The 55,972-nt window shown below is 63.7% G+C and carries 55 protein-coding genes and 2 pseudogenes (2 of these 57 running past the window's edge); 14 read left to right on the plus strand and 43 right to left on the minus strand.

The features are described from left to right. The 6 genes and pseudogenes from AAFG16_RS30545 to AAFG16_RS30570 form a co-directional block, all read right to left on the minus strand. A protein-coding gene (locus tag AAFG16_RS30545) for an acyl-CoA dehydrogenase (protein WP_342731233.1) crosses the window boundary here: on the minus strand, window positions 1-104 show its 5' portion. It extends 1,072 nt beyond the left edge of the window; only the first 104 of its 1,176 coding nucleotides appear in the window; the start codon lies at window positions 102-104; the stop codon falls past the left edge of the window. An 11-nt stretch (window positions 105-115) separates the two neighbouring features. After that, window positions 116-1,294 (minus strand): acyl-CoA dehydrogenase family protein, encoded by a 1,179-nt coding sequence (locus tag AAFG16_RS30550; RefSeq protein WP_342741000.1) that lies wholly within the window; start codon window positions 1,292-1,294, stop codon window positions 116-118. Continuing rightward, entirely contained in the window at window positions 1,294-2,142 is an 849-nt protein-coding gene (locus AAFG16_RS30555; RefSeq protein ID WP_342731235.1) for an enoyl-CoA hydratase family protein, read from the minus strand. Before AAFG16_RS30555 ends, AAFG16_RS30550 begins: the two co-directional genes overlap by 1 nt. After that, complete coding sequence (locus tag AAFG16_RS30560) at window positions 2,139-2,927, minus strand: SDR family NAD(P)-dependent oxidoreductase (RefSeq protein WP_342731237.1); 789 nt, start codon at window positions 2,925-2,927, stop codon at window positions 2,139-2,141. The genes AAFG16_RS30555 and AAFG16_RS30560 overlap by 4 nt, the downstream gene beginning before the upstream one ends. Further along, window positions 2,924-5,240, minus strand: a pseudogene (locus AAFG16_RS30565) (bifunctional salicylyl-CoA 5-hydroxylase/oxidoreductase). The gene AAFG16_RS30560 and the pseudogene AAFG16_RS30565 overlap by 4 nt, the downstream one beginning before the upstream one ends. Before the next feature lie 245 nt (window positions 5,241-5,485). After that, entirely contained in the window at window positions 5,486-6,607 is a 1,122-nt protein-coding gene (locus AAFG16_RS30570) for a hypothetical protein (RefSeq protein ID WP_342731239.1), read from the minus strand. Between the two features lie 263 nt (window positions 6,608-6,870). Between AAFG16_RS30570 and AAFG16_RS30575 the strand changes: the two genes are divergently transcribed. Then, window positions 6,871-7,389 (plus strand): LysR family transcriptional regulator, encoded by a 519-nt coding sequence (locus AAFG16_RS30575; protein ID WP_342731241.1) that lies wholly within the window; start codon window positions 6,871-6,873, stop codon window positions 7,387-7,389. After that, window positions 7,389-7,868: a LysR substrate-binding domain-containing protein gene (locus tag AAFG16_RS30580; protein ID WP_342731243.1), complete on the plus strand. Its 480-nt coding sequence runs from the start codon at window positions 7,389-7,391 to the stop codon at window positions 7,866-7,868. The genes AAFG16_RS30575 and AAFG16_RS30580 overlap by 1 nt, the downstream gene beginning before the upstream one ends. A 39-nt stretch (window positions 7,869-7,907) precedes the next feature. Here the strand turns inward: AAFG16_RS30580 and AAFG16_RS30585 are convergent, their stop codons facing one another. The 8 genes and pseudogenes from AAFG16_RS30585 to AAFG16_RS30620 form a co-directional block, all read right to left on the minus strand. Further along, entirely contained in the window at window positions 7,908-8,540 is a 633-nt protein-coding gene (locus tag AAFG16_RS30585) for a carboxylesterase family protein (protein WP_342731245.1), read from the minus strand. Window positions 8,541-8,578: 38 nt separating this feature from the next. Beyond that, window positions 8,579-9,138: pseudogene (locus tag AAFG16_RS30590) on the minus strand (POTRA domain-containing protein); the annotation flags it as partial. Between the two features lie 316 nt (window positions 9,139-9,454). Beyond that, entirely contained in the window at window positions 9,455-10,444 is a 990-nt protein-coding gene (locus tag AAFG16_RS30595; RefSeq protein WP_342731247.1) for a FecR domain-containing protein, read from the minus strand. Window positions 10,445-10,866: 422 nt separating this feature from the next. Beyond that, window positions 10,867-11,409: a sigma-70 family RNA polymerase sigma factor gene (locus AAFG16_RS30600; protein WP_342731249.1), complete on the minus strand. Its 543-nt coding sequence runs from the start codon at window positions 11,407-11,409 to the stop codon at window positions 10,867-10,869. Window positions 11,410-11,607: 198 nt separating this feature from the next. After that, entirely contained in the window at window positions 11,608-11,811 is a 204-nt protein-coding gene (locus AAFG16_RS30605) for a TonB family protein (RefSeq protein WP_342731251.1), read from the minus strand. Window positions 11,812-12,317: 506 nt separating this feature from the next. Beyond that, window positions 12,318-13,130: an STN domain-containing protein gene (locus AAFG16_RS30610; protein ID WP_342731253.1), complete on the minus strand. Its 813-nt coding sequence runs from the start codon at window positions 13,128-13,130 to the stop codon at window positions 12,318-12,320. Between the two features lie 149 nt (window positions 13,131-13,279). Next, window positions 13,280-13,495: a hypothetical protein gene (locus AAFG16_RS30615; protein ID WP_342731255.1), complete on the minus strand. Its 216-nt coding sequence runs from the start codon at window positions 13,493-13,495 to the stop codon at window positions 13,280-13,282. After that, window positions 13,496-14,035, minus strand: a complete 540-nt coding sequence (locus AAFG16_RS30620) for a filamentous haemagglutinin family protein (RefSeq protein WP_342731257.1) — start codon at window positions 14,033-14,035, stop codon at window positions 13,496-13,498. A gap of 66 nt (window positions 14,036-14,101) precedes the next feature. Between AAFG16_RS30620 and AAFG16_RS30625 the strand changes: the two genes are divergently transcribed. From AAFG16_RS30625 to AAFG16_RS30655, 7 genes are all read left to right on the plus strand, one after another. Further along, on the plus strand, window positions 14,102-14,371 hold the full coding sequence (locus tag AAFG16_RS30625; protein ID WP_342731259.1) for a hypothetical protein: 270 nt from the start codon (window positions 14,102-14,104) through the stop codon (window positions 14,369-14,371). A gap of 78 nt (window positions 14,372-14,449) precedes the next feature. Then, complete coding sequence (locus AAFG16_RS30630) at window positions 14,450-14,671, plus strand: hypothetical protein (RefSeq protein ID WP_342731261.1); 222 nt, start codon at window positions 14,450-14,452, stop codon at window positions 14,669-14,671. Between the two features lie 918 nt (window positions 14,672-15,589). Further along, complete coding sequence (locus AAFG16_RS30635; RefSeq protein ID WP_342731263.1) at window positions 15,590-17,176, plus strand: radical SAM protein; 1,587 nt, start codon at window positions 15,590-15,592, stop codon at window positions 17,174-17,176. A 77-nt stretch (window positions 17,177-17,253) separates the two neighbouring features. Beyond that, the gene (locus AAFG16_RS30640; protein ID WP_342731265.1) at window positions 17,254-18,414 is read left to right on the plus strand and encodes a thiolase family protein; all 1,161 of its coding nucleotides are present in this window, start codon (window positions 17,254-17,256) and stop codon (window positions 18,412-18,414) included. 5 nt (window positions 18,415-18,419) lie between these two features. Beyond that, on the plus strand, window positions 18,420-18,884 hold the full coding sequence (locus tag AAFG16_RS30645) for an OB-fold domain-containing protein (protein WP_342731267.1): 465 nt from the start codon (window positions 18,420-18,422) through the stop codon (window positions 18,882-18,884). Between the two features lie 54 nt (window positions 18,885-18,938). Further along, a complete protein-coding gene (locus tag AAFG16_RS30650) occupies window positions 18,939-20,555 on the plus strand; it encodes a radical SAM protein (RefSeq protein WP_342731269.1) in 1,617 nt (538 codons plus the stop codon). A gap of 170 nt (window positions 20,556-20,725) precedes the next feature. Next, window positions 20,726-23,914: a BREX system ATP-binding domain-containing protein gene (locus AAFG16_RS30655; protein ID WP_342731271.1), complete on the plus strand. Its 3,189-nt coding sequence runs from the start codon at window positions 20,726-20,728 to the stop codon at window positions 23,912-23,914. A 139-nt stretch (window positions 23,915-24,053) separates the two neighbouring features. Here AAFG16_RS30655 and AAFG16_RS30660 read toward each other — a convergent pair whose 3' ends face one another. The 11 genes from AAFG16_RS30660 to AAFG16_RS30710 form a co-directional block, all read right to left on the minus strand. Continuing rightward, on the minus strand, window positions 24,054-25,208 hold the full coding sequence (locus AAFG16_RS30660) for an acyl-CoA dehydrogenase family protein (RefSeq protein ID WP_342731273.1): 1,155 nt from the start codon (window positions 25,206-25,208) through the stop codon (window positions 24,054-24,056). Window positions 25,209-25,239: 31 nt separating this feature from the next. Next, the gene (locus tag AAFG16_RS30665) at window positions 25,240-26,739 is read right to left on the minus strand and encodes a tripartite tricarboxylate transporter permease (RefSeq protein WP_283080205.1); all 1,500 of its coding nucleotides are present in this window, start codon (window positions 26,737-26,739) and stop codon (window positions 25,240-25,242) included. 12 nt (window positions 26,740-26,751) lie between these two features. Further along, window positions 26,752-27,219, minus strand: a complete 468-nt coding sequence (locus AAFG16_RS30670) for a tripartite tricarboxylate transporter TctB family protein (RefSeq protein WP_342731275.1) — start codon at window positions 27,217-27,219, stop codon at window positions 26,752-26,754. Beyond that, on the minus strand, window positions 27,216-27,998 hold the full coding sequence (locus tag AAFG16_RS30675) for a carboxymuconolactone decarboxylase family protein (RefSeq protein ID WP_342731277.1): 783 nt from the start codon (window positions 27,996-27,998) through the stop codon (window positions 27,216-27,218). Before AAFG16_RS30675 ends, AAFG16_RS30670 begins: the two co-directional genes overlap by 4 nt. 13 nt (window positions 27,999-28,011) lie before the next feature. Then, entirely contained in the window at window positions 28,012-28,785 is a 774-nt protein-coding gene (locus tag AAFG16_RS30680; protein WP_342731279.1) for an SDR family oxidoreductase, read from the minus strand. A 10-nt stretch (window positions 28,786-28,795) separates the two neighbouring features. After that, window positions 28,796-29,821 carry an acyl-CoA dehydrogenase family protein gene (locus AAFG16_RS30685; protein ID WP_342731281.1) on the minus strand — a complete coding sequence of 342 codons (1,026 nt, stop codon included), beginning with the start codon at window positions 29,819-29,821 and terminating at the stop codon, window positions 28,796-28,798. Window positions 29,822-29,861: 40 nt separating this feature from the next. After that, a complete protein-coding gene (locus tag AAFG16_RS30690; RefSeq protein WP_342731283.1) occupies window positions 29,862-30,632 on the minus strand; it encodes an SDR family NAD(P)-dependent oxidoreductase in 771 nt (256 codons plus the stop codon). Next, entirely contained in the window at window positions 30,632-31,843 is a 1,212-nt protein-coding gene (locus tag AAFG16_RS30695) for an acyl-CoA dehydrogenase (protein ID WP_342731285.1), read from the minus strand. Before AAFG16_RS30695 ends, AAFG16_RS30690 begins: the two co-directional genes overlap by 1 nt. A 52-nt stretch (window positions 31,844-31,895) precedes the next feature. Next, entirely contained in the window at window positions 31,896-33,113 is a 1,218-nt protein-coding gene (locus AAFG16_RS30700; protein ID WP_342731287.1) for an ABC transporter substrate-binding protein, read from the minus strand. A 63-nt stretch (window positions 33,114-33,176) separates the two neighbouring features. Next, window positions 33,177-35,300, minus strand: a complete 2,124-nt coding sequence (locus AAFG16_RS30705; protein ID WP_342731289.1) for an acetate--CoA ligase family protein — start codon at window positions 35,298-35,300, stop codon at window positions 33,177-33,179. A gap of 1 nt (window position 35,301) precedes the next feature. Then, a complete protein-coding gene (locus tag AAFG16_RS30710) occupies window positions 35,302-36,072 on the minus strand; it encodes an enoyl-CoA hydratase/isomerase family protein (RefSeq protein ID WP_342731291.1) in 771 nt (256 codons plus the stop codon). A gap of 186 nt (window positions 36,073-36,258) precedes the next feature. Here AAFG16_RS30710 and AAFG16_RS30715 point away from each other — a divergent pair, with 186 nt between their 5' ends. After that, the gene (locus AAFG16_RS30715; RefSeq protein WP_342731293.1) at window positions 36,259-37,236 is read left to right on the plus strand and encodes a tripartite tricarboxylate transporter substrate binding protein; all 978 of its coding nucleotides are present in this window, start codon (window positions 36,259-36,261) and stop codon (window positions 37,234-37,236) included. A 23-nt stretch (window positions 37,237-37,259) separates the two neighbouring features. Here the strand turns inward: AAFG16_RS30715 and AAFG16_RS30720 are convergent, their stop codons facing one another. Next, window positions 37,260-37,934 carry a TetR/AcrR family transcriptional regulator gene (locus AAFG16_RS30720; RefSeq protein ID WP_342731295.1) on the minus strand — a complete coding sequence of 225 codons (675 nt, stop codon included), beginning with the start codon at window positions 37,932-37,934 and terminating at the stop codon, window positions 37,260-37,262. A gap of 104 nt (window positions 37,935-38,038) precedes the next feature. Between AAFG16_RS30720 and AAFG16_RS30725 the strand changes: the two genes are divergently transcribed. Beyond that, entirely contained in the window at window positions 38,039-38,950 is a 912-nt protein-coding gene (locus AAFG16_RS30725) for an SMP-30/gluconolactonase/LRE family protein (protein ID WP_283080217.1), read from the plus strand. Here AAFG16_RS30725 and AAFG16_RS30730 read toward each other — a convergent pair. Then, a complete protein-coding gene (locus AAFG16_RS30730; RefSeq protein ID WP_283080218.1) occupies window positions 38,931-39,848 on the minus strand; it encodes a LysR family transcriptional regulator in 918 nt (305 codons plus the stop codon). The genes AAFG16_RS30725 and AAFG16_RS30730 overlap by 20 nt on opposite strands. A 145-nt stretch (window positions 39,849-39,993) precedes the next feature. Between AAFG16_RS30730 and AAFG16_RS30735 the strand changes: the two genes are divergently transcribed. The 3 genes from AAFG16_RS30735 (at window position 39,994) to AAFG16_RS30745 (ending at window position 41,994) form a co-directional block, all read left to right on the plus strand. Then, window positions 39,994-41,076: an LLM class flavin-dependent oxidoreductase gene (locus AAFG16_RS30735; RefSeq protein WP_283080219.1), complete on the plus strand. Its 1,083-nt coding sequence runs from the start codon at window positions 39,994-39,996 to the stop codon at window positions 41,074-41,076. Between the two features lie 101 nt (window positions 41,077-41,177). After that, a complete protein-coding gene (locus AAFG16_RS30740) occupies window positions 41,178-41,627 on the plus strand; it encodes a flavin reductase family protein (protein WP_342741001.1) in 450 nt (149 codons plus the stop codon). Window positions 41,628-41,694: 67 nt separating this feature from the next. After that, window positions 41,695-41,994 (plus strand): hypothetical protein, encoded by a 300-nt coding sequence (locus AAFG16_RS30745; RefSeq protein WP_342731298.1) that lies wholly within the window; start codon window positions 41,695-41,697, stop codon window positions 41,992-41,994. Between the two features lie 354 nt (window positions 41,995-42,348). Here AAFG16_RS30745 and dhaK read toward each other — a convergent pair whose 3' ends face one another. The 16 genes from dhaK to AAFG16_RS30825 form a co-directional block, all read right to left on the minus strand. Then, window positions 42,349-43,338, minus strand: a complete 990-nt coding sequence (gene dhaK, locus AAFG16_RS30750; protein ID WP_342731300.1) for a dihydroxyacetone kinase subunit DhaK — start codon at window positions 43,336-43,338, stop codon at window positions 42,349-42,351. A gap of 40 nt (window positions 43,339-43,378) precedes the next feature. Continuing rightward, entirely contained in the window at window positions 43,379-43,810 is a 432-nt protein-coding gene (locus AAFG16_RS30755) for a hypothetical protein (RefSeq protein ID WP_027557146.1), read from the minus strand. Beyond that, complete coding sequence (ptsP, locus tag AAFG16_RS30760; RefSeq protein WP_342731304.1) at window positions 43,807-45,405, minus strand: phosphoenolpyruvate--protein phosphotransferase; 1,599 nt, start codon at window positions 45,403-45,405, stop codon at window positions 43,807-43,809. Before ptsP ends, AAFG16_RS30755 begins: the two co-directional genes overlap by 4 nt. A 4-nt stretch (window positions 45,406-45,409) precedes the next feature. Continuing rightward, window positions 45,410-45,724, minus strand: a complete 315-nt coding sequence (locus tag AAFG16_RS30765; RefSeq protein ID WP_283080225.1) for an HPr family phosphocarrier protein — start codon at window positions 45,722-45,724, stop codon at window positions 45,410-45,412. After that, window positions 45,717-46,103 (minus strand): dihydroxyacetone kinase phosphoryl donor subunit DhaM, encoded by a 387-nt coding sequence (dhaM, locus tag AAFG16_RS30770; protein ID WP_283080226.1) that lies wholly within the window; start codon window positions 46,101-46,103, stop codon window positions 45,717-45,719. The genes AAFG16_RS30765 and dhaM overlap by 8 nt, the downstream gene beginning before the upstream one ends. Then, window positions 46,100-46,714 carry a dihydroxyacetone kinase subunit DhaL gene (gene dhaL, locus AAFG16_RS30775; protein WP_342731307.1) on the minus strand — a complete coding sequence of 205 codons (615 nt, stop codon included), beginning with the start codon at window positions 46,712-46,714 and terminating at the stop codon, window positions 46,100-46,102. Before dhaL ends, dhaM begins: the two co-directional genes overlap by 4 nt. Then, on the minus strand, window positions 46,711-47,718 hold the full coding sequence (locus tag AAFG16_RS30780; protein WP_342731309.1) for an ABC transporter ATP-binding protein: 1,008 nt from the start codon (window positions 47,716-47,718) through the stop codon (window positions 46,711-46,713). The genes dhaL and AAFG16_RS30780 overlap by 4 nt, the downstream gene beginning before the upstream one ends. Next, window positions 47,711-48,808, minus strand: coding sequence for an ABC transporter ATP-binding protein (locus AAFG16_RS30785; protein ID WP_342731311.1), 1,098 nt, complete (start codon window positions 48,806-48,808; stop codon window positions 47,711-47,713). Before AAFG16_RS30785 ends, AAFG16_RS30780 begins: the two co-directional genes overlap by 8 nt. Before the next feature lie 6 nt (window positions 48,809-48,814). Then, a complete protein-coding gene (locus tag AAFG16_RS30790) occupies window positions 48,815-49,027 on the minus strand; it encodes a hypothetical protein (RefSeq protein ID WP_342731313.1) in 213 nt (70 codons plus the stop codon). Further along, on the minus strand, window positions 49,024-49,977 hold the full coding sequence (locus AAFG16_RS30795; protein ID WP_283080231.1) for a carbohydrate ABC transporter permease: 954 nt from the start codon (window positions 49,975-49,977) through the stop codon (window positions 49,024-49,026). Before AAFG16_RS30795 ends, AAFG16_RS30790 begins: the two co-directional genes overlap by 4 nt. Then, window positions 49,974-50,933, minus strand: coding sequence for a sugar ABC transporter permease (locus AAFG16_RS30800; protein WP_283080232.1), 960 nt, complete (start codon window positions 50,931-50,933; stop codon window positions 49,974-49,976). The genes AAFG16_RS30795 and AAFG16_RS30800 overlap by 4 nt, the downstream gene beginning before the upstream one ends. A gap of 101 nt (window positions 50,934-51,034) precedes the next feature. Beyond that, complete coding sequence (locus AAFG16_RS30805) at window positions 51,035-52,381, minus strand: extracellular solute-binding protein (protein ID WP_342731316.1); 1,347 nt, start codon at window positions 52,379-52,381, stop codon at window positions 51,035-51,037. 572 nt (window positions 52,382-52,953) lie between these two features. Next, window positions 52,954-53,484, minus strand: coding sequence for a flavin reductase (locus AAFG16_RS30810; protein ID WP_342731318.1), 531 nt, complete (start codon window positions 53,482-53,484; stop codon window positions 52,954-52,956). An 8-nt stretch (window positions 53,485-53,492) separates the two neighbouring features. Further along, the gene (locus AAFG16_RS30815) at window positions 53,493-54,746 is read right to left on the minus strand and encodes a Zn-dependent hydrolase (RefSeq protein WP_342731320.1); all 1,254 of its coding nucleotides are present in this window, start codon (window positions 54,744-54,746) and stop codon (window positions 53,493-53,495) included. 3 nt (window positions 54,747-54,749) lie between these two features. Further along, window positions 54,750-55,631 (minus strand): alpha/beta hydrolase, encoded by an 882-nt coding sequence (locus AAFG16_RS30820; protein ID WP_342731322.1) that lies wholly within the window; start codon window positions 55,629-55,631, stop codon window positions 54,750-54,752. 11 nt (window positions 55,632-55,642) lie between these two features. Further along, window positions 55,643-55,972, minus strand: partial view of a pyridoxal phosphate-dependent aminotransferase gene (locus tag AAFG16_RS30825; protein WP_342731324.1) — the 3' end only. 816 nt of this gene lie beyond the right edge of the window; only the last 330 of its 1,146 coding nucleotides appear in the window; its start codon lies off the right edge, out of view; it ends in the stop codon at window positions 55,643-55,645.

Raw genomic sequence — 55,972 nt, forward strand, 5'->3', positions numbered from 1 at the left:
AGCCTGGCTTGCGCATAATCGCGCGCGGTCTTCTGCACCATCCGCTCGTCTTCGGTGAGCTGGCTATCGAGTGCAAAGGGATCGTCCCAGGCGAGTTGTGACATGTCGATTCCTCCTACTGCGCCTTGAGCAGTTCGCGCGCGACGATCAATTTTTGCACTTCGGTGGCGCCCTCGTAGATGCGAAGGGCGCGAACCTCCCGATAGAGGCTTTCGACGATCTCGCCCTTTCGGACACCGCGGCCGCCGAACATCTGCACTGCACGATCGACCACGCGCTGCGCGGTCTCGGTCGCTGCGAGTTTGGCCATGGCGGCCTGCCGGGTCGTCGGCAGCTTCTGCACGTCGCGGCGCCAGGCCGCGCCATAGGTCAGCAGTGCCGCAGCTTCCGTCTCGGTCGCCATGTCGCCGAGAGCGGCTTGTGTCAGCTGCAAATCGGCCAGCGCGCCGCCGAACATACGGCGGCTGCGAGCATGGGCGATCGCCTCATCGAGCGCCCGGCGCGCAAATCCGAGCGAGGCCGCCGCGACCGACGCGCGGAAGACGTCGAGAGTCTGCATGGCGATGCGGAAACCGCCGCCCGGCGCGCCCAGGCGGCGATCCGCCGGAATGCGGCAATTGTCGAAGCGGATAGTCGCCAGCGGATGCGGAGCAACGATGTCGATGCGATCTTTGATGGAGAATCCGGGATCGTCCGGGAAGACGACGAAGGCGGAGATGCCGCGCGCGCCCGGCGCCTCGCCGGTCCGCGCGAACAGCGTGTAGACGTCGGCGATCCCGCCATTGGAGATCCAGGTCTTCTCGCCGTCCAGAACGTAGTGGTCGCCGTCCGCTCGTGCCGCGCAGGTCATGGCAGCGACATCGGAGCCGGCCTCCTTCTCCGACAGGGCGAATGCCGCAAGCCATTCGCCGGCGCGAACCTTCGGCAGCACGTGGCTCTTGAGCGCCGGCGCCCCCGCAAGCGCGATCGTGCCGGATCCCAGGCCCTGCATGGCGAAGGCAAAGTCCGCGAGTCCGTCGGCATAGGCCAGGGATTCGCGGGAGATGCAGATGGAACGGGAATCGATATGCGTGAGATCGCCGTCCGGCGTGGCGACTGCGCAGTCGAGAAGCCCTGCGGAACCGAGCGCACGAACCAGCTTGCGGCAGGCACCGTCGACGTCGCTGTGATCGATGGCATCGATGGCACCCGAGATCACGAAGCGGTCGATCGCCTCGGAGAGAGTGCGATGCCTCGGCTCGAAGAACGGTTGATCGAGCCGGTCGCGCGAGATGGTTTTGGCGTTTGTGCTCATCATTCGCCCTCGAAAACCGGGTTACGCTTGTTGGCAAACGCTTCGAACGCACGGCGGAAATCGCCGGTCGCCATGCAGATGGCCTGGGCCTGGGCTTCCGACTCGATCATCTCGTCGATGCCCATGTTCCATTCCTGGTTCATCATGGTCTTGGTGATACCATGCGCAAACCATGGCCCGTCCGCGAGCGAGCGGGCGAGCTGGAAGGCCTCGCGTTCGAGATCGGCATTGGCATGGAGCCGGTTGAAGAAGCCCCAGGCATGCCCCTCCTCGGCCGTCATGACGCGGCCCGTGGCGAGCAGCTCCGCCGCGCGCCCTTGTCCGATGATGCGCGGCAGAATTCCGCAGGCGCCCATATCGGCGCCGGCAAGACCGACCCGCGTGAACAGGAAGGCCGTGCGCGCCTGGGGCGTCGCCAAGCGCAGATCGGAAGCCATCGAGAGAATCGCGCCTGCTCCGGCACAGACGCCGTCGACGGCCGCGACGATCTGCTGCGGGCATTTACGCATCGCCCGGACCAGATCGCCCGTCATCCGGGTAAACGCGAGCAGATCGTGCATCCGCATTTTGGTCAGCGGCTCGATGATCTCGAAGACGTCGCCGCCCGAGCAGAAATTTCCGCCCGATCCCGTAAGCACTACGGCGCGGATATCGGAGGCATAGACAAGGTCGCGAAACAGGTCGCGCAGCTCGGCATAGCTGCCGAAGGTGAGCGGGTTCTTCTTGTCGGGCCGATTGAGGCGGATGGTCGCCACGCGGGCGTCATCGCTGACCTCGAACCTAAAGTGCCGCGCCGCGTAGGACGCGAAGGGACGTCGCGCCGCCTGCATTGCCGATACCTCGTTCATGTCATCACCTCTCCGCCAGCAACAACGATGGCCTGACCATTGATCGACGACGCCCCGGGCGAAGCGAGCCAGAGCACCGCATCAGCGACCTCGCCCGGCGTGACCAGCCGCCCTTGCGGATTGGACTTTGCGAGCTCCGCGCGCGCGGCGCTGCTATCGCGTCCGGTCCTGGCGACGATGGTCGCGACCGCGCGTTCGATCAGTGGCGTTTCCGTGAAGCCCGGGCAGACCGCATTCACGGTGACACCGCTGCGAGCGAATTCGAGCGCGAGCGCGCGGGTCAAGCCGATGACGCCGTGCTTGGCCGCGCAATAGGCGGCAACATAGGGATAGCCGGTGAGCCCGGCCGTCGAAGCGACATTGATCAGACGCGCGCCGCTGCCGCGTTGCTTGAGATCGGGCACGACCGCCTGCGTGACGTGAAACGCGCCCGTCAGATTGATTGAGACGACACGGTCCCAAAGGGCGGCATCGGTCTTTTCGAACGGCGCGCTCGGCGCCTCACCGGCATTGTTGACCAGGATCGAGATCGGACCGAACGCCGCGCGAGCCAGACGTGCGCCACCAGAGATCGCCTCGGGATCGGTCACGTCGAACCCGTCGAGTACTTTCGTCGTGCCGGCAGGCAATGCCGCTGCGACTTCCTCAAGGGGCGCACGTCGCCGTCCCGCGAGGCTCACGCGCGCTCCGGCCAGCGCCAGGGCGCTTGCGATGGCAGCGCCGATCCCGCTACCCGCACCGGTGACGAGCGCATGATGACCGCTCAGAACGCCCGTGGTGCTCATCGGGCCACCGCCACGGCGGCGCGGGCCAGATTGGTCTCGTATTGCGCTTTGGCCGATCTGTATTGCTTCGGCCATTCAACCGCGTTGAATCCCACCTTGGCCGCCTCGTGCAGGGTCCAGGCAGGATCCGCCAGATGAGGCCGCGCAATCGCGCAGAGATCGGCGCGACCGGCCGCAATGATCGAATTGGCGTGGTCGGCCTCCGAGATCGCGCCTACGGCGATCGTGTCGATGCCGATCTCGTTTCGGATCAGATCGGAGAACGGTGTCTGGAACAGCCGGCCGTAGACAGGCCGCTCGTCCTTCCACACCTGTCCCGACGAGCAGTCGATCACATCGGCGCCCGAAGCCTTGAACATCGCGGCGAAGATCGCCGCATCCGCCGGCGTGTTGCCGCCCTCGGTCCAGTCATGGCACGAGAGCCGGACCGACATCGGCCGGTCTGAGGGCCATGCGGCCCGCACAGCGCGGAACACTTCGAGTGGGAATTTCGCGCGATTGGCGTGGTTGCCGCCATACTCGTCGGTCCGCTGATTGGTCAGCGGGGAGAGGAAGCTCGACAGGAGATAGCCGTGCGCGCAGTGGAGCTCGAGCCAATCCACTCCGGCTGCGGCGGCCCGGTGCGTCGCTGCAACGAAATCGTCGCGAACGCGATCCATGTCGCGGCGATCCATCGCCCGCGGCGCCTGGCTGTGAGGCAGATAGGGCAAAGGCGACGCCGAGATCAGCGGCCAGCTTTCGGAATCGAGCGGCTGGTCGATCCCCTCCCAGGCGAGCTTGGTTGCTCCCTTGCGTCCGGCGTGGCCGAGCTGAATGCCGACCTTGGCGTGACCGACGCCATGCAAGAGATCGACGAGGCGCCTCCACTGCGCCTGCTGAGCATCGTTCCAGAGGCCGAGGCAACCGGGCGTGATCCGCGCATCCGGCGAGACACAGGTCATTTCGGCGAACACAAGCCCCGCACCGCCCATGCCGCGCGCGGCGAGATGCGCGATATGGAAATCGTTGATGAGGCCGTCCTTCGCCGAATACATCGCCATTGGCGAGACCATGATGCGGTTGGCGAGCGTCAGGCCGCGCACGCGGTAGGGCGTGAGCATCGGCGGCGGCGCGCGTTCGTCGTCGCGCACCGCGATGCCGACACGGGCGGCGAGCCAACGTTCGTAGCCCTCCAGCCAGGTTCGATCGCGCAAGCGCAGGTTTTCGTGGCTGATGCGCTGTGAACGCGTCAGCATCGAATAGAAGAACTGCGGAGGCTCCAGCGTATCGCAATAGCGCTGCCCCACGACCTCGAACCACTCCATGGCATTGCGCGCAGCGTTCTGGATGCGCGCGACGTCGACGCGGCGGACTTCTTCGTAGGCCTTGAGTACGCCTTCGATGCGATCGCGGCCGTGGCCATGGCGATCGAACTGGTTCGCAAGCTCGATGGCGTCATCCAGCGCCAGCTTAGTCCCGGAGCCGATGGCGAAATGCGCGGTATGGGCGGCATCGCCCATCAAGACGACATGAGAGCGACCGTTGAATACGCTCCAGCGTTCGCAGATCAGGCGGCCGAAGCTGAGCCAAGCCGAACCGCGAAGATGACGCGCGTTGGTCATCAGGCTGGCGCCGTCGAGCGTCTCCGCGAACAACTTCTCGCAGAATTCGATCGATCCCTGCTGGTCCAGCTCACCGAGCCCGTGCCCGTTGAAGGCTTCCTCCGTGGTCTCGACGATGAAGGTCGAGGTGTCCTGGTCGAACTTGTAGATATGCGCCTGGAACCAGCCGTGCTCGGTCTTGCGGAAATCGAACGTGAAGGCATCGAACGCCTTCTTGGTGCCGAGCCAGATATAGCGGTTGGGGCGCACCACCATCTCGGGCCGGAAATGGTCGGCATAGCGCGCGCGGATCCTGGAATTCACGCCGTCGCAGGCGACCACGAGATCGGCATCGGGAAACTCCAAATCGGATTCGACCTCGCGTTCGAACGCCAGCTCGACACCCAGGGCCTCGCAGCGCTTTTGCAGGATGTTGAGCAGGTGCTTGCGGCCGATCCCGACGAAGCCGTGACCCGTCGTCCGTTGTCGCGTTCCCTTGAAGATGAGCTCGATGTCGTCCCAGTGATTGAACGCGTTCTCGATCTTCGGCGCTCTCGGGGTCGGCACCCTTCATGGCCTGCATCATGGCATCGGAGAAAACCACGCCCCAGCCGAACGTGTCGTAAGGCCTGTTGCGCTCCACCACCGTGACATGGTGCTGCGGATGCCGCCGCTTCATCAGGAGGCCGAAATAGAGGCCCGCCGGGCCTCCGCCGATACAGACGACTCGCATGTTCCCTCGCTTCGGCAAACCACGCCATTCTGCAACGCTTCTAAATTCCTTTAAGCTTAAAATATTTAAGTGTCAAACATCTCGCGGCCGACCTGACGGGCCCCCCGCTAAGCCGCTGACTTGATGCGGCTAAAACGAAGATAGGCGGAATTTGCGCGACCTTCGAAGGATGCAGCGCCGCAGGCCACGTCCAAAAAAATGCCGCGCGAGGCGCGGCACAAGTGACGTCCGGGAGGAGAACGACGTCAGAACTTCATGGTGATGCCGCTGTACAGGCTCGATTCGGTGCAGGTGTTGTTGCTCACGCCCGGCGATATCGTGCAGAGCTTGCTGACATTGTGATCGAGACCGTATTTGTTTTGCCAGTAGCGATAGGCCACCCAGACATCGACATAGTGCGAGAATTTCGGACCCCACATCGCCTTGGATGCATCGAAGGTCAGACGGATCGGCTCGGAGTTGAGGGAGACTTTCGTCATGGAGTTGGCCGGCGCCGCGACAGGCAGCGGATTATAGGGCAGCGGGCTGTTCTCCGGGCCGAGTTCGCCGAGCAACTGCGCGCGACCGCTGATGGAGAAATAGCGCACGCTCTCGGGCAGGAAGCCGAGATCCATGTAGTAGTTTGTCTCGATCGCCCAGGTTGGTTGGTACCGCCGGTTGCCGTCGGTCAAACAGCTCACACCGGGCACCGGAGGGGCAAAGCCGCCGCCGCACTGCAGGAAGCCCATGTGAGCCATGTAGATCCAGGTCGCGAGCGGCGCGACGTTGACATAACCCTTGTAGGGAAGATCGAACTGGAATTGCAGACCGGCCGAGACCGCCTGCGCGGCGGCAGCCCGATAGTAATTCGACGAACTCAGGTCGAGACCGGCCTCGAAGGAGATGTTGCGAAGCGGGCCGACCGTGAAAGCCTTGGTGTCGAAGATTTCATTCCAGCCAAATGTCGAACGGCTCTGGCCGGTGAAGACGAGTGCACCCGCGCAGTTGGCGGGAGTTGCGACACCGGTGCCCGGATTGAAGACAACGCCCGCGTTCGTGCAGGGGCTGGCGGGATCGTTATGATCCGCCTTGAACATCGAGATGTTCAGAAAGTTCGTACCGTACTGCCAGATGTCGAAATGCGTGAACGAGTAGACCTGCATCGCGGTCGTGCTGTTGAGCGACCCGTCCGGATTCCTCGAGAACACGCCGGGATCCGTCGCCTTGGGGATATACGAAAAGGTGACGCGGTTATCGATCACCGAGAAGAACGGCTGACTGGACGGCGCCGGCTTGGCCTTCACCGGCAAATCCCCGGCAAGAGCTGCCGTGCTTCCCAATGACGCCAAGGCCAATGCCATCAGTATCGACTGAATACGACTCTTCACTTCCCCCTCCAATGTTCTCTATGCTGCGGTCGAAGACACTCCAGGCCGTCGCGGTCCGGCGCGCTTCCCCTCGAACCGCCCGTTCAGTTCGGTGAAACAGCATAGGCAGTGGACACGGGACAAAAAGTCCGGCAATCGGTACAGTCACGTTCCAGGATTGGAACGATGCTGCGCTTGCTGAAGCGCCGCCGATGGCGGAAGGGCGCTTTCGATCGTCTCATCGAAGCCGGACTTCCTGTCTGAGGCGTCTGCGGGGATCACCTATGGGAACAGTCGATGACCTGACGCTTCTTGTCGAAATCATCGAAGCCGGCAGCCTGTCGGCGGCGAGCCGCAAGACCGGCATTCCGAAGTCGAGCCTGAGCCGAAGGATCGGTGACCTCGAAAGCCAGCTCGGCGTGCATCTCGTCCATCGCGGCCCGCGAAATTTCGCGCCGACCGAAATCGGCCTCTCGATCTACGAACGGAGCCAGAAGATCAGGGAGGAGCTGGTCGCCATCAGGGCGCTTGCGGAGGACCGCACCAACCGCCCGTCTGGCATGCTGCGCATCTCCTGTCCGGCCGTTCTCTCCGAGATTCTGGTCACGGATTTCGCCATCCAGTTCGCCGAGACCTATCCGGATGTGCGCCTGACCTTGGACAATACCAAGGGAACGTTCGACCCGAAGATCGATCATTATGATCTCGCAATCCATCCCGTGCGGGAAGATCTGGCCGACTCCGAATTGATCTGCCAGAAGCTGGCGACAACGCCTTACCGGTGGTCGCAGCGCCAGCCCTAATGGAGCGCATCGGCCCGTGCACGAGCCCCGCAGATCTCGAAGGTCTCCCCGGCGTCGGATGGGGCGCCGATGGCTTCATGGCGCGCTGGCGGCTGTTGGGCATGGACGGTGCGACGACGGAGATCAACGTCAAGCTCAACTTTTCCGCTAACAACCTCAACATCATTCGCCAGGCCGCGCTGCGGGGCCTCGGTCTCGCGCGACTCCCAATGCCGATGTGCGAGACGGACCTGCTCAGTGGAAGACTCGTTCTGCCGCTTCCGGACTGGTCGCCGCCGCCAGTGACGTTCTATGCGCTTTATCCCTCGCGCCGATCTCTGACGGTCGCCGGCAAGCTGTTCCTCACCGGTCTCGCCAAATTTCTTCAGGACAGGCTGCGATCGTCCGATGGTCGGCAGCAAACGGGTTCGGCGCCTGCCGTGAAGCCCAAATCCCAACGCGCTTCCAAGAAGCGCGGGCACAGGTCGGCCAGGCGTTGAGAGAACTCTCCCGGCCGTTCCCGGCGCGACAATCACCGGTCAGGCGATGTAACGCGATGGAGCGATGCGACGATCAAAATGCAGGACGGTCTGATCGGCTGTGTAAGCGGGCCATTCGGGGAGACCGCGAACGTTCGGGTCTCCCGCGGCCGCAAACGCGGCGATCGAGCCTCTGAAGAGCCGGCTCAGGTCCTGCACCTCGCGCCTGTCCGCGCCTTTGACCATCGCAGCCGCCTGCCAGACGTCGATGTTGCCGAACAAGAAGGGAAGATCGATGCAATGACAGGCCCCCAGTCCCGGAACCGGCGCCTGCCAGTCGAACAAATAGGTGAAGGCTTTTCGACCGAGCCCGGACTGCGTGGCGGCAATCTCCAGGCTCGGCCTCGTGAACATCCGCTCACTGTAGAAGTCGCCCAGGATCATACGAGGCGTCGTGGGCGCCCGCGCGGAACGCAGCCGTGCGAGCGTCGCGCTTGCGTCGTCTCCGCCGTGAGATCGGAGCAAGGACTCGAGTGCATCCTCGGACAGTTCGTCGAGTGACGGATTCGAGATCGAGAACGCGGCATACTCCTCGCGCGTCACGCCGATCATCATGTCGCACCAGTGCGCTCCACCCATGCGAATAGATTCGATGGGATCGCGTTGCACGAGCGTATCGTCCAGGACCGGCATGAAGGGCGGCGTGATGTCTCCCGGGGTCGGCGGCGGCCGGTGCCCGGCGTCACACCGGCACGCAACGCAGGAGTTACGCGCCGATCAGGCCACTGGTTGAGCGCGAGGATATCCTTGGTCACCTCGTTGAAATTCGGGACCGTCCCTTCCTTGAGAGAACCCGCCCCCTCGGTGATCTTGTCCAGCCGGAAATAGCGCGCATTCTTGACCCGCAGACGACCGACCTTCAACTCCGTCACCTTGAGGCTGATCATCCTGGCCTGCGCGTTCTGCTGCGGCACGGACACGCTGACGGTCTGATAACCCTTGTCGTGATACGCCTTCTCGAGGGCCGCCCGCGCCTTTTCGACGTCGTCGGCACTCTTGTTCGGTCCGAGATACGGATAGACCGCCTCTTCGATGTCGATCTGCGGAAGCGTCTCGGCGCCCTGGATCGCGAAATCGTCGATATCGAAACGTTGCACGATGGCTGCTGGCTTTTGCGCGGCAGCAGCTTCCGTTGCCGCGGGAGCGGACGGGTTGTCCGCCTTCGGCGCACCGGCCGCGGAAACCTTGGCCGCGTGGGCCGGCAGCGCGGCACGAGGCCACCGGCCAACATGCCCGCCGTCAGACAAAACAACGCCGTGCCCGCCGACGCACGCCGGCGGTGCTCGCAATCGATTCCACTTTTCACAGATGCCCCGCCCGACTCCGAACCAGCTAAACGAGGCCACGGCCGGACACCGTGATCACGTCCCTCGTTCTAAAGACGACTGGGCCGAATCTAACGTGCAAGACTTTTTTGCGAGATCGGAAAACGTTAGCGATTGTTTTACGGACAATGTCTGGCGTGGCGTGTCAGCACACGATTCGTGCAGCAACGAGAGCGTACGCGGCCAATGACCTGCGTATGCTCGAGCGGACCCGGATTGCGTTCAACCGAGCAGCACAACCCCGCCCGGCAGCGAGCGCGCCTGGGCTCCGAACAGCTGCTGAACCTGGGGCACGAAATCCCCGAGCTTGTTGATCTGAAACGTGCCGTTGACCATGCGCCGTTTCAGATCCGCATTGGTGATGATGATCTTGCCGGATCGATAGCGATTGACCTCTTCCACGACATCCACAAGCGGTCGATCGCGGAAAATCAGCAGTCCTGCCTGCCAGGCCGTCACCTGCCCCGGATCGACCTGTACGGAGGCTTCGATGCCACCCGGCGAATAGGACACCTGCTGCGCCCTGCCGAGCCGTACCGTTCTGTCACCTTGCGCAACATCCACGCTTCCGCTCAAGCAGGTCACCGAGACGGCACCATCGAGACAACGCGCGTTGAAATCCGCCTTCACTGCGGAGATCTGGCCATTCGCCGCCAGCAGGACAAAGGGAGTGACGGCCGATGTCGCCACCACGGAGGCTTCGCCTGAAATCAATTCAATCCGGGTTTCGTTTGACGCCGAACGCAACGCGATGCTGGTCTGCGTATTCAACTCCAGGGACACGTTCGGCGCCACGGCGATCTTGCGCAACTCGCCTTTTCCAGTCCGGTAATCGGCGGAGAGCTCTTCGAGCGAGGGCCAGAGGCCAAGCGGCGGGCGCACGATTGCGTAACCCGCAGCCGCCGCAGCCACGGCGGTCGCGCCGCCCAGAAAGGCGCGACGTCCAATGGCCCTGGGCATCGGTGTTGGCGAGGACCGTGCAACGCCGCCTACAGCCCGCCGATCGGCCAACTCAAGCGCAGCGACGCCCGCATGACGGAAAACCCGGGCCGCGTTCTTGAAGGCGGCCTCGTGCGCGCCGCTTTGCTGACGCCACGCTTGCAGCGCTTCGACGTCCGCTCTGGTCGGCTCACCCGTCTTGAGGCGAACGATCCAGTCCAGGGCTTCGCGCAGAAGCGCATCCGGCTCAGGTGTTTCGTTGGTGGCGGTCAAGATCCATAGCCCATCTATCGCAATCGCCAGACCGGTAGCCAAACCGGGCCAAAGGCAGTCACAGGCAAGATACTATCAATTCCCCTCAATTTCGAACAGCATCCCGCAGCCCGGGACATCGGCGGCAACGTTCCGGCAATCAACTGCAAGATACACCCGCGGTCAGGGAAGCGAACGGCCGCGACAGCCGCATTAGCGCACCCTGCAACCGCCGTCACTGCCACCGCCTGCGTCCTTCCCCCGGAATCCCCTGTTCAGCTTGCGGCGCGTGACGCCTGCTGCACGGTGTATCTACTCGATAGACGAATGGCGCCCGGCTATCCCGAAGAAAAACCGCACAAGGGCAGCCTATCGATCAAATTTTCCTGCCTGCGCCGGGCGAAACAAGACATCAGATGCTTCGGCTTGCAATATCGACGCACTCACGATCGCGGACGCGGGCCACCGAGACGGCGTCGCAATGTATGTTTGAGGCTGTCGGCACAATGGCCAAGCGCCAGCTTCAGGTCGCTCTCGACGGTCCGGATGCTGACCTTGAGCCGCGCGGCGACCTCGTGCGCCGGCTGCCCCTCGATCGCAATGCTCCGAAGGACCTCGCGGGGCCGTGGCGGCAACTCAGCAAGCGCGCGCTTGAAAGCCTCGATTTCCGAACGCGCCTCGACCACTCTGGCTGGATCCGGCCCTTCATCGCATATGTCGAGGAGTGCGTCTATCTCCGACGAACTGACGCGATAATTCTGTGCTTTCTGGCGATCCTTCGCGATGTTGATAGCGGTACGAAAGATGTAGTCGGCAGGACTGCGTACAGGCTCGACATCCGTCACCCTGTCCAGGCGCAGGAACGTCTCGTGCAAGGCTTCGTGGGCGAAATCGGCAGACCCTAAGCGACGCGTAAGCTTCCGGATCAGGCCTTCATAGTTCTCGACCAACTGCCCCCGCAGCCGTATTCGATTGCTATCAGCCACGTTTCACGTGCCCAACATACTCTGGTATTTCCGGCGCAAACATTGCCTACGCAACTACCGCAAAAGGTTGCGAAGGTCGTACCGTTGCCGCGCTACACATTTATGACACAAGGCGCAAGAGGGGAGCGACGACGTCGAGCCCGGCTCGCCATTGCACGGAGATCGTGCCCATCGGGCGAGCCCGGATCTCAAGGCGGATCAAAACTCGAGCTCCAGATGAATATTGAGCCGATCCGGCAACTCGGGTGGAATTGGCGGCAGCGGCTGGGCTCTCCGGATGGTCTCGATCGCCTCCTTGTCGAGCAGCAATTGACCCGAGCTTGTTCGCACCCAGACGCCGAGCAGCGTGCCATCCCTGGCCATGGCGAACTGCGTGTCGACGACCTTTCCTTCGAGATGCATTGCGCTCGCCGCGTTGGGATAACGCTGGTACCGCGAAACGTGCCGAAGCAAGGTCTGTTGAAATTTGACGGCCGCGCTGCTCTCAGGCCCGCTCACGGCCGCAGGCGTCGGCGGACTGTCTCCAGGCGAGAGAGTTCTCGCTCTCGGAGCCGGAACGGGATCGTCGGATGGTGTCGGATCCGGGTCCTTCAATGAAGTATCAGCGCGGCTGGCGAAATTCGCCGTCTCCGGTTGAGAAGCCGGAGCGACGGCTATCGGAACGGCATTGGGCCGCGGAAGCAGCTGAACCTGCACGACTGCAGCCGACTGTTGCCCCGGGGAGCCGGCTGGCAATTGCATCCTGATCCAGTAGACGCCACCCACGAAAAGGACGGCCGCCAGCGCCGGAATACCGAGCAGGCGATAGAACTCTCCCGACGACGAGGCGGCATCGAGGTCATCGTCCCGATAGGATCCAAGCACCGCCGCTCGTCCCTCCTCGTTTCCGCGGCGGATATCGCTGTCACTCATTGCAGAGACTTAACCACGATGGCGACACGGACAGGCTGCGGTGTATTCGCCGGCGCCGGCTTGCTGATCGTCAGTCCCCGAAGCGCCGCCGAAACCGCAAGGTCTCGTTCATGGTCGCCGGTCGAGCGGAAAAACTCGGTACGCTCGATTGTGCGTGCGGGATCGATCCAGATATCCAGCACCGCGCGATAATTGCCATCGCGCGTCCTTGCATTCTTTCGAAGTGCATTGTGAATGTCCATCTGCACTCTCTGGCTGTAGTCCTGTAACCGGGCCGCGTCGTCGGCATCGCCATTCCGACGCACGCGCAGCCGCCCCAGGGACAGATCCGATGTTGCGAGGGGCGCCGCCGGAGGTGCATAGCCGACGCCCTCGGCTCTGGGAAGAGCGAGCGTGATGGCATCGGGACGAATGTAGCGCACCTTAAGCTCCGTGCCCGTGAGCAGCAGGTTCAGTGCTTCGTCCGCGGCATACGTTCCTTCAACCGCGACCGACGTCCGGCCGAGGGCGGAGTTGCTTTCATAGAGCACTTGAATGCCGGTGGTCTGCCCATAGGCCTGCAACGCACCGGCCAGGGACTGTGCCGGAATGTGGAATGCAATCGGCCTTCCCGCACGAGCCAGCGGGCCTTCCTCCGCGGCATTGGCGACGAAGATGACCGCTATCAGCCAAGCGGCCAGGACCACCAGCAAGCGGAACGCCGCGCGGATACCGTCTCGAGGGCGGTCGGCATGTAAGGCCGTGGCGCCATGCAATGTAGCTGCTTTCATCGTGCTGCTCTCGTCGACCAGAAATCGCACTTCGGCCATCTGGATCGTTGAAGCTCGGGCGAAAGCCTCCTCTATATCGTTTGCGTGACAGTGATCTAACCGGCCGGCCGGATGGCGAGCCCATCCGGCCGGCCGACACGCACGGCACTAGCGGATGTCGGACCCGGATGCCTGCCCGGTATCCCGCCTCAGAGCGACGCCTTGCGGCCCAGCCGCTGCAGCAGCGCCGCTCGCTCATCCTCCGTCAGGTCCTTCGACTGCTCGGCCGTGAATTCGCCGTTGCCGAACACGCGGAACATGCCGTTCGGATCGTAGCTCTGCTTGTCGGGTGCCCGGCGCTTCTCGTCCTCGCCGGGGTCGGGCTGGCGCCGCTCGCCGTCGCCACCGCCGCGGCGCTCCTGCATCTACTGCGCCTCGAGCGCGCGCCGTTCATCCGGCGTCAGCTTCTGTGCCTGCTCTGCAGTGAGCTTCCCGATCCCGACGAGTTGAACCGGGTTTCCGGGATCGTAAGCCGGCGACCGGTCGCTGCGTTCGGGCTGCCGACGTGACCTGTTGTCATCGTCCTGCCGCGGCTCGCCGTCACCGCCGCCGTAGCCGAGAACCTCGACAATGATCAACGAAGGCCGATCCGAGGAGCTTTGCAGGGTCGCATCCTTGGCCGCATCGGCGGCCGCCTTGTCCTTGGTCTCGTTCGTCAGCGGCGCGAGCTTGGCACTCTCCTTGGGAACACCTTTGACCTCGCCCTTGACCTGGAGATTGTCGATGTTGAGAACGAAGCGGGCGGCGACGTTGAAATTACCCGAGACCCGGACACCGGCGTCGCCGAAATTGACCGTGCCGACCGGCGCGATCAGGTCGAGCTCACCCGGTTCGACCCCGGTGAAGGCGTCCACGGTGCCGATCCCTGATCCACTCATGTCGGCCCGCTCGATCACGCGGGTCACCGCGTTGACATCGGTGATGACGTCGGGTGCCGCCGGAATCTGTTGGGGGTTGTCGAGACCAACGGATTGTCACTGCGTCACGAGGGAACGGGCCGCCTTTTCGAGGCAGGACTGCCAATCGAAAAGGTCGCATTGGTCACCGGCCACAAAGATTGGCGGCAGCTCCAGCGCTACACCAACCTCAAGGTTGAAGATTTTCTCAAGCTGCAGTACGCGCAGCAGCCGTCGATGGAGGAGTTCATCCAAACCCTCACGAATGGCGAGCTTGCGGGGGCGCAGGAGCGCGCAAAAGCGAAGTGGATAACGTTATATGGAACGGTGATGAGTATTCGGTGAGGCGCGAACTGCTCAGTATCGACGCCAGTGGCGATTAAGACAGTCCTGAACACTCGCAAATTGCGCTGGCGTCAATCGGTGACGGGAGCTACGGCGTTCTCTAATGGCGCATTCGCATGGCGGGCTGCCTATGACGCGTCCCAGACCTGGTCGAAGGCGGTGTTCGACCATCCGCTTCGTCCCGACGGCATCGCCTATTACGCCCGCCACGACGATGAGGGCCTTTGCTACGGAAGCTTTGATCGCGCGCGCGGCTCGGCCCGAGAGATAGATCGGACGACCGATCTTGACCAGGATTGATTCTGGCAGCTTGCGCGGCGATACAAGGTCGGCTTGGCCCCTGGCTGACTCTCGTGCAAGCCCGGAGGAACCCTGAAACCAACCTCGAAGAGACTAGCACCTGTACTAAACGCTCGCGGCTTGGCTCCGCGTAGCGACGGAGGCGGACCGAGAGGGCGCCGGGTTCTCGACTTCGAAGGCTGCGCGACGCATGTGTAACGTATCCCGACACGCTGCGGGCGCTTCGCTCTGCATCTTCAACTAGACGTCGAAGATCTTCCAAATCTGAGACCTGAGTTCGCTAAATCGTTGGGCATAAAGCATTCCGCGAGAGCTTCGCATGAATGTCCCCCACAGTACAAAAAGCACGACAGGGACCGCTTCAGAGCAAAAGCGCGAACCTAAAGTAGCAGGATACCTTGGAACACTTAGGGTTTCAATATGACAGGCTTACTGCCTCAGCGAAAGATCCAACGTTGCAAAGCCTCGAGTTCGGCCTAACGGCGAGGTGCCGCCTCATGATCTGAAAGTGCTGACGTGTTTGCATCCGTCGCTTCTACGGCTGAGTGGAAGGCAATCACCACTTACGTCGCGAACTCCTCGCCTCCAGCAAAAGCTGGTTTCTGATGTCGCGCCGAAGAATGGATTCTTCCATTCTGGTGAGCGGCGCCGCGAAAGCGCGAAAACGGGCGAACGCAGAGGCGATGCGGTCAATTCCCGCCTAGGGCCGCGAGGCGAAGAGTCCGGCGCGTACCCTCGCAGATACGTCATGTCCAGACACCCGAATTCCGTTGAGCGACTCTCGGGCGCCCTCGAGCCGACGCCCTTTGCCGCAATCCCTTAATTTTTGGTCCAACAATGTGGCTCGGCTCCAAATACGATGCTAGGCTACCAAAGCGTCGCCCCAACTCGCGTATCCTTTGGGAGGGGACAGTTTGCATGCACATCGTGCTTATCTCCCCGAGAAACCCGCGGAGTTTCTGGACCTTGGACGGGTCGCTCCCCGTGCTGGGAAAGCCATGCGTACTACCTAATCTCGCGCTACCGACCATTGCCGCACTCACCCCCCAGCCGCACACTGTTGAGCTCGTGGACGAGAATGTCGAAGCCGTGGATTTTCGCGTCGATGCGGACCTGATTGGAATAACTGGGTTCATCGTTCACAAAGAGCGCATGTTCGAGCTGATTGCCGGATTCAAAGCGGAAGGCAAGCGCGTAGCTGTCGGCGGATCTTATGCGACGCTCTGTCCCGAAGACTTCGAAGGCAAAGTTGACGTGCTGTTCGCAGGGGAAGCGGAGGAAACGTGGCCGCGCTTTCTGGAAGACTTTTCGCGAGGGGATTTGAAGCCGATCTACCGCGCACCACAACTTCCCGACATCGCGTCCCGACCGATCCCGAGATTCGATCTGCTGCGCACGAAACGGTATCGCACGATGCTCATGCAGTTTGCGCGTGGGTGTCCGTTCGAGTGCGAGTTCTGCGACATCATCGTGATGTACGGGCGGAAGCCCCGGACGAAATCGGTGACCTCCGCCATGGCGGAGGTTGATGCGCTGTACCGGCTAGGTGCGAGCAGCGTGTTTCTCGTCGACGACAATTTCATCGGTAACCGCGCGCGGGCCAAGGATTTCCTGCGCGCCCTCGCCGAATGGCAACAGGAGCGCGGCTACCCGATCACGTTTCAGACCGAGGCCTCCATCAATTTGGCTCGCGATGACGAGTTGCTCGGGTTGATGCGTGCCGCCCACTTTAGGTCGGTCTTCATAGGGATCGAGAGTCCTCGCAAAGTCTCTCTCAAGGAGACCCGCAAAGTCCAGAACGCCCGCGAGGACATGGTCGTTGCGGTTCACAAGATCCAATCATTTGGCATTGAAGTCCAGGCCGGCATGATCGTCGGCTTCGATGCCGACGATCCGAGCATATTTGAGGAACACTTCCGATTCCTCGAAGAGGCACGAATACCGATCTCGATGACGGGCCTCCTCAACGCCCTTCCCAAGACCCCGCTTTACGAGCGGCTTGAGCGAGAAGGCAGGCTGCTCGGAACCACGACCGGTGATCAATTTGTGTTCACCAACATCATGCCTGCTGGGATGACCCGGCTGGAGCTCTATCGGGGTTACCGCGAGTTGTTGGAGGACCTCTACAACCACAAGCTCTTCCGGCGAAGGGCGCTGAAACTCATCCGCCACATCGGCGGAGGGGGCGCACGGTTTAGCTTGCGAGACGTCGACGTATTTTTTCGGTATCTCTGGTATTGCATTCTCGGAGCGGACAAGTCGCGCGCCGCCTTGAGCATTTCATTATTGGCAGCGGCGCTGATCTACAAACCCAGTCGCTTAGGCGTCGCCGTGTCCCTGGCGATCTGGCACGTCCATCTGCATGATTTCGTGCGCACGCTCTCGCCCCTGCTTTCGGAAATGCAGGAGGCTTTGGCGCGCAACCCGGCTAGCAACCACATTTTGCCTGCGCAGATTCTTAGCCAAGATCCTGATCCTTCTGCGTTTGAAGAGCCAGCAGTATGAGAAAAGATTGCGCAAGTCGCGAAAGGGAGACGCTGTAGGACGCTCGAGAAAAGATTGCGCGAGGAACTATGGCAAAAATGGCTGCGATTGTTGGCGTCGGCGAGACCGCCTACACCAGGGGCACCGACGATACACCGCTGGAGCTGATGCTCGCCGCGTCGAAACGGGCGGCCGAGGATGCCGGGCTTTCGCTCCGCGACATCGATGCGATCCTTCCGCCCCCGGCATTCGTGACCGCGGACGAACTCGCGGCAAATTTCGGTGTCGAGATGGGCTACACCGTCACGCACCAACAAGGCGGCGCGAGCCCCACCGCCGCGCTGGAAACGGCGGCCCTCATCGTGACGCATGGCGTGGCCCGAAACGTTCTGGTCGTGATGGGCTGGAACGGGTACTCGGCCATTCGTCCGAAGCAAGGCAGTAAAGCATCTCCGCTCAAGGTGGGCGAAGGCTTGGCAGCGCTCACCACCACACTTCGGGAGTACTATCATCCCCAGGGCGCAACCGCGCCGGCCCAGTGGTATGCGTTGCTCGCCATGCGTCACAAGCAGCTCTACGGAATTTCAGACGAGGCCACTGGCGCCGTCGCCATTGCCGCGCGCAAACACGCCCAGCAAAACAGCCGCGCTCTGATGCGGGGGCGGCCCCTCGATATGCAAACGTACCTCGCCTCCCGCTGGATCTCTGAGCCGTTCCGCCTGTTCGACTGCTGCTTGGAGACCGATGGGGCATGCGCGATCATCGTAAGCGCCGAGGAGCGCGCGCGCGACCTCCGTACCAGACCGGTGATCATTCTGGGGGCAGCGCAAGGACGCCCTACCCCCGCTGACGACATCGGATCCCGGGCAGATTTGCTGAACATCGGCCTTGCCTCCGCCGCGCCGCGCGCACTGGCAAAGTCGGGCGTGAAGGTGAGCGATATCGACGTGTTCGAGATCTACGATTGCTTCACGTACGTGGTGCTGCTCCAAATCGAGGCGCTCGGGTTGTGTGGCCCGGGCGAGTGCGGAGAATTCGTGAAGGGCGGCCGCATTGAACTCGGCGGACGCTGCCCGATCAATACTCACGGTGGTCTATTGTCTCAAGGTCACGCCTGGGGCCTCAACCATGTGGTTGAGGCCGTTCGCCAGCTTCGGCAGGAAGCAGGTGGCGCGCAGGTCTCAGACGCGCAGCTCGCGCTGGTGACGGGTTGGGGCGATTTCGGCGACGGCAGCGTGGCGGTCCTGGGAAACGGGTGAACCGCATGACCCTCCTCGCACGCCCAGTACCGGCCTTCGAAGACGCGATGTGGGTCGCCTTCTACGCGTATTGCGCGCGCGGGGAGCTTCGCTTCCAGCGCTGCCGGCAGTGCACCGGCTGGCGTCACCCACCGCGCCCGATGTGTCCGCTGTGCCATTCGGAGCGTTGGGAATGGTCAGCCGCGACTGGCCGTGGGCGCGTTCACAGCTGGACCATCGTCCACCAGGCGTTTCATCCGGGGTTCGCTGCCGACGTTCCTTACGCCATTGTTCTCGGCGAGATGGAGGAGGGTGTGAGATTGATAGCCCGCCTCTCCAAGATGGACGAGCCGGACGTCCTGGCTCTCGATATCCCTTTGCAGGTGCAATTCGAGCCTGTTTCAGATGAAATGGCTCTTCCGACGTTCTCTCTCGCGCGAGCCGGCGATTTCGCGCCAGGCACGGCGGTATCGTCCGAACCAAAGGTGTGAGGCATTCCAGAAAGCAGTCATTGCATCGACCAAATCAAAAGCAGCGAGGCGCCCGTGATCCGAAAAATTGTCTGCATTCAGATGAACGGCGAGTTTCCCGATTTCACGCATCGATTGGTGATGCCTGACTACGGTTTGCCCTTGATTGGAACGCTCCTCGCCAAGGAGGGCTACGATGTACGCATCTTTATCGAGCACGTACAGCCGCCGAATTGGGACGCCATCCGAGAGTCGGATCTGGTTTGCTTCTCCACTTTGAACGCTGGAGCCGACAAGGTTTACAAGCTGGCTGATAGAATCCGCGCGGAGTTGGGGATCCCTACGGTGCTGGGCGGGACGAACGCGAGCTATTACCCGGAAGCTGCATTAGAGCACTGCGACTATGTCGTCTTCGGAGAGGGCGATGAGACGATCATTGAACTGGTGGCGACGCTGAGCGCAAAGGGAGACCCTGCCGGCGTGCGCGGCATCGCCTTTCGCAATGGGGAGCGTACGCACCGCACGCCGAGCCGACCGGGACCCGAGCGATTCGACACCGGCCCCGACTTTCGGCTGATCGAAGGGTACAAACAAATGACGATGCTGGACATGCTGCGCCAGCGGCGACGGCCTCTGTTGACGGCGCAATCGTCTCGAGGGTGCCAATTCAAATGTACGTTTTGCATTGTAAACACGATGTTCCCGACCGGGTACCGGAAGCGAGACATCGAGAGTGTGATTGCGGACCTTCGGGACAAGCGGCGGTACGGCTCCAACTTGATGTTCGTAGACAACGATTTCACCATGAAGCGAAAAGCGACCAAGCAACTCTTGCGCCGCATCATCGAGGAACAGCTCGGATACAAATTCGTCGTTTTCGCGCGGACGGAAATCGCTCGCGACAAAGAGCTGCTCGAACTCATGCGGGAGGCAGGCGTTACCTGCGTCTATCAGGGTTACGAGTCCATCCGCGCCGACACGCTCGACGCTTACGATAAGCATCAAACGCTCGAGCAGATCGAGACGGCCATTTCTACTCTTCATGGCTACGGGTTTCAGATCCTCGGCTCCTTCGTCGTCGGAGCCGATACAGATACGCTCGAAAGCCTTCGTGAGACCCGCGAATTCGTGCGTCGTCAGAAGTTGACCTACGCATACTTCTTTCCGATTTGGGGGCACTACCCCGAGCAGATGAACGGATACCGAACAATCGTGCCGTGGTATCGCAGCATCTTTCACAGCTGGAAGCACAGCGACGGCAACTTCGTCACTCACTATCCGCTTCATATGTCCCCGTCCCGTCTGCAGCAGCTCGTGATCGACGCTTACGACGAACTGTATGGACCTATGGAGATCGCGCGGGCGATCAGGCGGAGTGATTTGCCTTCGGCACGAGGAAAATTTCTGCATTGGTACTCTTGGCAAAGGGTCAGAAAGGGGATGGTGGAGTATCTCCCATTTCTGCAAGAGATAGAGAGCGGCCTCTACGACGAGGATGGGACCCTGCGCGAAGAGGCGCTTCTGCAGCGAGTGAGCGCGGATCCGCGCTGGTCGTTCCGCGAGGGAAACCGAACGGTCGAAGCTCTCGGCCTCACCCCGCTCGAACTGCCCGTGCCGCGGTCGCGAAACATCACGTGTTTGCCCCCCAAATTCGACTCGACGGCAGTGCACGCGGACTCCGTCCAACCATGAGCGGCTTGTTCTGCACCGCCTGCGGAAGTGACGCGGAGCACGGAGCCCGGTTCTGCGAGCGATGCGGCGCGCAGTTGCACCAGAGGTGTTCTCAATGCGGACATGGATTGACTCGGACGGCGCTGTTTTGCTCTCGATGCGGGGCATCCGTCGACGTGGATCGTCAAAACGTGTCGCTCGAAGCTGTGAGGAACGACCCGGAAAGGCGTCAGCTGACCGTCATGTTTTGCGATCTCGTCGGGTCGACGGCGCTGTCCGCGCGGCTCGATCCCGAGGACATGCGTGCCATTATCGGTATCTACCGCAAGGCTGCCGCAAAGGCCGTTCAAGATCACGATGGGTTTATTGCAAGATTTATGGGAGATGGCATTCTCGTCTATTTCGGCTACCCACAGGCGCATGAGCATGACGCCGAAAATGCGGTGCGAGCTGGACTAGCCGTCACGGAAGTCGCGCCCACACTCGAGAATGCGTTCGGCGAAACGTTGCATGTGCGAGTTGGTATCGCAACCGGAATTGTGGTCGTCGGGGACATCACCGAGGCGGGCGAGTCGCGTGAGCGCGATGTTGTTGGCGACACGCCGAACTTGGCTGCTCGTCTGCAAGCCATAGCGAAACCGGACAGTGTCGTAATTGCTGCATCGACGCGCCGTCTGATCGGCAACCTCTTCCAGTTGAATGACTTGGGCTTGCAGGACCTGAAGGGTCTATCAGGAGGGACAAGAGCCTTTCAGGTAGTTCGCGCCCAGTCCGTCGAAAGTCGCTTCAAGGCGATGCGCGGGGCGCTGACCCCGCTTGTCGGACGCGACAGGGAGACCGAATTGCTCACCCACCTCTGGGAAAAAGCAAAAGAGGGTCAGGGTCAACTCGTGCTTCTCTCCGGTGAACCCGGCATCGGAAAGACTCGGCTGGTGGAAGTGCTGAAGCAGCGCGCGCGGGCGGAGGCTGCAGCGTGCAGCGAGTTTCAGTGCTCGCCCGAGCACCGAAGCACCGCACTCTACCCCGTTGTCGATTTTCTTCGGCGTCTCATGCGATTTCACGAGTGCAGTTCGCCGGAGGAGAGACTTGCGCGCCTGGAAGCCTCCTTGGCGGGTTACAAATTTTGCGAGCCCGAAGACGTATCTCTGATGGCAAATCTGCTGTCCCTGCCCGTCAGTGAGAAATACCCCACCCCCGCCGGGAGCCCCGCCCTGCTGAAGCGCCGCACTTTCGACGGGTTGGTTGCGTGGCTTTGCGAAAGAGCAGCGGAGGATCCGCTGCTGAGCATCTGGGAGGATCTCCACTGGGCTGATCCGTCGACCCTGGAGTTGCTCGGTTTGCTGATCGAGCGCCTTCCCAAGGCCTCGATTATGGCAGCCTTTACCTATCGCGGCACGTTTGCTCCCCCTTGGTCGAAACCGCCGCACGTCACCGAGCTTGTGGTGGATCGGCTCGACGACTCGGACGTGGAGTCGATGGTCCGTGTGCTCGCCCAGGTTCGCCATTTGCCGCCACTTGCGGTGAGGCGCATCGTCACGAAGACGGATGGCGTGCCCCTGTTCGTCGAGGAACTGACAAAGATGCTGCTGGAAACCGGGGCTCTGCAGCAAGCCACGGCCATTCATGAGGCGAGCGGTGACCTCGCGGATACTGACGTCCCATCGACTTTGCAAGACTCCCTCATGGCACGACTGGACCGGCTCGAGAGCGCGAAAACGGTCGCCCAGGTCGGCGCGACCATCGGTCGGGAATTTACCTATGCGCTTATCCGCGAGGTCGGCGAATACGACGATCCGACGCTCGAGCGCGAACTTAGGCGGCTCTGTGACACAGACCTACTCCGCGAACACGGGGTGCCGCCCTCATCGCGGTACACGTTCCGGCACGCGTTGATTCGAGACGCTGCCTACAACTCTCTGCTTAGAAGTCGCAAGCGCCTGGTGCACCGTAAGGTGGCCGAGGTTCTCAGGACCAGAGAGGGAGTCGAGCAGAGCCATCCTGAGCTGTTGGCGCATCACTTCGCAGAAGGCCAAATGCCAGAGATCGCGATCGACTATTGGCAAAAAGCAGGCGAGCAGGCCGTGCGCAGGTCGGCCAATGCTGAGGCGGTCAATCACCTGCAGGCAGGCCTGGAGCTGCTACGCAAGCTTCCTCCATCGGCGTCTCGCGATTCCAAAGAGCTTTCCCTCCAAGTGGCGCTTGGCGCGCCATTGATCGCGGCCAAGGGCTTCGCCTCGGCGGAAGTGCAAGGGATATTCACGCGCGCGAGAGAGCTGTGCGGTGTTCTACAGGCGACTGGCGACCTTTTCCCAGTCTTATTCAGGCTACGATCCTTTCACCTCGTGAAGGGAGACAGCCAGACCGCTTACGACCTCGGCAAAGAACTCGTAGAGCTCGCTGAACGTGTGAGCGACCCCGACCTGCTTATCGAGGCGTACTACGCGCTGGGTGCGGCCATTTACTACATAGGCGACTTTCCGTTGGCGCTTCAGGAGTTCCGGCGCATGGAAACGTTCTATGATGCCGATCGCCACGGTGCTCATGCCTATCTCTATGGACAGGAGCCTGGAATGGCCTGTTTGGCGTATCAGGCCTGCACTATGGCTTACATGGGACAACCGGCCGACGGTCAGCAAAAGCTGCGGGCCGCCCTGGCAATCGCCGAGAGGGCAAATCATCCCTTCAGCCTTGCATTCTCGTGGACGTTCGCTGCGTGGTTCTATAGCGTTTGCGGCCACGCGCCGCGCACGCAGTCTTGCGCCGAGACCGCGATCTCAGTCTCCACCAAATATGGTTTCCCATTTTGGCGCGCGATGGCCACCAACTTTCTTGGCGGAGCGCTCACCGAGCAAGGTCGTCCGTCGGAAGGCCTTGAACTGCTCCTGCAGGGCATCAACGGTGTTCGCGTGACCGGGTCCGAGCAGGGCAGCGTCCTATGGTTGCGGTTGCTGGCGCGCGCGTATGGCGCGCTGGGGCGCCAAGCCGATGCGCTGCGATCGATCGAGGAGAGCATCGCGATAAGCGAATCTCAGGGCGATAGAAATTTTGATTCAGCAAGTATCCACCGCGTGAAGGGAGAGCTGCTGCTGGCGCGACAAGAGCGCCCGGCAGACGCCGAGATTGCGGAGGCACTATTCGCCCGTTCCCTCGAGCTGGCGAAGCGTCAGGGAGCGCAGCTCGCCGCCCTGAGCGCGGCGACCTGCCTCGCGCGGCTCTGGAGCGCGCGAGGCGACACGGAAGCCGCGCAGCACGTCCTTTCGGAACAGCTAGAGGGCGTCGCCTCCGCGAAGGGGGCAGCCCGCCTGACGGTCGTTCAAGCGGCGACAGCTGCGCTCAAGGCGCTCGGGGAACCGTCCAGTAAGCGGGGATATATGAGCTGACGGCCCATCGCCTCGAAAATCCGCGCGAAGCCAGGCCTGTCGCGGCGAGCGGCGCAGCCACGATGGTCGTGATGTCCAGGACCTTCAGTCCTTCGAGCGGCCCGCTCATCTCAATTCCTCGAAAATTTGAACCTGCTTCTCACACCGCGTCCCGCAGCAGCAGGCGCGCGATGTTGAGCTGGTGGATCTGGCTGGTTCCTTCGTAAAGCCGGAACAGCCGGACGTCCCTGTACCAGCGCTCGATCGACGAGTGATCGGCGATATAGCCGGCGCCACCGAACATCTGCAGGCAGCGATCTGCCACGCGGCCGCACATCTCTGTTGCGAAATATTTGCACATCGATGCTTCGAGCGCGACGTCCTCGCCACGATCGCGTTTGCGCGCGGTCTCGAGGATCATCGACTGCGCCGCGAAGATCTCGGTCCGGCAGTCCGCGATCATCGCCTGCACCAGCTGGTAGTTCGCGACCGCCTCGCCGAACTGAACCCGGCTGGTGGTATGGCGGATGGCCATGTCGAGCATCCGGATCGCCGGCCCGGTCGACAAGGCGGCCAGATGAATGCGCTGCTTGTTCAGCACCTTCATGATGGTCTTGAAGCCCGCGCCTTCGCGGCCGCCGATGAGATTGGCCGCGGGCACGCGGCACTGGTTGAAATAGACCGCGCTCACGGGCGAGCCCGCCTGCCCCATCTTGCGATAGGGCGCGCCGGTCGCAAGGCCTGGGCTACTGCGCTCGACGATGAAGGCCGAGACGCCCGCAGCGCCTTTCGACTGCGGATCGGTTCGCGCGGTGACGGTGAAGACGTCGGCGACGGGTGCGTTGGTGATGAAGCACTTCTCGCCATCGAGAACGTAGTGATCGCCCTCGCGGCGAGCGATGGTCCGTACGTTCGAAGCCTCCGAGCCGGCATCCGGCTCGGTCAGCGCGAGGCAGCCGGTCCATTCCCCGCTGGCAAGGCGCGGCAGATAGGCCTGCTTCTGCTGCTCGGTGCCATCGGCGACAATTCCCTCCGAACCGATGCCTGTGTTGGTGCCGACGCGGGCGCGAAAGGCGACCGAACATTGCGACAGCTCGAACGCGGCAAGGACGAGCTCCTCCGTGGTGAGCCCGGCTCCGCCATAGGCCTCGGGGATGCTCCAGCCGAAGAAACCCTCCTCGCGCATGGTGGCGACAATGTCCGCTGGGACCTCATCGCCGCTTTCGACGCGCGCCTCGGCCGGAATGGCGATGTCCCGGACGAAGCGGCGGACACGCTCCAGCAGGGCTTCGAAGGCAGCAGGTTCGCGGATCACGGCAGAGATTTCCCGGGGCGTCTCATGCATCTCATTCCTGGAGCGCCTCCTCGCGCCGGGCACGGATCGTCGGCAGCATGATCAGAAGGACCGCGATGGCAGCGGCGGCCAGCAGGCTCGCCGAGAGCGGAGACGTGAGCAGCACGGTGGCATCGCCCCGCGACAGCACCATGGCGCGGCGGAAGTTCTCCTCGATGGCCGGACCCAGCACCAGGCCCAGCAGCAGCGGCGCCGCAGGCAGTTGCAGCTTGATCAGGATGTAGCCGAACACGCAGAACATTGCGGCCTCATAGACCTCGAACGTTCCGCTGTTGATGGAATAGACGCCGATCGAGCAGAACACCATGATCGCAGGAAAGAGAAAGCGATAGGGAATGGTGAGCAGCTTCACCCACAATCCGACCAGCGGAAGGTTGAGGATCAGCAGCATCAGATTGCCGACCCACATCGAGGCGATCAGGCCCCAGAACAGGGTCGGGTTCTTCGTCATCACCTCGGGGCCCGGATGGATGTTGTGGATGTTCATGGCACCGACCATCAGGGCCATCACGACGTTTGACGGCACGCCCAGCGTCAGCAGCGGAATGAACGAAGTCTGGGCTCCGGCATTGTTGGCGGATTCCGGGCCGGCAACGCCCTCGATGGCACCCTTGCCGAACTGCTCGGGATGGCGCGACAGCTTCTTCTCCAGCGTATAGGACGCAAAGGACGACAGCACCGCGCCACCGCCGGGCAGAACGCCGAGCAGCGTGCCGAGCGTCGTGCCGCGCAGCATCGCCGGCACCATGCGGCGGAAGTCGTCGCGGGTCGGAAACAGGTTTGTGATCTTCTGCGTCACCAGCGACAGCTTGTCATCCTGCTCGAGATTCTTGACGATCTCGGCGAAGCCGAAGATGCCCATCGCCAGCGGTACGAAATCGAGGCCGTCGAACAGCTGGGGAATGCCGAAGGCAAAGCGCTGGCTGCCGCTGTTGAGGTCAGTGCCGACGAGGCTGAGGAGCATGCCGAGCACGACCATGCCGATGCCCTCGATGAACGGTCCGCTCGACAGCACCGAGGCGAGGATGAGGCCCAGGATCATCAGCGCAAAGAATTCCTTGGGGCCGAACAGCAGCGCGGTCGCGGTCAGCGGGCCCGCGAGCGCCGCAAGAGCGAGCGTCGCCACACAGCCAGCGAAGAAGGAGCCGATCGCCGCGGTCGCGAGCGCCACGCCCGCGCGGCCTTGCTTCGCCATCTGGTAACCGTCGATCGTGGTGACAACGGAGGAGGACTCGCCGGGAAGATTGACCACGATGGCCGTGGTCGAGCCGCCATACTGCGCGCCGTAATAGATTCCGGCGAGCATGATCAGCGCGGCGTCCGGTTGCAGCGCATAGGTGATCGGCAGCAGCATCGCGATGGTCGCGAGCGGCCCAAGGCCCGGAAGCACGCCGATCAAAGTGCCGAGCAGGCAGCCAAGAAAAGCGTAGAGCAGATTGGCGGGCTGGGCTGCCGTCGCAAAGCCGATCGCCAGATTGTGGAAGAGATCCATCGTCCGGCTCGTTCAGTTGAGAAGGGATGGCCAGACGGGCAATGGCAGCCCGAGGCCGTAGACGAAGACGGCCAGGCACAGCGCGATCAGCACCGCCGCATTGGTCAGCGCGCCCGTCCAGGTGAATTCGGGACTGGCTTTGCTCGACACCATGATCAGGGCGAACAAGGCGCCGACCAGACCGAGCGGAAACAGCAGGGCTCCGAACAGCACCACCGATCCGGTGATCCAGGCGAGCCCTTTGAGATCCCATTGGCGCAGCGCCTCCCGGCTTGCACCCGGCTTGATCGCCCCGAGCATCACGACGAGGCCGATGGCGGCGAGCACGATCGCGAGCATGCGCGGGAAATAGCCCGGCCCCATCTTCGCGGCCGTGCCGGCGGGGTATTGCAGCGCGACCACGAAAAAAAAGATCGCAATGGCGAGGAACAGCGCGCCAGACGCGAACGCCCGCTGGTTGCGGATCGCCAATCCCTTCATTCCGCTCCTCCTGCGCCGGCCCTGGAGCGCTCGTCGAGGGCTTCCATCAGGACCGGCACGCCAACGGCGCAGGCGTGCACGCCGAGATGCGCGGTCATCTGGAGAACCTGCACGATCTCGCGCTGGTCGATGCCGAGCCGCAGGGCGCGCCTGATCTGCACACGCAGCCCGTGCGGATCGAGCGCCGTGAAACAGGCGTTCAATGCGATCGAGATCAGACATCGCGAGCGCTGGTCGAGACCACCTTCGGCGTGGCCGCCAGCAAGCAGATCCAACAGGACGGCGAAATAGCCGGGATCGCGCCGTAACCATTGCTCGCAGAAGTCAGGCCAATCTCCGAATTTCGCCATATAGGCACTCCGGAGTGCCCTCTGCTCGTCCGTCAGCTCGGGCTGATCGACCGCGAGGCCCGCGCTTGCCAATTCCTCGGCGAGGATATTGATGCCGACGTTGCTGCCGTCGAGCCCCTGCGCCGTTGCGAGCCGGAGCACGTCGATGATCTCCTGCGCCGACGCTCCCGTCTGAAGCGCAAGAACGAGATGCAGCGCGAGGCCGGAGCGGAACAGATGCGTTGCCGAGCCGTCGAGCGCGACGTAGATCAGCTCCCGCATCTTGGACGACAGCGGCCCGTTCTCCGCGGCATAGCCCGCATATCTGCCGTAGATCTGGAGAAACTCGGGATCGAGGCGCAACAGGCCTTCCGTCCAGGGCCGCCAATAGCCACGGGCCTTGACGTAGGCGTCCTTCAGCGCCTGCTGTTCCGGCGTCAGGTTGGACATCGCGATCGTCCCGTCAAGCAATGTTGGTCAGGGTGATGCCGCCGTCGACGGTGAGCACCTGCGCCGAGATGAAGCCGCTCTCGTCGCCGGCGAGGAAGCAGATCGCCTTGGCGATGTCGTCGACGGTGCCGAGCCGCCCGAGCGGCGTCCGCGCGACCCGGCGCGCATCGAGCTCGGCGTTGCGGTTGCGCATCGTGCCCTCGGTCGGAATCGCCGAGGGCGCGACCGCGTTGACGCGGATGTTGCGCGCGCCGAGCTCCGCCGCGGCAGCGCGCGTGATGCCCATGACACCGGCCTTGATGCCGCTGTAGACGATGCTGTTCTTGGCCGAGATCAGGCCGGCCACCGAGGCGACGTTGACGATGGCGCCGCCGCGCTCAGCTTCCATGACCTCCGCGGCGGCCTGAATTCCCCAGATAATCGCCTTGAAGCCGATGTTGAGCATGCGATCGACGGTTTCCGGAGCGATGTCCGGAACGGATTGATAGCGCACCCACGCCGCGTTGTTGACGAGGATGTCGAAACGCCTCTGACTCTCCGCCAATCCGAGAACCGCCTGCCGCATGCCGTCGCGGCTGGAGACGTCCTGCGTGACGGCAACCGCGTTGCCGCCCGCTGTCTTGATCGCATCGACCGTTCCGTTCACGAACTCCGGCTTCAGGTCGTTGACGCCGACGATCGCGCCGCGCGCGGCGAGCTTGAGCGCGGTCGCGCGGCCGATGCCGTTGCCGGCGCCGGTGACGAGCGCGACGCGGCCTGCGAGGGTTTGATCCTTGGTCTCGGTCATGACTATCTCCTCACGCTCCCGTCTCTGCGAACGGTGCAATTTCCGACACGTAACGGCGGCCGAATGCGCTGATCAGGCCGCTGGCATCACCCTGTGCCTGGAGCGTGCGGATGCGGCGCAGATGGCGATGCACCGGCACGTCCCATGTGAAGCCCATGCCACCATGGATCTGCAACGCGCCTTCGCTGATCGAGCTGCCATAGGTCGCCGCAGCCAGGAACGCCGCGTCGCGCTGAACCGGGCCACCGCCCTCGGACAGGCCGCGCGTGATCGCATGACGGATGCTCTCTAATCCGAGTTTCTGGCGCGCCAGCGCATGACGGATCGCCTGATTATAGGACAAGGCGTGACCGAACTGGCGGCGCGTCGAGGCATGCTCCTGCGCGAGCGCTAGGCACGCCTCGGCCGATCCCAGGATGGCGGCGGCGCGGAGCAAATTGGCGTCGGAGTTGAGCCCGTCCCATGTGCCGACCGGCAGGACGGAGCCGATGGGAACTTCGACTTTCTCGAGCCGCACCACATGCTCCGGCACCGTCAGGTCGAGGCCAGCCGCGTCCTCCACCAGGACGCCTTTGGCCTTGGCCGGGATCAGCGCCGCGGCACCGCCACCCATCCGTACCAGGATGTGGTCGACGGTCGCCGCGCACGGCGCGCGCGCGATCGTGCCGCTCAGCGTCAGCAATCCGCCCTCCCGGTCGGCGATCGCCTCGCCCTGCCAGGCGATCGTCGCCAGTTTCTCGCCGGACACGATCGCGGCGGCAAGACGCGTCAGCGACGACTGGAGCAGCCGGCTGACGAGAATGGTCTCCAGCAGCGGAAAGCCGAGCAATCCCGAATGCGCAGCCGCGATCACCGGCACTGCGAAGCCGAGCGGGAGGGCGAGCCCGCCCACCTCCTCATCCGCGATGACGCCGAGCAGACCGTCGCCGGCGAGATTGCGCGCCTGTTCGCGAACGTCCAGGCCCGCGCATGCGGTCACTGCGCGTGCCGCGGTTGCCGCGAACTCGGCGGGCTGAAGTCCTTCGGCCATGCTCATCGTCGTCCTCTTCTAGAAACCTTTCGACTACAATCGTTCACTAGGCGAGATACCCGCCGTCGACCGGCAGGATGACGCCGTTGACATAGGATGCCATCGCTGATGCCAGAAAGATCACGGGTCCTGCGATCTCGTCGGGCTGCCCTACGCGCTTCATCGGGGTGCGCGCCATCAGGCCGGAGAGCCGCGCCGGATTGTCGCGCGTACTTTCGCTCATCTCGGTCGCGATGATGCCGGGCGCAACGGCGTTGACCCGGATGCCGTCGGGCGCGAGATCGCGGGCAAGTGCCTGCGTGAACAGCCGCACCGCCCCCTTGGACGGCGAATAGCCGAGCGCACCATTCATGCCGCCAAAGGCCGCGACCGAGGCAACGTTAATGATGGACCCGTGCGTCTTGCGCAACGCGGGGATGAAGGCATGAACCACGTTGAAGGTGCCGTTGACGTTGACGTCGAAGACCTGGCGCCAGTTCTCATGAGCGCGCGGACTGTCGATCGGCTCGCGGATGATGATCCCGGCGTTGTTGACGACGACGTCGGCGGGGCCGATCTCCTCGTCCACACGCTTCGCCAACTCGCTGCAGGCCGCAGCATCGGTCACATCGAGCGCCCAGGCGAGCGCCTCCTTGCCTACGTCCCTGATGTCGCGCGCGGCGGACTCTGCCCGGTCCTGCCGCAGATCGGTCACGACCACCTTCGCGCCGGCAGCGGCGATGCCGAGCGCGATTGCACGTCCGATCCCCGCCCCCGCCCCCGTCACCACGACGCGGCGATCGTGCAGCAGGCCCGCGACCTGACCCTGCGCAGCCATTATTTGCCTCGCGACAGCTGGAGGATCCGGTCGGCGATGATACCGAGCTGAATCTCGGTGGTGCCGGCGTAGATCGTCTCGGCACGCGCCTGGAGATAGATGGTCTCGAAGCGTCGCCGTGCCACCTTGATCGCCGGGTTCTGCGGCAGTGAGGCCTGCGACAGCAGCTCGATCGCGAGCGCAGCGAAGCGCTGATGCGATTCACTCCAGTGCAGCTTCGCAAGACTGCCGCGCGCCCCGATCTTGTCGCCGCTCGCGAGCGCCTCGACGGCGGTCTCGACATGCGCCTTCAACACCTCGATCTCGACTGCGACCTCGCCGAGCCGGACCGCATAGTGCCGGTCCGCGACCATCGCCGACAGCGCCGGATCGGTCTTGCTGGCGGCGATCAAATGGCGCAGCTCGTTCTCAAATCGCCAAGCGCGATACATGCGGTTGGTCGCGCGCTCGATCTCGAGTACGCGGATGGCCGCAGCCCAGCCCTCGTCGGGCGCGCCGATCGCATCCGTCTGGGCAACTTCGACCTCGTCGAAGAACACCTCGCAAAAGCTCTCGCGGCCGTCGATCGATTTGATGGTACGCACGCGTACGCCCTTGGCATCGAGCGGCACCGCGAACATGGCAAGGCCGCGATGGCGGTCCTCCAGCGGTCCGGTGCGCGCGAGCACCAGGCAGCGCTGGGCGCGATAGGCGCCGCTGGTCCAGATCTTCTGGCCGTTGATGCGCCAACCGTCGCCATCCCGCGTCGCGCGCGTCCGCAGGCCCGCAAGGTCGGAGCCGGCCTCGGGCTCGGAGAAGCCTTGGCACCAGATGTTGCGCATCTCGAGGATCGCCGGCAGGAAGCGCCGCTTTTGCTCCTCGGTGCCGACGGCCAGGATAATCGGACCGGCAAGCTCCTTGCCGATCGAGTTGACGCTCTCCGGCATCGCAAGCCGGCCGATCTCCTGATTGGCGATGAGGTGTTCGCGCAAGGAGCGGCCGTGCCCGCCATAGGCCTGCGGCCAGGTGATGCCGGTGAGGCCGGCGCGGTACATCGCCGCCTCCCAGGCGACGGACTGCTGCAACGTGGGCGCCGCGAACGCAGCGCTGTCGCTGCGGAAGCTGGCGGGCAGATTGGCATGCAGCCAGCGATGCATCGCATCGCGATAGGCTTCGCCCGTCAGTTTCTCGCCTGCGACGGCTTGCATCGATACCGTTTCAATTACACTCATCGCCTGCTTCCCGCTTTCGCCATCCATGCCGGCCTGTCCGGCTGCCTATTGCTCACTGCGACTTGAGAAGGTCGCAGGCGCTCTCCGATGCCGGCCGCCACGCGTCCTCGGGCGCGATCGAGCCGGTGATCTCGTAATAATCGTAGGTGTATTTGGATTCCGCCGGCGTCTTGATCCGTGCGACATAGAGCGGGCGCATCACCTGGCCGTCGGCCCGGATGCTGACGTTCTTCATCTCGAAATCGTTGACCGGCGTGTTCTTCATCTGCCGCATCACGGCCTCGCCGTCGTCGGCGCCCGCGGCGGCGACCGCCTTCAGATAATGCGTGATGGCGCTGTAGGTGGCCGACTTGCCCTCGTTGAGCAGCTGGCCGCCCGTCGCCTCGGCGTAGCGCTTGGCAAAGGCCCGGCTCTCCGGCGTCATGTCCCAGTAGAACGGAGTCGTCAGCCGCACGTTCTGGAGGTCTTTCAGGCCAATCCCGTGAGTCTGGCTGATCATGAGGCCGAGCGGAACGAGCAGCTGCGACTTGGTCAACCCGAACTCCTGGGCCTGCTTGATCGCATTGGCGAAATCAGAGCCCGAATTGGCGAGTGCGATCGCCTTGGCGCCACTGGCCTGCGCCGTCAGCAGGAACGAGGAGAGATCCGACGCATTCAGCGGATGCAGCACCGAGCCGACCACCTTGCCGCCGCCGGCCTTGATGAAGTTGGTCGCGTCAGTCTGCCAGGCCTTGCCGAAAGCGTAGTCGACGGTCAGGAAGAACCAGCTGTCGACGCCCTGCGCGAGCAGCGCCTTCACTGTGGCCTTCGGCTGCGCGTAGGTATCGACCACCCATTGCGTGGTCATCGGCGAGCATTTGTCGTTGGTGAAGAACGAGCCCGCCGTGCCGGCCAGCATGTAGGGCCTCTTGCGGTTCTTCATGATCTCCTGCACCGCAAGCGCGATCGAGGAAGCCGAGCAGCCGACGATGGCATCGACGCCCTCATTGTCGACCCAGCGCATGGCGATGGCGACGCCGACGTCGGGCTTGTTCTGGTCGTCGGCGATCACGAGCTCGATCTTCTTGCCGCCGACCGTTCCGCCGAAATCGGCGACCGCGAGCTTGGCCGCCGCGACCGAACCAAGGCCGCAATTGTCGGCATAGGGACCGTTCTGGTCGTTCATGATGCCGATCTTGACGACATCGCCGGAAATGCCCTGCGCGTGCAGGGGCGCATTCGTGAACAGCAAGGCCATCATGCCGAGCGCAGTGATCGTCGATCTCTTCACCGTTTCCTCCTGCCTTTCGCGTTTCCTCTGGGCCGGCTTGTGCGGCCTCTTGTGGTCTTGAATTCAGTGCCGTGCCCGCGCGCCGGTCAGAATCAGCAGCGCGTCGAGCGCCACCGCCCCCTCGCCCTCGGTGCGGAGCAGCAGCGGGTTGACGTCGATCTCGGCGACGGTGTCGGCATGCGCTGCGGCAAAGCGCGACAGCGCGGCAACGGCCCGGGCCGCGGCGTCGAGGTCGGCGCGCGGCCGGCCGCGCGCGCCGTCGAGCACCGCGAATGCCTTGAGCGATTTCAGCATCGCCATCGCCTGCGCCTCGCTGACCGGAGCCATCTGCACCGCGGAATCCTGGAGAATCTCCGCAAAGATGCCGCCGAGGCCGACCATCACCACCGGACCGAACACCGGATCGATGCGGCTGCCGAGGATCAGCTCCGCAACGCCCTTGGCCATCGGCGCCACGATCACGCCGTCGATCGTTGCCTTGGGCGCGCGGGTGGCGACGCGATCGCGCATCTGGGCATAGGCGCGCCGGACATCGGCTTCCGAACCGACGCCCACCACAACGCCGCCGGCCTCCGTCTTGTGCGGCAGGTCGGGCGAGGCGATCTTCAGCACCACGGGATAACCGATCTCGGTGGCGGCGCGCACTGCTGCATCCGCATCCTGCACGAGATGTTCGACCAGCACCGGCACGCCGGCGTCGGCAAGCGCCCGCTTGGCGCCAAGCTCATGGCGGAAAGCGTCTGCCGGAAGCGGCTTCGCCTGCGCGATTGTCGCGGGCGCGTCCTGCGAACGTTGCGATGCGGCCTGCAACCGCACCAACGCGGCAACGGTTGCGCAGCAACCGTCGAAGCTCGCGATGGTCGGAAAACCCAGCGCGTGCAGCTCGGCCAGCGCATCATCCGGGCCGTCCACGCACAGGACGATCGGGCGGTGGGGAAATTGCGCGCGCATGTTGCGCAAGCTGTCCATGTAGATGGAGCGCAGGCGCGGCAGATGCAGCGAGAACGGCAGCGGCAGGATCACCGTGTCGGTCCGTTCGTCCGCCACGACGGCGGTCATGATCTTCTCCAGGAGATCAGGCCGGCTCGACATCTGCGCGGTGGCGTCGACCGGATTGCGGGCCGACGCAAAGGGCACCAGCTCCAGAATCTGGCGTTGCGTCTCCTCGCCGAGCTCCGGCAACGTCAGTCCGACCGACTGGGCGGCGTCCGCAAGCAGTACGCCGAAGCCGCCCGACGCCGTGAGGATCGCGATGTCCGGCCCCTTCGGCAGCCGGTCCGGCAGCAGGATCGACGCGGCATGGCCGAGATCGATCAGCTCATCGATGCTGCGCACCCGCACCGCGCCGCAACGGGCAAACAGCGCGTCGAACACAGCATCAGATCCCGCCATCGCGCCGGTGTGCGAGGCCGCGGCGGCCTGGCCTGCCGACGACGTCCCGATCTTCATGGCGATGACGGGTTTGCCGGCATCACGCGCCTGCTCCAGCGCGGAGATCAGGCGGCCGGCGTCGCGGCACGCTTCGAGACAGCACAGGATCACCTTGGTGGTGGGGTCACGTGCCATCCAGGCAATGCCATCGGCAATGTCGATGTCGCACTCGTTGCCGGTGGTGATGAAGCGGCTGACGCCGACGCCGCGCTCGCTGGCAAGGCGCATGGTGTAGCTGCCGAGATTACCGCTCTGCGACACGATGCCGAGCGAACCCGCAGCCGGCATGCCGTGCTCGAGCACGATCGAGAAGGTCGCGATGCTCCTCTCGGCGACGCTGACCGCGCCAAGGCAATTCGGCCCAAGCAGGCGCATGCCGCTGCCCCGGGCGGCGACGCGCAGCCGGTCCTGCATGGCGCGACCCTGCTCGCCGAGCTCGGCAAAGCCCGAGGAGAAGACGACGACGCTGCGGACGCCGCGGGCGGCGCACTGCTCGACCGCTTCGCCCGCGCGTTCCGCATCGACCGCGACGATGGCGAGGTCGGGCGCTTCCGGCAGGTCGGCGACGGAGCCGTAGGCTTGCAGCCCCTGCACCGTCGCAGCCTTGGGATTGACCGGATAGATCCGGCCCGCATAGCCGTGGCGGCGCAACAGATCGACCGGCCGCCCGCCGATCTTCGTCGCCTCCTGCGAAGCGCCGATGATCGCGATCGAGCGCGGCGACATCAGCGCGTCGAGACCCTGTCCCGGCCGCATCTCAGCGCCCCTTGAACACCGGCGCGCGCTTCTCGAGGAACGCCATGCGCGCCTCCTTGGCGTCCTCGGTCTTGGACAGGGCCATGGTGATGTTCTGCTCGAAGCGATAGGCATCGCGCGGCGGCATCAGCTCGACCATGTTCGCCGCGTTCTTGGCGTATTCCATCGCGATCGGGCTCTTCGAGGCGATCTCGCGTGCAAGCTTCATCGCCTCCGGAATCAGGTTTTCCTTGGTCGTGCAGGCCTCTATGATGCCGAGGCGGTAGAGCTCGGCAGCCGGCACGCGATAGCCGGTGAAGAACATCCGGCGCATCAGCGAGCGACCGAATATCGTGTTCAGCATCGCGGCACCGCCGGCGAGACCGACATTGATCTCAGGCATGCCAAAGACGGCCTCCTCGCAGGCGTAGAAGATGTCGCAGGAGGCCATCAGGCCGACACCCGCGCCGAGCGCAACGCCGTTGATCGCCGCGATGACGGGCTTGGCACATTCACGGATGCAATTGCCGGTCTCGCGCGTGATCCGGTTGTGACTGTGAAACGCGCCGATCTTCGCCGGATCCGGACGATCCTTCAGATCCGCGCCGCTGCAGAACACCTTGCCGGCGCCGGTCAGGATCGCGACCCTGACGTCCTGGCGCTCGGAAATCTCGTCGAACACCGCCACGATGCGGTCGCGCATGGCGCGATCGAGCGCGTTCACCGGAGGACGGTTCAGCGCCACCAGCGCGATGTTGTCAGACACTTCTAGGGTGACGATATCTCCTGACATGGGCTTCCTCCTGGCTTCTGTTCGTCTTGCTAGGGTCGCATCGCGACGCCTGACCGATCGGTCAGCTTTTCGTGCTGATAACACCAACCTCAGTTGCTTGCAATATCCTCTTGCGCCCCTATTGACCGACCGATCGGTCAGCCGCTAGCTTCACAGCAAGCAAGAACGACCTTGAGGAGGATTTCCGTGCCCAGGATCAGCCGACGCCAGGCGACAGCTCTGATCGCCGGCGCCCTCGCCGCGCCGCTCGGCGCGCCCGCAATCGTCAGGGCGCGTGCGTCGCAAATTTTCATCATCGTGCCCTATGCGCCCGGCGGTTCGATCGACAGCCTGATGCGCTCGATCGCAAAGGCGATGGCGGAAAACCTGGACCAGCCGGTTCTGGTCGACAACAAGCCCGGCGCCAACGGCATCGTCGGATCGCAATATGTGGCGCGCGCGCCGAAGGACGGATCCGTCCTGCTCGCCGGCGGCACGGGACCGATTTCGCTGAACGTCCTGCTACGCAAGAACCTGCCCTACAAGCTCGAGGACTTCGCCTCCGTCGCCATGCTCTGCAACGGACCGCTGTCGCTGACCGTGAATGCGCGCACGCCAGCCACCGACGTCAAGAGCTTCGTCGCCTACGCCAAGGGCCGCGACAAGCCGCTGTTCTACGCGACGCTAGGCCCGGGCAGCGTCACGCATCTGTTCGGGATCATGATGGGCAAGTCGATGGGATTTTCCGTCACCGAGGTTGCCTATCGCAACAATCCGGCCTCCATCATGGAGACGCTGTCGGGAGAGTGCGATCTCAATTTCGCAACGCCCGCCGCCGTCATCGAGCACGCTCGGGGCGGTCAGCTTCGCATCCTCGCGGTGTCCTCGGAAAAGCGCATGGCGAGCTTTCCCGAGATACCGACGCTGGCCGAATCCGGCCATCCCGACCTCACGGCCTCGTTCTGGACCGCGCTGCACGCGCCCGCCGGCACGCCGCGCGACGTCATCGCGCGGTTGAACGCGGCCGCGAACGCCGCAATGCAGAAGCCGGAGATCGCAAAGCAGCTCGATACCGACGGCCTGATGGTCGACACCGGCGCGGCGGAACGGCTCGACGCCCAACTGACCAAGGATGCCGCGCTCTGGGGACCGGTGATCAAGGCGCAGAACATCGTTCTGGAATGAGGCGCGGGCCGCCGCCCCGCCGGTCAGCGCGATTTGCGCCGGCCAGCCTTGGGCGGCTCCGCCGCCGGAAGTTCGACAAGCTCACCACTGCGCAGGCCGTTGAAGATCATGTCGAAGAAGGCGTCGGCGATCTGCTCGGGGGTCGCGGACTTGTTGGGATTGTACCAGCGATGCATCCAGTTGAGCGAGGACAGGATCAGCCGGCCGGTCATGGGAACATCAACCTTGCGAATCTCGCCGGCATCGATGGCTTCCTGGATCAGGCCGCGCAGAAAATTCTCGAAGCGGTCGCGGCGCGTCAGCCGTTCCTTGTGCCGCTGGCGATCGGGATCGTTCCAGAAGGCGGTCGTCGAGGCGATCCAGGCCCAGCGGTAGCGGCGGAAATATTCCGCCGTGGCGACCATGAAAGCGCGGATTTTTTGCGACGGCGGCCCGTCGGGAATGCGATCGCGCACGAACAGATAGAGCTCGAGCGTCGAGCCGACCGCGACGCGCGCGTAGATCTCGTCCTTGTTGGAGAAGTGATGATAGAGCAGCGACTTGGAGATGCCGCAGGCAAGCGCGATGTCGCGCATCGAGGTTCCCTCGAATCCCTTGCTGGCGAACAGCCGTCCGGCCTCGGCAAGGATCTGCAGCACGCGGTCCGAGGCCTCGGCTTGGTTCGCAACGCCATCCTTCATCGTTGACAGTTCAGTCATGAATTCCGCAATCCATTCGTCAGCCAGCGAGTCTCTAGAACGAAACTAGGTTTTCACCGACCGATCGGTCAAGCCCGGCGATTCCCGTGCGAGGAACCATGAGCATGGCACGGATCACGCGCGTCGGCACGACCAGGAACCAGCTCGGCGAGAGCCCGGTGTGGGACGAGCGCAGGCAGCGCCTGTTCTGGATCGACTCCCGCGCCGGACTGATCCACACGCTCGATCCCGTCACAGGTGCGGCCGACGAACTCAGCGTGCCCGCGCCAATCGGCTCATTGGCATTGCGAGGCGACGGTCGTGCGGTGCTGGCGCTGCGCCATGGATTTGCGCACCTTGATTTCGGCACGCGCGCGCTGACCGAAGGTCCCTCGATCGGGCTCGACCACACCAAGGTGCGGCTGAACGACGGCAAGGCCGATCCTCATGGACGCTTCCTGGCAGGCACGATGCATAGCGAGCGCGCCCCGGACGAGGCGCCGCTGGGCGGTCTCTATCGCCTGGACGCATCAGGCGCGCTGCAGCTGCTGGACACCGATCTCGCCGTCAGCAACGGACCGTGCTTCAGCCCGGACGGCCGGACCTTCTACCTCGCCGACAGCGCCAGGCGGATCATCTGGGCCTATGACTACAGTCGGGACGACCCGCTCGCGAACAAGCGCGTCTTCGTCGACACCGAGGCGCAAGGGTCGGGCTGCGACGGTGCAACCGTCGATGCGGAAGGCTGCCTCTGGTCGGTGCTGGTGCGCATCGGCAAGATCGCGCGGTTCGCACCTGACGGAACGATGGTGCGGACGATCGACATGCCGGTCCGTCATCCGACCAGCGTGGCCTTCGGCGGAGCCGAGCTCGACATTCTCTACGTGACGTCGATCTCGCGCAGCCACGCGCTCGGTGACGATCACCCCGATGCCGGCGGGCTGTTCGCGGTCGAAGGCCTCGGCGTCCGCGGCCTGCCGGCGCACAGGTTTGGTCCGTACGGAACCGACGCTTCCGCTACTGCGCCGATCTCTTGATCTGCTTCGGCACGTTCTCCACCATGTAGTCCACGAACACCCTGATCTTCTCCGGCAGATAGCTGCTCTGGAGAAACGTCGCATAAATCCCTTCGTCGAAGGTGGAATTCGTCACCCGGAAGCCGGGCAACAGACGGACCAGGCGCCTGCTCTTCAATTCCTCCGCCACCGTGTAGTCATCGAGCAGCGCGATACCGTGCCCGGTGACGGCGAGATCGCACAGCACCACGCCGTTGTTGCTGCTGAGCGACGACGGCACGACGATCTCGCGCAAATTGTTCCTGCGCATGAACTTCCACACCACATCATCCGGGCCCATCCAATAGGTCAGGCAATGATGGCGAGTGATGTCCTCCGGTTCGCGCAACTTCGGCATCCGGCCGACATAGTCCGGTGAGGCCACGAGGATCCGCTCGCTTCGCAGCAGCCTTCGCTGCATGAGGCCCGGGTCTTTCGCCGCCTGGATCTGGAAGTCGACGTCGAATTCATCTTCGCGAAGCTGAGGACGCCGCTCGGACAGACGCAGCTCCACCTTCAGCTCCGGATAGAGCTTTTGAAATCCCGGGATCAGGGGCGAGAGCACCTTGATGCCGAACAGCGTCCGCGAGTGCACGCGCAGCGTTCCGCGCGGCGCGGTCTGGAGCGAGAGCGCCGCAGCCTCGGCATCCTCGATGCCGTGCAGCACCTGCTCGGTGCGCTGGAAGAAAATCTTGCCGGCATCGGTCAAGCCGAGATGGCGCGTGCTCCGGTTCAAAAGCTGCACGCCGAGCTGTGCCTCGAGCTCGCCGATGTAGCGCGACACCGACGCCGGCGAGAGCCCGACGCGGCGCCCGGCCGCGGAAAAGCTGCCTTCGCGGACGGCGCTGACGAACAATTCCATGGCCTGGAGGCGATTCATCGATCTTTTCAGATTTTGCAAAGGACATGCTCAGATTACGCCAATTGTTCGAAAAAGCTCAAGGCCATAGCCTCATGAGAACGCGTCGCAAGAGCGACCGCGGCGGATCGCAAACGCGACCGCGATAGGGTGGAGGAAGCAACCGATGGAATTCGGCGTATTCATTCTGGCGCAGCAGCGCGGCTATCATCAGACCTCGCAGCAGGTGATCAACAACGCCGTCGAGCAGACCGTCGCCGCCGAGCAGGCCGGCTTCGACACGGCCTGGTATGCCGAGCACCATTTCAACAATTACAGCCTGTGTCCTTCGCCGCTGATGATGGTCGCGCATTGCGCCGGCCTGACCAAGCGGATCCGGCTCGGATCGGCCGTCTGCGTGCTGCCGCTGTACAACCCGGCGCGACTGCTTGGCGAGATCGGCTTTACCGACATTGTCTCGAACGGGCGCCTCGATCTCGGCATCGGCTCGGGCTACCAGAAGTTCGAGTTCGACCGCTTTGGCGTCGACCTTGACCAGTCGCACGCGCTGTTCGCCGAATTCTACGGTGTGCTCCACGCCGGCATGCGAGAGCGCATCTTCTCCTATTCCGGCGAGCATCTGAAGATGCCGCCGACTGCGATCGCGGTGCGCACGGTGCAGAAACCGATGCCGCCGATCTGGGTCACGTCCGGCCACGGCGAGACGCTCGGCCGCGCCATTCGCGACAATCATAACCTGTTCGTAACCGCGCTCTTGAACGGCCTCGACGCGATCAAGGCCCTGCGCGAACGCCTCGAGGGGATCGCAGCCAAGGAAGGTCGGTCCATCGACGATACGCATTTCGGCTTCCTGCGCTGTGCCTATGCCAGCGACAATGACAGCGAGATCCAGTCGTATCTCGATAACGCCCGCTTCCAGCGCCGGCTGTCCGAAAGCCTGAAGTTCCGGCGCGCCCAGAGCGATGACGGCTACCTGATCAAGGAAGAAGCCGGGCCGAACGACATGAGCCTGGAGACGATGCGGAGCAATCTGCCCGTCGGCAGCGTCAACCAGGTGATCGACCGCATGCTGGAGGAAATCAGCATCCTCAAGCCGACCCACATCGCGCTGCAGACTCAGCTCGGCGATTTCGATCAGCGCACGATGCTGCGCCAGATCGAACTGTGGGGCAGCAGGATCATCCCCGCGATCCGGAAAGAACTGAAATCCGGCCGCGGCAAGGTCGCAAGCGAAGCGGTCTCGGCTTAGCCCACCCGGCGAGGAGCGAGGTTCCGAGGTACGTCATGGGATGCCAGATGTCTCAAATGACCGATTTCCGCTCAGTCGATGCCGCCGAGTTTCGGCTAGCCATGCGCAATCTCGCAAGCGGCATCGCGATCGTAGCAACGGGATCGGAGAGCGCACGGCGTGGATTGACGGTCAGCTCCGTCACCTCGCTGTGCATCGATCCGCCCTGTCTCCTCGTCGGAGTCAATTCGAGCTCCGAAACGCATGCCGCCATCCTCGCCAACGGCCGCTTTGGAATCAGCCTGCTCGGCCGGGGGCAGGAGGATCTGGCACTTCGTTTCGCTGGCGGAGCGAAGGGCATGGACCGCTTCGCGACGGCACCATGGCAGCAAGGCGTCCTCGATGTGCCGATGCTCGAACCCGCGCTCGGCGGATTGGAGTGCGTACTGCATCATCACCAAATGGTCGGGACACACGGTCTCTTCATCGGCAGAATCGTGGCCACCCGCGGCGGCAACGGTGATCCTCTGGTCAACTTCCAGGGCGCGCTGCGCGCGCTTCCACAAGCCTAGGTGAGGCTTTAGCGCCTAAACTGACATCATCACCACACCGGCCGGATGCGTACGAGGGAGCGGCACTATGATCATCGAATGCCTGGACGGCGACACTGTCAGACTGACTGAGCCGTTTGACTTCTGCAGGTTCAAGCTGATCCTGCATGCCGAGGCGCGACCCGAAACGCAGCGCTGGAACGGGATCACACTTCTTGACGATCGCGATGCGCTCGTCTCGATCGATCTGATCCCTACCCTGCCGGGCCGTCCTGACGATGCGAACTGGGATCAATGCTACGCAGAGATGGTGACCAAAGCCCGGGAGCATGGCTGGATCGACACCGAGCGACACGCGATCCGGGCTCACGTTAAACGAATACCTTAGCCGCCACGGCCGGCGCTTGTGCGCGTTCTCGGACCGACCAACGCGATCGCCTTGGTTCGTACTCCCCAACCCGTTCAGTACTCAAACGCCGGCATCGCACCAAAGAACGACGGCCCAACTTGCCGACGACAGATTTCTCTTGATCCACCGGTGCACACGTCGTGCACACGCCGCCTTCTAACCGATTGAAACGCTTGAACGCTTGCTCCAATCACGGATGCGCCGGCGAACGCAGGCTGCGCCAGCAATAGCGTCGCTGCGGCCATCGCGATCATGCCGAGAGCGAAAGTCCCGAACATCTGCACCTCAGGCGTATCGCTTTGTCCTTCATTGTCGATTCTGCGTTCCCGTCCATCAGATGCCCCAGCGTAGCGCGGCGGTATGCACCGGTGCATCCCACAATTCCTTTGACTGGTTGTCCAGCACGGAGACGGTGATCGAAGCACCAGCCATATCGAGGGACGTCACGTAGGAACCGGTCAGGAAACGCGTGGCCGAGATCCCCGCTCCGTCCAGAATGCGCTTGGCGCTGTTGGCCATCAGATAGAGCTCGATCAGCGGCGTCGCGCCAAACCCGTTGATCAGAAGAAGCACTTCACTGCCCTTGCTCGGCGCGAGATCGCCCAAAATCGCGTTGAGCATCTCGGCGGCAATCGCATCGGCAGAGCCTAGCGGCACCCTGCGGCGTCCCGGCTCGCCATGAATGCCGACACCCATTTCCATTTCGTTGTCGGCCAGGGTGAAATTAGGCCGCCCCGCCGCCGGAACGGTGCACGGCAGCAGCGCCACGCCCATCGAGCGGGTGCGCCTGTTGACGCCATCGCCGAGCGTCTTGAGCGCGGCGAGCGGCATGCCCTGTTCGGCCGCAGCGCCGACCATCTTCTCCACGATCAACGTGCCCGCGACACCACGACGACCAGTGGTGTAGGTCGACTTCTCGACCGCGACGTCGTCGTTGGTTACGACGCTCGCGACTTCGCGCCCGGCCATCTCGGCGGCCATGGTGAAGTTCATCACATCGCCTTCGTAATTCTTGACGATGAAGAGCACGCCTGCTCCGGTATCGACGGCCTCCGCCGCCTCGATCATCTGATCCGGCGTCGGTGAGGTGAAGACCTGGCCCGGACAGGCGGCATCGAGCATGCCATGGCCGACGAAGCCGGCATGGAGCGGCTCATGGCCGGAGCCGCCGCCCGAGATCAGCGCGACCTTGCCCGGCTTCAGACTGCGGCGGCGCACGAATTTCCGCTCGGCGCCGAGCAGCAGAATATCGGCATGTGCAGCCGCCAATCCGTCGAGACTCTCTTCGAGCACCGTGTCGGCGCTGTTGATCAGCTTTTTCATCGCGTCCTCCCGGTTGTCATTTTTTTTCGTTTCGAATTGGTCAGCCGATGCTTTCGGCGTAGCGCGCGAGCTGGGCAGCGAAGTCGACGATGAGCTGCTCCAGCGCGCGATTTTTCTTGTCGTCGCCGAGATCGGGCACGGTCACAGTCACAACGCGCGTGCGCGCCTCGCGGTGGGCGCCGCGCAGCCGCCCCGGATGCGCGCGCCCATAGGCTTCGAGGAAAGCCGCACGCTCGGCACCTGCGAGATGGCAGACCTCGAAGATAATCGGGACATGCTTGGCCGGGATCGGCACCAGATAGGCCGGATTGGTGATCTGGCTGACGAATGACCGGTTCTTGCCGAGCGCCGCCGCAAGCTTCAACCGCGTCCCGGATGGCCGGTTGTCGAGCGCCCGTCGCAGGATGAGCTTGTAATCCGCAACATTGCTGTCGCCCGGCCGGCTTGTGTCTTCGCCTGCGTCGTCACTCATGCGGTCACCCTGGCAATGGCGGCCTTGAGCCGCGCCACCGCAATCGGCGAGACCGAGAGACTCGTCAAGCCTGTCGCCAGAAGCGCCTTCGTCAGGCGCGTGTCCGCCGCGGCATCGCCGCAGAGCGAGACCTCGACACCGCGCTTGCGCCCGGCCTCGACCGCCCGCGCGATCAGCGCCAGCACCGCCGGATGGCCGGCATCGTTGAGGTCGGCAACAGCGCCGATATCGCGTGCCGCAGCCATTGTGTATTGTGTCAGGTCGTTCGACCCGATGGAATAGAACGCCGCGCCGAAATCCTCGGCGCACAGCGCTGCGGCCGGGATCTCGACCATGATGCCGAGCGGCGGCCGGGCACAAGCGATGCCCTCTGCGCTGAGGGCCGCAAATTCGACGTCCAGCATAGCATTGGCCCGGTCGAGCTCCGAAGGGATAGCGACCATCGGCAGCATCACCTTCAGCGCCCCATGCACGGCCGCCCGGCACAGCGCCCGCAACTGCACGCGAAACACCTCCGGCCGCGCCAGCGAGAGCCGGATCCCGCGCACGCCCAGGAATGGATTGCGCTCACCATCGACCGTCACGCCGGGGATTGGCTTGTCGCCGCCAGCATCGAGGGTGCGGATCGTCACCGGCCGTCCTGCGGCCCACTCGAGGATGCGACGGTAGACGGCGTATTGCGCGTCCTCGCCGGGCAGGCCCCGCGATCCCTCGAACAGAAACTCGGTGCGCACGAGGCCGATGCCGTCGCAGATTGCGGGATCGAGACCCGCGAGCTCTTCGGGTGCGGCGACATTGAGAAGGACGGCGATGCGCCTTCCATCAGCCGTCAGCGCCGGCTTGAGGCGGCCCGCATCGGCAGCGATCTGTGCGGCACGCGCCGCCGCCATGCGCTGCTCGAACAGGCGGCGCGTTTCCGGCTTGGGATCGAAGATCACGCTGCCGGTATCGCCGTCGACCAGAGCCAATGAGGGCGGCTGTCCGTTCCACGGTAATGGACCCAGTCCAACCACCATGGGGGCGCCGCGCGATCGCGCGAGCATCGCGACATGCGACGATGGCGATCCACTAGCGAGCGCAATGGCACCGCCGCGGGTCCAGTCGACGGCGAGAAACGTCGACGGCGAAATATCGTCACCCGTGACGACGGAATCTCCGGAGATTGTTGCGATCGCGTTTGCGCCGTTCAGCCCGGCGAGCACTCGATCGCGAATGTCGACCAGATCGGCGGCTCGGGCGCGGAAATACTCCTCATCCGCCGCGCGATAGCCGGCGATCTCCGCGTCGAGTGCTGCGCGCCAGGCCTCATCGGCGGCCGTACCGCCCGCAATGGCTTCGTAGGCTCCCTCGGCAAGCGCATCGTCGCCGAGCATCGCGACCTGGAACTCCAGGATCTCCGCGGCCTCGCCGTGAACCGTCGCGATCAGGTCGGCGAGCTCCACCGCGGCCCCCTCGATCGCCGCCTTCAGCGCTGCCGCCTCCTGCGCCGAATCGCCCTTCGTCGCCCTGCTCGCGACTTTGGTCGTCAGCACAGCGACCGGGCCGATGGCGAGGCCTGGCGAAGCGGGATGGCCGGTGAGTTGGATCTCGCCCACGATTCTACGCCTCGCCGAAACCGTCATGCACGAGCGCCAGCATGGCCGCGAGCGCCGCCTCGCCATCAGGACCATTGACGCGGAAATGCAGCGTTGCGCCTTGCGGCGCTTTCACACGCATCACCTTCACCGGACTCTTGGCGTCGGTCCAGGGCCCCTCGGCTGCAAGCGCAATTTCGATCTTGGCGACAAAGCCTTTCGCGCACTGCGTGAGCTTCACCGACGGCCGCGCGTGCAGGCCGACCGGATTGACGAGGACCGCCGAGGCGGTCAGCGGCACAAACGTCTGGGCCGCCCGGTTGGCGTTGGCATCATGCATAGAATTCCTCCGCACTGCGCTTGACGGCGGCAAGCGATGAGCCGCCCGAAGATTCGGTCGCAGCGATCACGGCCCCTTCGACCACCGGGGCATTACAGACGAGCACGCGTGCGCGCCGGTCTTCCGGGAGCATCTCGACCGCCATCTCCGAATTAGTCTCGGCACCGCCGAGATCGACGAGGATCGCAACACCCGCCGGTGACCAAGCCATCTCGATCGCCTCGAGGATTCCCGCAACATTCGTACCTAGGCCGCCATCGACATCGCCACCGGTCCAGGCCAGCGGCACTGCGTCCCCGACCATCTGGCGCACCATGTCGGCCGCGCCTTCCGCGATCTTCGGCGAATGCGACACGATGACAATTCCGACGTTGCTCATGTTTTGACCTCGAGCTCCAGTGTCTCAACTGCTGCGCCGATCAGAAGGGACGTCGAGCGCGAGCCCGGGTCCATATGACCGATGGAACGTTCGCCAAGGAACGACGCGCGGCCGCGGATGGCCTGCATGGGCGTGGTGCGATCGGCCGCTTGCACAGCCTCGGCCGCGATTGCCTTGGCATCACCGCCTCCCGCGAGAACCGCGTGCACCGGCACCAGGACATCCAGCAGCGTCTTCTGTCCCGCCTCCGAACGGCCGCGTGCCTTGACGGCCTCGATGGCCTTCTCCGTCGCAGCGACCAGATCGGCCCGGCTCGGCTGCTCCGGAAGGGCCTTGCCCAGTTCCATGAAGAAAGTTCCGACCAGCGGCCCCGACGCACCGCCGACCTTCATGACCAATGTCATTCCGATCGCCTTCAGCATTTCGGGGAGCGACTTGTCAGCAAGGCCCGGCAATGCGGCGAGCACAGCTTCGAAACCTCGTTTCATGTTCAGCCCGTGATCCCCATCGCCAATCGCCTGGTCGAGGCTCGTCAACTCGTCCGCATGCTCGATTACGGACGCTGCCAGCGCTCGCACCAATCTTTCCCTGGCTACGCGATCAAGGCTCATGCCGCTACCCTCCAGCCCTTCGCATCGAAAAACAGCGGTTTGTTCAAACGGAGCGACACGACGTCTCCGGCCCCAAAACCCGCCTCGGGATCTGCCAGGGTCACAACCGGCCGGCCCGCGAGATCGAGATGAAGGTGGCTCTGGTCGCCGAGGTGCTCGACCCGCTTGACAGTTGCCGATATGTCGCCGCCACCGCGAGCAATCGTCAGATGCTCGGTCCGCGCGCCAATCGTCTCGACGCCGACGGGCGCCCCCGCGAACAGCGCCGCCGGCAGCAGATTGATCGTCGGCTGGCCCAGCCTCGCCGCGACATGCGCGTTGATCGGGTTCTCGTAGATCTCCCGCGGCGTGCCGATCTGCATCAGCCGCCCGCCTTCGATCACGCCGATGCGCGACGCCATGGTCATCGCTTCGGTCTGATCGTGGGTAACATAGAGGATCGTCGCGCCGAGATCGACCTGGATGCGCTTGAGCTCGAGGCGGAGCTCGCCGCGAAGCTTGGCATCCAGCGAGGACAGCGGCTCGTCCATCAGATAGATCGAGGGCGAACGCACCAGCGCGCGACCAATCGCGACGCGCTGCATCTGCCCGCCCGAAAGCTGCGTCGCCTTGTTGTCCAGCTTGGTCTCGATATGCAGTAGACGCGCGACCTCCTGCACCTTCGTGCGGATATCGGCTTCGCCCACGCGGCGGGTCGGCGCACGCAACGCGAAGGCCATGTTCTCGAACACGGTGAGGTGCGGATACAGCGAATATTGCTGGAAGACAAAGGCAACATCGCGGTCCGCCGGCGCATCGCCGGTCACGCTGCGCCCGTCGATGCGGATCGAGCCAGAATCCGGCTGCTCCAATCCGGCGATCAAGCGCAATGCGGTGGTCTTGCCGGCACCGGTCGGCCCGAGCAATGCCACGAACTCACCGTCGTCGACGGTCAGCGATAGATCACTCAAGGCTTGAGTCTTTCCGAAGGCCTTGGAGACGGCATTGATCTCGACCTCAGCCATGCGCGCCTCCTTCATGCAGCGCGGTGCGAATTGCCCGGCCCGATGCCTTGTCGAAGATCGACAGCGTATCGGGCCGGAAATCGAGCCCGACGGTCTCGCCGGTCCGAAACGATCTGCTGCTGGGTGAGCGGGCCTTGAGCGCACCGTAATGCGTCGTCACGGTCACGATCTGCGTCGTGCCCAGATATTCCGTGCCATAGACTTCGCCGCGCACCATGCCACGGTCGGTAAAACGCACATGCTCGGGCCGTACGCCGAGCACGAGCTCGCTTTCCGCCATCGCCTCGCGCGCGGCAGGAATTGCAACGTCACGCTCGCCGAGCCGGATCGCCTCCGCGCCGGTCTGCAGACCGCCGCGGAACGGCAGGAAGTTCATGGGCGGCGAGCCGATGAAGTCGGCGACGAACAGCGACGCCGGCCGGTCATAGATGTCGCGCGGGCTCGCCACCTGCTCGACGACGCCGTTGTTCATCACCGCGATCCTGTCGGCCATCGCCATGGCCTCGAGCTGGTCATGGGTGACATAGACCGTCGTCGCGCCCAGCCGGTCATGCAGGGCCCGCAATTCATGAATCATGGCGTCCCGCATCTCGGTATCGAGCGCGCCGAGCGGCTCGTCCATCAGAAAACACTTTGGCTTGCGCACGATCGCCCGCCCCAGCGCGACACGCTGCCGGTCGCCGCCGGCAAGGCCGGAGACGGAGCGGTCGAGAAGGTGCGAGATCCGCAGGATGCGCGCAGCCTCGACGACCCGCCGATCACGCTCGGCCGCGCCGATGCCCTCGCATTTCAGGGGAAAGCCGATGTTGCGCCGGACGTTCATGTGCGGATAGAGCGCGAAGAGCTGGAACACGAAGGCAATGTCGCGCGCCGATGCGCGGTTCATCGTCACGTCCTCGCTATCGAGCCGGATCGTGCCCGCGGTCGGCAGCTCCAGGCCAGCGATCATGCGGAGCGTCGTGGTCTTGCCGCAGCCGGACGGTCCGAGCAAGCAAAGGAACTGGCCGTCCTCCACCGTGAAGCTGGCGGACCTGACCGCATGAAAGCTACCAAAGGATTTGTCGAGCGCCTCGACCTTGATCTGTGCCATCGCGCGCTACTCCCGGATTTTGGACACGATGGTGAACATCACCGTGCCAAATAGGGTCGTCGCAAACGACCAGGAGTACAGTGTCAGAGACAATGGCTGCATCAGCATCACGACGCCGGCGGCGATGATCGTCGTCGCGACGGCTTCGAGCGGGCCGCGGCGCAGAAGACGGTCCGCAACACCGCGACGCGCAATGGATGGGATGGCGTCGATGTTCATTTGCGGACAGCTCCAAAAGTGATGCCGCGCAGCAGATGCTTGCGAAGCAAGACCGTGAACACCACGATCGGCACCAGAAACAGAGTCGTGCCGGCGGCCACTGCGGGCCAGTCTTGCCCCCCCTCGCCGATGATGATCGGAATGAACGGCGGCGCCGTCTGTGCGTTACCCGAGGTGAGAAGCACCGCGAAGGCGTATTCGTTCCAGGCGAAGATCAGGCAGAAGATTGCGGTTGCCGCGATTCCCGTGGTGGCCTGCGGCAGCACCACCTTCACGAACGCCTGGAAGCGGGTGTATCCGTCGATCATCGCGGCCTCTTCGTACTCACGCGGGATTTCGTCGATGAAACCCTTGAGCAGCCAGACCGCCAGCGAGACATTGACCGAGGTGTAGAGCAGGATCATCCCGAGCCTGGTGTCCGACAAGCCGACGGTGCGGTACATCAGATAGATCGGGATCGCGACCGCGATCGGCGGCATCATCCGGGTCGACAGGATGAAGAACAGCAGGTCATCTTTCAGCGGCACGCGGAACCGGGAGAAGCCGTAGGCCGAGAGGGTACCCAAAGCAACGGCGAGCACGGTCGAACCAAACGCAATGATCAACGAATTGACGAAGCGCGGCACGTAGTTCGAGGGACCGGCGACGACCATGTTGCGGCTGCGCGCGATGTCATCGCACAGCCCTTGCGGCGGCCCCAGCGATCGGATGAATTCCGGTGTCTGGCGCGAGCGGGTCGTGAACAGGTTGCAGAAGCCTTCGAGCGACGGCTTGAACATCACCTTCGGCGGATAGGAGATCGCATCGTCAGGCGACTTGAATGCGGTGAGCATGATCCAGACCAGCGGGATCATGGTGATGATCGCGTAGAGCACGACGAGCGAGCCGGCAAAGCGCCGCGTCGTGGCCGACGGCTCGACGACTGAATGGGCCGTGGTGGCTGATGTCATCGGCTTTTCACCTTGTTCAGCGCCTTCACATAGATGTTGGCGAGGCCGAAGACCGTCACGAACAGGATGATCGCGAAGGCCGAGGAATAGCCGGTCCGCCAGCTCTCGAACGCCGCCCGCTTGAGCGTGATCGAGGCGACTTCCGTGGTCGATCCCGGCCCGCCGCCGGTGAGCAGATTGACCATGTCGAACATCTTGAAATTCTCGATGCCGCGAAAGAGCACCGCCAGCATGATGAACGGCAGCGCCATCGGGAGCGTGATCGACCAGAACTGCCGCCATTTCGACGCGCGGTCGACCTCGGCCGCCTCGTAGATGTAATCGGGGATCGAACGCAGGCCGGCGAGACAAATCAGCATCACATACGGCGTCCACATCCACGCATCGACGATGACGATGGCCCACGGGCTCAACGTGACGTCGCCCAGCATCTGGAAGGACGAGGCTGCGCGTCCGGTGAAGAAGGCGACGACGTAATTGAACAGGCCGATCTGGGGCTGGTACAGAAACGTCCAGAAATTGCCGACGACGGCCGGCGAGAGCATCATCGGCAGCAGGATGATCGTTGTCCACATGCCGTGGCCGCGGAATTTCTTGTCGATGAGGTAGGCCAGGCCGAATCCGAGGACGGTCTCGATCACCACGGTCCAGATCACGAAATGCGCGGTCACCTGCATCGCCGCCCAGATGTCAGGATCGGTCAGGATCGACTGGTACCAGTCAGCGCCCAGCCAGATCGTCGGCACGTTGGCCCTGTTCGCGCGGTAGTTCGTGAACGACAGATAGATCGTCCAGATCAGCGGGAAGATATTGATCGCCAACAGCAGCACGATCGTCGGCGTGATGAAGAGCCAGGCGAGCGTCCTGTCCGACAGGCCCCGGATACGGCGCGCCACGCCTGGCCGGACCATGACGGCCCGATAAGTGATCCGCGAAGAGGCACTCAATTCGTTCATTGCGTGAACCGATCCAGGCACCCGGCGTCGATACTGCGACGAATTCCGGTCATCTCGAAGGAAACCCGGAGCGCGAGCGCACGCGCTCCGGGCAGCTCGCATCAGAACTTCTTGCCTTCTTCCTTGAAGATCGCCTTCCAGTCCTTCACCAGACCGTCGAGCGCTTCCTGAGCGGTGCCCTTGTCGGCAACCACATAGTCATGCACGCGCTTCTGCTCGGCTTGCAGCAACTGGGCGTAGGAGGGCTCGGCCCAGAAGTCGACGACCATTCCCATCGACTGCAGGAACTCCTTGGCGAAGGGCGCGCTGTTCGGGAAGCCCGGGTCGTTCAGCACGGACTTGGCGCAGGAATAGCCGCCGAGCGCCCACCACTTCTTCTGGACGTCGCCGCCGGAGAACCACTTGATGTATTGCAGGGCCTCGGCCTGGTTCTTGGAGTAGGAGACCACCGAGATGCCCTGTCCGCCCAGCTGCGTCGCTTGCGCTGCGGGACCGGCCGGATTGACGAAGAAGCCGATCTTGTCGCCGCCGACATTCGGATCCTTGTAGAGGCCCGGGAAAAACGCGAAGAAATTCATCTGCAGCGCGACCTGGCCGGACTTGAAGGCATCAAGCCCTTCCGACATGTAGGAGTTGGAGGCGCCGGGCGGCGTGCAGCACTTGTAGAGCTCCTTGTAGGCCTCGAGCCCCTTCACCGCGCTGGCCGAGTTCACGAACCCATCCATCGCATAGGGCTTCTTCGGATCGTCGTATTTGAAGCCGTAGTCGTAGAGGTAGTTCGAGACGCCCATGGTGATGCCTTCCGAGCCGCGCTCGGTATAGATCGAGGCGCCGTAGACCTTCTTGCCGTCGATCTCGCGGCCCTGGAAGAACTGCGCGATGTCCTTGAGCTCATCGAGCGTCTTCGGCACGCCGATCTCGCGGCCGTACTTGGCCTTGAAGTCCTTCTGCACGTCCGGCCGCGCGAACCAGTCCTTGCGATAGGTCCAGCCCACCGCATCGCCCATTGCCGGCAGCGCCCAGTAGTTCGGTGTGTTCTTCGGCCACTCGGAATAGCCGACCACCGTGGCCGGCATGTAGTCGTCCATGCTGATTCCTTCCTTCTTGAAGAAATCGTTGAGCTTGACGTACTGGCCGTTCTCCGCAGCGCCGCCGATCCATTGTGAATCGCCGATGATGAGGTCGCACAGCGAGCCGTGCGAATTGAGTTCGTTCAGGAATCGATCGGCGTAATTGGTCCACGGCACGAATTCGAACTTCATACCGATACCCGATTTGGCGGTGAAGTCCTTCGACAATTCGACCAGCGCGTTGGCGGGATCCCATGCGGCCCAGCACAACGTGATGGTCTTGCCTTGCGCCTGCGCAGGCGTGGTGCCCGCTCCGACGCCGAACGCGGCGCCAACAGCCCCGCATGCCACTACAAGCGTCTTCATCGTTCGTTTCATTGCACGTTCCCTCCGAGTGGGCCGGCCATCGACATGGCGCGGCTTTCCTATCCGCTCGAATGCTTCGAGCAGAGCGACACAGTCCATGACGAGCTGAACAACTAAACTGGCGTTTCCTCGCGCCACCCGGATTCTATAGGCCCGGTAGGCTCGATTTGTTTAGTAATGCACGGTTTACTAAACATTGCAAGTGCAGTTTGGCTGGTCGTCCGCTCGGCCGATTGCAATTTTCTCGTCACGAGCTGATCGCTGTTGCGGACAAGGCGGAGCGTCGACGGAGCACGGGCGATCACCAGGTCCAGGTGATGATGGTGAGCATGATTGCTTTAGATGAATGGCATCAACCAGTGAGCAACGTGCTGGAGCAAGCGCTTGACTTGGGTGTGGCTGCGCTACGCCCACTGTTGCGTAGCCGCCGGCAAGCTCGGCGGCACAGGACACCGATGTGATGTACTTCGCGAGCAGCGAGAGAGGGCGCCGGAGATTGTAGCCACCGCTCCCGCATCGATGTTGGTGCAAACTTCGCTGAGATATCTACAGCGGGCAACGGCTGGCGATAGCCGCCGGCCCCATCAGGATCGGCCAAGAGCGGATTCGGGTCCAGCCTCGGCCGGATTGATCACCCCGATCGTGTGGTAGGCGCGGCCGAAATAGATCAGATTGTCGGCGCAGCCAGATCTTTGCAGCGCGACGACCCGGCAGAACAGCACATCGTGCGTGCCGACATTGACGACGTCCGCAATCCGGCAGTCGAACGCCGCGGCGCAGTCGGCCAGCACGGGCGCGCCGGTTGCGAGTGTCGACCACGCCGCAGCGGCAAAGCGTTCCTCCGCGGGCACCTTGCCGCCGAACAGGCGGGATAGTCGCTCGTGACGCGCCGAGAGCACGTTAACGCATACCACCTTATTGCGGGTCACGCTGTCATAGGCGGAGGAGCCGCGGTTGATGCAGACCAGAAGCGTCGGCGGATCGTCAGTGACGCTGCAGATCGCAGATGCGGTGAACCCGGCGCGGCCCGCAGCCCCGTCGGTCGCGACGATGGTGACGGCCGCGCCGAGACAGGCCATCGCGTCGCGGTACTCCCGAGGAGCCACATCTTGCATCGGTGTCCTCACGCCTCGATGGCAGGCGCGAAGGCGAGTTCGCGCAGCACCTGTGCCAGCACGGCGGTACCGGCCGCGACATGATCGGGTTCAGCCCATTCATGCTCCACATGGCTCGCGCCGTTGCGGCACGGGATGAAGATCATCGCAGCCGGGCAGACCTTGGCCAGATGACGGGCATCGTGACCCGCGGCAGAAAGGATCGCCATGGCGGAATGCCCCCGCTCCCGCGCAGCCTTCGCGATGCTCGCGCGCAGGCGCGGATCGAAGACGTTCGACGGCGCATCCACGAGCGGCGTCACCGTAACCGAGCACGGCGGGGCCTTCTCCTGGCATAGAGTTTTGATGCGCGCAGCCGCCGCATCGAGCACGACATTGTCAGGATGGCGCAGATCGATGCTGAAGCTGACGCGCGACGGCACCACGGACGGCGCGTTAGGCACGACGGCGACCCGGCCAATGGTGAACTTGATGTCGGCATCGATGGCGCCGATCTCGGCATGAAGTGCGCTCGCGACCTCCGCAAAGGCCGCGAGCGCATCGCGCCGTTCCTGCTGCGCCAGCGTGCCGGCATGGCCCTCGGCACCCTCGACCACCACCTGAAAGGTCTTCTTGCCCTGGATGCCGGTGACGACACCGATCATGCAGTCTGCCGTCTCCAGCAGCGGTCCCTGCTCGATGTGCAGTTCGAGATAGGCCCCGGCGGCAAAGCCGAGGGGCCTGTGCGGCATATCCGGGAAAGCCTGGTGGAGGCGGTCGAGCGCCTCGCCGACGCTGATGTCATCCGCGTCGCGCGCGGCGCGGATCGCGTCTATGCCCCGCTCGCCGGTAAAGGCCTCCGAGCCCATCATGCCCGGCGCAAAGCGCGAGCCCTCCTCGTTCATCCAGGCGACGACGATGATATCGCGCGCAGGCTTTTCGCCTTGCTCAGCGACCGAGACCGCCGCTTCGAGTGCCGCCATCACACCGGCCGCGCCGTCGAACTTGCCGCCGGTCGGCTGGCTGTCGAGATGACTGCCGAGCAGCAGCGGCGGCGCGGCGCGATCGCGGCCCGCCAGCGTCAGGAACAGATTTCCCGCGGCGTCCGTCGACGGCGTCAATCCTGCTTCCAGCGCCCAGCCGATGACACGGCGCCAGGCGGCGATCTCACCGTCGCTCAGCGCCTGGCGGTTGACACCACCGGCCGGCGTCGCACCGATCTCGGCGAGCGACATCAAGCGAGTCCAGAGCCGGTCGGCGTTGATCAGGGGCTCGCTCGTCATCGACTACTTCGTGCGCATGATCTGGCCCGGCAGCGCGCGCGGATCGCGCGGCAGCCAACGTCCCGCCTCGACCTGGGCGATGAACTCGGCGAGCAGCGCGTTGAACGTCGCCGGTTCTTCGAGATTGAGCGTGTGACCGGTCTTGGGGAAGACCGAGAGGCCGCAGGCGGGAATGGTCTTCTTCAGGAAGATGCCGGGCTGGAGACAGTGGTCGTCCTCGTCACCGACCACGACCAGCGTCGGCACCATCATCTTTTTCAGGCCGTCTTCGAGATCATAGAACGACGGCCGCCGCGCCTGCACGCCGCGCATGGTGTTGGCGGCGCCGCGATCGGAATGGGTGGCGAGGCGATCGGCAAATTCCTGCCAGCCGCGCGGATCCTTGTTCTGGAACTGCACCCGGCTCGCGCCGAGCGCATAGATCTTGGAAAACTCCTTCGCGCCCTGCTTCTCGAAATTGTCGGCGACTTCGAGCGAGACGCCGCGAAAATGCTCCTCGAATTCCTTCTCGCAGCCATAGCCGGCGCCAGCCACGGTGAGCGACAGCGCGCGCTCCGGCGTGCGCAGGCCGAAATGCACCGTGCAGAAGCCTCCCATGGAAAGGCCGACGATATGCGCCTTATCGATCTTCAGTGCGTCGAGCACCGCGACCGCATCATCGGCGGCGATCGCCTGCGAATAGGCCTCTACGCTGTCGGGCACGTCCGACGGCGAATAGCCGCGCGCGGCGTAAGTGACGCAGCGATGACGCCGGCTGAAATAGCGCAGCTGCGGCTCCCAGCTGTCGTGATTGCCGCCGAATTCGTGGATGAAGAGGATCGGCGTGCCCTCGCCCGCCTCTTCCACATGGAGCTTCACGCCGTCCTTCGTCGTAATCATCGTCATCGGTATCGTCCCTAAAATTGCGGCGGCAGGTCGTTGAGCGTGCGCGCCTGCGCGACCATGTCCGGCAGCAGCGTGCAGAGCTTTTCGACCCAGGCCTGCGGCACCGAGGTGCTGATCTTCACGAAACGGTCGCCGAAGCGCCGAGTGTGATAGGTGCCCTGGCGGACCATGATGCCCTGACGGCGATAGCATTCGACCAGCGCTTCGGGGCGGATGCCGGCCGCGATCGTTTCCAGTACGAGGAAGTTGCCGTGCGAGGGCATGATCGGCAGGGCCAGCCCGTCGATTGCGGCCGCCGCCTCCTGGACCATCGCCTTGTTGGCGCGGTCGATGCTGCGGAC

This window comes from Bradyrhizobium sp. B117, from assembly GCF_038969555.1.
Classification (GTDB): Bacteria; Pseudomonadota; Alphaproteobacteria; order Rhizobiales; family Xanthobacteraceae; genus Bradyrhizobium.

Excerpts from the sequence above, each read along its gene's own strand:
- dhaM (WP_283080226.1), bottom strand. The coding sequence starts at position 46,103 with ATGAGCAACGTCGGAATTGTCATCGTGTCGCATTCGCCGAAGATCGCG.
- AAFG16_RS30680 (WP_342731279.1), bottom strand. The coding sequence starts at position 28,785 with ATGACCGAGACCAAGGATCAAACCCTCGCAGGCCGCGTCGCGCTCGTC.
- AAFG16_RS30805 (WP_342731316.1), bottom strand. The coding sequence starts at position 52,381 with ATGAAACGAACGATGAAGACGCTTGTAGTGGCATGCGGGGCTGTTGGC.
- AAFG16_RS30585 (WP_342731245.1), bottom strand. The coding sequence starts at position 8,540 with ATGCCGGTCCTGGACGATACGCTCGTGCAACGCGATCCCATCGAATCT.
- AAFG16_RS30550 (WP_342741000.1), bottom strand. The coding sequence starts at position 1,294 with ATGAGCACAAACGCCAAAACCATCTCGCGCGACCGGCTCGATCAACCG.
- AAFG16_RS30695 (WP_342731285.1), bottom strand. The coding sequence starts at position 31,843 with ATGAGTGTAATTGAAACGGTATCGATGCAAGCCGTCGCAGGCGAGAAA.
- AAFG16_RS30800 (WP_283080232.1), bottom strand. The coding sequence starts at position 50,933 with ATGAACGAATTGAGTGCCTCTTCGCGGATCACTTATCGGGCCGTCATG.
- AAFG16_RS30735 (WP_283080219.1), top strand. The coding sequence starts at position 39,994 with ATGGAATTCGGCGTATTCATTCTGGCGCAGCAGCGCGGCTATCATCAG.
- AAFG16_RS30755 (WP_027557146.1), bottom strand. The coding sequence starts at position 43,810 with ATGAGTGACGACGCAGGCGAAGACACAAGCCGGCCGGGCGACAGCAAT.
- AAFG16_RS30560 (WP_342731237.1), bottom strand. The coding sequence starts at position 2,927 with ATGAGCACCACGGGCGTTCTGAGCGGTCATCATGCGCTCGTCACCGGT.
- AAFG16_RS30665 (WP_283080205.1), bottom strand. The coding sequence starts at position 26,739 with ATGGATCTCTTCCACAATCTGGCGATCGGCTTTGCGACGGCAGCCCAG.
- AAFG16_RS30675 (WP_342731277.1), bottom strand. The coding sequence starts at position 27,998 with ATGTCCAACCTGACGCCGGAACAGCAGGCGCTGAAGGACGCCTACGTC.
- AAFG16_RS30785 (WP_342731311.1), bottom strand. The coding sequence starts at position 48,808 with ATGGCACAGATCAAGGTCGAGGCGCTCGACAAATCCTTTGGTAGCTTT.
- AAFG16_RS30740 (WP_342741001.1), top strand. The coding sequence starts at position 41,178 with ATGCGCAATCTCGCAAGCGGCATCGCGATCGTAGCAACGGGATCGGAG.
- AAFG16_RS30690 (WP_342731283.1), bottom strand. The coding sequence starts at position 30,632 with ATGGCTGCGCAGGGTCAGGTCGCGGGCCTGCTGCACGATCGCCGCGTC.
- AAFG16_RS30815 (WP_342731320.1), bottom strand. The coding sequence starts at position 54,746 with ATGACGAGCGAGCCCCTGATCAACGCCGACCGGCTCTGGACTCGCTTG.
- AAFG16_RS30810 (WP_342731318.1), bottom strand. The coding sequence starts at position 53,484 with ATGCAAGATGTGGCTCCTCGGGAGTACCGCGACGCGATGGCCTGTCTC.
- AAFG16_RS30780 (WP_342731309.1), bottom strand. The coding sequence starts at position 47,718 with ATGGCTGAGGTCGAGATCAATGCCGTCTCCAAGGCCTTCGGAAAGACT.
- AAFG16_RS30710 (WP_342731291.1), bottom strand. The coding sequence starts at position 36,072 with ATGTCAGGAGATATCGTCACCCTAGAAGTGTCTGACAACATCGCGCTG.
- AAFG16_RS30645 (WP_342731267.1), top strand. The coding sequence starts at position 18,420 with ATGACCCTCCTCGCACGCCCAGTACCGGCCTTCGAAGACGCGATGTGG.
- AAFG16_RS30640 (WP_342731265.1), top strand. The coding sequence starts at position 17,254 with ATGGCTGCGATTGTTGGCGTCGGCGAGACCGCCTACACCAGGGGCACC.
- AAFG16_RS30790 (WP_342731313.1), bottom strand. The coding sequence starts at position 49,027 with ATGAACATCGACGCCATCCCATCCATTGCGCGTCGCGGTGTTGCGGAC.
- AAFG16_RS30615 (WP_342731255.1), bottom strand. The coding sequence starts at position 13,495 with ATGCAGGAGCGCCGCGGCGGTGGCGACGGCGAGCGGCGCCAGCCCGAC.
- AAFG16_RS30795 (WP_283080231.1), bottom strand. The coding sequence starts at position 49,977 with ATGACATCAGCCACCACGGCCCATTCAGTCGTCGAGCCGTCGGCCACG.
- AAFG16_RS30635 (WP_342731263.1), top strand. The coding sequence starts at position 15,590 with ATGCACATCGTGCTTATCTCCCCGAGAAACCCGCGGAGTTTCTGGACC.
- AAFG16_RS30765 (WP_283080225.1), bottom strand. The coding sequence starts at position 45,724 with ATGCATGATGCCAACGCCAACCGGGCGGCCCAGACGTTTGTGCCGCTG.
- AAFG16_RS30575 (WP_342731241.1), top strand. The coding sequence starts at position 6,871 with ATGGGAACAGTCGATGACCTGACGCTTCTTGTCGAAATCATCGAAGCC.
- dhaK (WP_342731300.1), bottom strand. The coding sequence starts at position 43,338 with ATGAAAAAGCTGATCAACAGCGCCGACACGGTGCTCGAAGAGAGTCTC.
- AAFG16_RS30745 (WP_342731298.1), top strand. The coding sequence starts at position 41,695 with ATGATCATCGAATGCCTGGACGGCGACACTGTCAGACTGACTGAGCCG.
- AAFG16_RS30670 (WP_342731275.1), bottom strand. The coding sequence starts at position 27,219 with ATGAAGGGATTGGCGATCCGCAACCAGCGGGCGTTCGCGTCTGGCGCG.
- AAFG16_RS30730 (WP_283080218.1), bottom strand. The coding sequence starts at position 39,848 with ATGAATCGCCTCCAGGCCATGGAATTGTTCGTCAGCGCCGTCCGCGAA.
- AAFG16_RS30605 (WP_342731251.1), bottom strand. The coding sequence starts at position 11,811 with ATGCATCTCGAAGGAAAGGTCGTCGACACGCAGTTCGCCATGGCCAGG.
- AAFG16_RS30820 (WP_342731322.1), bottom strand. The coding sequence starts at position 55,631 with ATGACGATGATTACGACGAAGGACGGCGTGAAGCTCCATGTGGAAGAG.
- AAFG16_RS30580 (WP_342731243.1), top strand. The coding sequence starts at position 7,389 with ATGGAGCGCATCGGCCCGTGCACGAGCCCCGCAGATCTCGAAGGTCTC.
- AAFG16_RS30555 (WP_342731235.1), bottom strand. The coding sequence starts at position 2,142 with ATGAACGAGGTATCGGCAATGCAGGCGGCGCGACGTCCCTTCGCGTCC.
- AAFG16_RS30685 (WP_342731281.1), bottom strand. The coding sequence starts at position 29,821 with ATGAGCATGGCCGAAGGACTTCAGCCCGCCGAGTTCGCGGCAACCGCG.
- AAFG16_RS30725 (WP_283080217.1), top strand. The coding sequence starts at position 38,039 with ATGGCACGGATCACGCGCGTCGGCACGACCAGGAACCAGCTCGGCGAG.
- AAFG16_RS30610 (WP_342731253.1), bottom strand. The coding sequence starts at position 13,130 with ATGGCCGAAGTGCGATTTCTGGTCGACGAGAGCAGCACGATGAAAGCA.
- AAFG16_RS30705 (WP_342731289.1), bottom strand. The coding sequence starts at position 35,300 with ATGCGGCCGGGACAGGGTCTCGACGCGCTGATGTCGCCGCGCTCGATC.
- dhaL (WP_342731307.1), bottom strand. The coding sequence starts at position 46,714 with ATGAGCCTTGATCGCGTAGCCAGGGAAAGATTGGTGCGAGCGCTGGCA.
- AAFG16_RS30720 (WP_342731295.1), bottom strand. The coding sequence starts at position 37,934 with ATGACTGAACTGTCAACGATGAAGGATGGCGTTGCGAACCAAGCCGAG.